The following is a 43,991-nucleotide window of genomic DNA, read 5'->3' on the forward strand; positions in this document are numbered from 1 at the left end:
AACACCAACACCACCCCCAACTGGACCACCCTCATCCCCCACGCCACCACCACCGACCTGCCCACCTACCCCTTCCAACACCACCACTACTGGCTCGAAGCGCCCTCGACCGTCACGAACGTCGACGGGCTAGGCCAGGCCCCCGCAGATCACCCCCTGCTGGGCGCCGCGGTGGAGCTGCCCGATCAGGGCGGAGTGGTCCTGACGGGGCGGATCTCGGTCGCCGCGCATCCGTGGCTGGCCGACCACGCGGTGGGGGAGAAGGTCGTGTTCCCCGGCACCGGGTTCGTGGAGCTGGTGGTGCGCGGGGCCGACGAGGTCGGTTGCTCGGTAGTGGAAGAGCTGACGATCGAGACGCCGCTGGTGATCGAACGGGACGAGTCGATCCTGATCCAGGTGGCGGTGGCCGCCGCCGACGAGGACGGCCGGCGCGAGGCGACGGTCTACGCCCGCAGCGGTACGCGGCCATGGACACGTCATGCCGCCGGAATCGTGGCCACGGCAGACAGCGGCGACGCGGCAGGCTTCGACTGGAGCCAGTGGCCGCCGGCAGGAGCACAGGCGGTGGACGTGTCGAACCACTACGAGACGCTGTCCGCCGCAGGGTACGGATACGGACCGGCGTTCCAGGGACTCAAGCGAGCCTGGGAAGGCGACGGAGAGGTGTTCGCCGAGGTGGAACTCGGCGAGCGGGAGGCCGCCGAGGCCGGCCGGTACGGTATCCACCCGGCGCTGCTGGACGCGGCCCTGCACGCCATCGGCGTGGCCGAGCGACTCTCCGACGACTCGAAGATCACTCTGCCCTTCGCCTGGACCGACGTGCGGCTGCACGCCTCCGCCGCCAGTCACCTGCGCGTACGCCTGCGCCGAGCCGACGACGGCGCGGTGACCCTGGAGACGGGTGACTCCGCGGGACAGGCCGTGGCCTCCATCGGCTCGCTGATCCTGCGGGAGCTTGCTGACCAGAAGCTGGCCGCGACCGCGTCCTCGTCGTCGCTGCTGCGCATGGACTGGGTGCCGCCGGCGAACGACCTCGCGGACACCCCGGTGGGCGACGTTGCGGTGGTGGGCGAGCGGTGGCCCGCTCTGGCGGCGGCGATCGAGTCCGCCGGCGGTGGTGTCGAGGAGTACGCGGACGCGGCGGCGTTGGGCGACGCGGTCGCGTCCGGGCATGCTCTTCCCGCCGCCGTGGTCATGCGCCTGCAGGCGGCTGCCGGGCAGGACACGCTTCCGGAGGCGCTGCGGTCGGAGCTGGACCGGGTCGTGGGTGTGCTGCGCGATTGGCTGGCCGACGAGCGGCTGGCCGAGACCCGGCTGGTGCTGGTGACCACGGGTGCGGTGACGACCGGAACGGAGGCCGGCAGCGCCGGCGGTGGTGCTCTGGTCGAGGCGGCGGTGTCGGGCCTGGTGCGCTCGGCTCAGGCCGAGAGCCCCGGCCGGATCCTCCTGGTGGACGTCGACGATGCGGCCGATTCGCTCACCGCGCTGGCCTCCCTCCTGAGCGTGGAGGACGAGCCGCAGCTGGTGGTGCGGGCCGGCCGGGTGCTGGTGCCCCGTCTCACCCAGGCGAACACCTCCGGCGAGCTCCCGACCCCCGAAGGACCCGACGGCTGGCGGCTGGACAGCCCCGCCAAGGGCTCCATCGACGGGCTGACCTTGATGTCGGCCCCGGAAGCCGGCCGGGAGCTGGCCGCCGGTGAGGTGCGCGTGGACGTCCGCGCAGCCGGCCTGAACTTCCGCGACGTGCTCAACTCCTTGGGCATGTACCCGGGTGAGGCCGGGGCGATGGGCGTCGAGTTCGCCGGCGTCATCGCCGAGGTCGGGCCCGGGGTGGACGGGCTGAACGTCGGCGACCGGGTGATGGGCATGGGCGAGGGGACGTTCGGTCCCCGCGTGGTGGCTGATCACCGGATGATGGCGCGGATGCCGCAGGGGTGGAGTTTCGCCCGTGCGGCGTCGGTCCCGGGAGCGTTCGCGACCGCCTGGTACGGGCTGGTCGACCTGGCCGGGCTCACCCGGGGGGAGCGGGTGCTGATCCACTCCGGCGCGGGTGGGGTCGGAATGGCCGCCATCCAGATCGCCCGGCATCTGGGCGCGGAGGTGTTCGCCACCGCCTCACCCGCCAAGCAGCACCTGCTGCGGGCGCTGGGCGTGGCCGACGACCACATCGCCTCCTCCCGCGACCTCGAATTCGCCGACGCCTTCGCCACGGTCACCGGAGGTGAAGGGGTGGATGTCGTGCTCAACTCGCTGGCCGGGCCGTTCACCGACGCCTCTCTCGACCTGCTCGCCCCCGGCGGCCGGTTCATCGAGATGGGCAAGACCGACCTGCGTGACCCGGCGGACGTCGAGAACAACGGAATCCGGTACCGCAGCTTCGACCTCATGGACGCCGGACACGAGCGGATCGGGCAGATGCTGGCCGAGCTGCTGGACCTGTTCGCGGGTCAGGAGCTGGCGGGTCTGCCGGTGCGGTGCTGGCCGGTGCAGCAGGCTCGGCAAGCCTTCCGGCACATGGCCCAGGCCCGCCACACCGGCAAGATCGTCCTGACCATGCCGCGCGCGCTGGATCCGGACGGCACGGTGCTGATCACGGGCGGCACGGGCGGTCTGGGCGCGATCCTGGCCCGCCATCTGACCACCGAGCACCAGGTCGGGCATCTGCTGCTGGCCTCCCGCCGAGGGGACCAAGCCCCTGACGCCGACCAACTCCGCATCGACCTGGAAGCAGCCGGCGCAACGGTCGAGATCACCGCGTGTGATCTGTCCGACCCCGAGCAGGTCACCGCGCTCCTCGACCGCGTCCACACCGAACATCCCCTGACGGCGGTCTTCCACGCCGCCGGAGTGGTGGACGACGGCGTGATCGACTCGCTCACCCCGGACAAGATCGACCGGGTACTGAGGCCCAAGGCGGACGCCGCCTGGCATCTGCACCAGGCCACCAGCCATCTCGACCTGGCCGCGTTCGTCCTCTACTCCTCCTCGGCCGCGACCCTCGACAGTGCCGGACAGGGCAACTACTCCGCCGCCAACGCCTTCCTCGACGCGCTCGCCATCCACCGCCACGCCACCGGCCTGCCAGCCCAGTCCCTCGCGTGGGGGGTGTGGGCGCCGGAAACGGGTGGCATGACGCGCCGGCTGGGCGACATCGACCTGGAGCGGCTGTCCCGTTCGGGGTTCACCGCGATGGGCGCCGCCGAAGGCATGCGACTGCTGGACGCCGCCCTGGCCATGGCGGAGCCCTTCCTCGTACCGCTGCCCATGGACGTCCGTGCTCTCGGCGCCCGCGAGGACGGCATCCCCGCCGTCCTGCGCGGCCTGGCGCGCACCCCCGCACGCCGTACCGCCCAGAGCGCGCAACCCGCCTCGGACGGCGAGTCGGCGCTGCAGCAGCGCCTGGCCGGGCTGCCTCCGGCCGAGCAGGAGCGCATGCTGGTCTCGCTGGTACGTACGGAGGCCGCCGGCGTGCTGGGACACGCCTCCGAAGAGCACGTGGATCCGGACAGGAGCTTCAGCGAACTCGGATTCGACTCCCTGACATCGGTGGAGCTGCGTAACCGGCTCGGCAAGGCCACCGGACTCCGGCTGCCGGCGACGCTGATCTTCGACTACCCCAACGCGGTCGCCATCGCCGAGTACATGGGCAGCCAGCTCCTGCCGAAGAAGGAACCGGCCGAGTCGCAGGTGCTGCAGAGCCTGGACGAGCTGGGCCGGCTGCTGGGCAAGATCGCCATCGATGTCGAGGCGCGGTCCGAGATCACCGTTCGCCTGCAGAAGCTCATGGACGAGTGGCGCGGCGACCGATCCGGAACGGACGAGGAGAGCAAGGTGCGCACGGCGAGCGCCGACGAGCTCTTCTCGCTGATCGACCAGGGCCTTTAGGTCCCCCAGGAAACGCAAACTCGAAACCCCTTAGGGAAGGCGGGACGGCATGGCTGACGAAGAGAAGCTCCTCGCATACCTGCGGCGAGTGACCGAGGATCTCCAGCAGGCCAACCGACGTTTGCGTGAGGTCGAGGAGAAGGAGCGCGAGCCGATCGCGATCGTGGCGATGAGCTGCCGCTACCCCGGCGGGGTGAACTCGCCGGAGGACCTGTGGAAGCTGCTGCTGGAGCGCGAGCAGGGGATCGTCCCGTTCCCGAAGGACCGGGGCTGGGACCTGGAAGCGCTGTACGACCCCGACCCGGACAGCAGCGGGACGACTTACGCGCGCTCGGGCGGGTTCGTCGAAGGGGCGGACGAGTTCGACCCCGCGTTCTTCGGGATCAGCCCGCGTGAGGCCGTGGCGATGGACCCGCAGCAGCGGCTGGTGCTGGAGGTCTCGTGGGAGGCCCTGGAGCGGGCCGGCCTCCATCCGGCTTCGTTGCGCGGCACCTCCGCGGGCGTCTTCATCGGCGCCTTCGCCAACGACTACGAGGTGGGCCGAGGCCCCCTGCCCGAGGGCAGCGAGGGTTACCTGGGAACGGGCAACTCCAGCTCCGTCATCTCCGGCCGGGTCGCGTACACGCTGGGTCTGGAGGGGCCAGCCGTCACGGTGGACACCGCCTGCTCCTCCTCGCTCGTCGCCATCCACATGGCGTGCCAGTCGCTGCGCGCCGGAGAGAGCACGCTCGCGCTCGCGGGCGGCGTGACGATCATGGCCACGCCGGAGCTCCTCGTGGACTTCAGCCACCAGCGCGGCCTGGCGCGGGACGACCGCTGCAAGGCGTTCTCCGACGAGGCCGACGGCACCGTCCTGTCCGAGGGTGTCGGTGTGCTGGTGCTGGAGCGGTTGTCGGATGCGGTGGCCGCTGGTCATCGGGTGTTGGGGGTGATCCGGGGTTCGGCGGTCAATCAGGACGGGGCCAGTAACGGTTTGACGGCTCCGAACGGTCCTTCGCAGGAGCGGGTGATCCGTCAGGCGCTGGCCAATGCGGGGTTGTCGGGTGCTGAGGTGGACGCGGTCGAGGCGCATGGCACGGGGACCGCGCTGGGGGATCCGATCGAGGCGCAGGCGTTGCTGGCGACGTATGGGCGGGATCGGGGTGCGGCCGAGCCGTTGTGGCTTGGCTCGGTGAAGTCGAACATCGGTCACACGCAGGCGGCTGCGGGGGTGGCCGGTGTGATCAAGATGGTGCTGGCGATGCGGCATGGTCTGTTGCCGCAGACCCTGTACGTGTCCACGCCCACGACTCATGTCGATTGGGAGCAGGGGCAGGTTCGGCTGTTGGAGCAGGCACAGGACTGGCCGGAGCCGGCGGACAGGCCGCGGCGGGCGGGTGTGTCGTCGTTCGGGGTGAGCGGGACGAACTCGCACGTGATCGTGGAGCAGGCTCCCGAACCGGAGCCGCAGGAGGAGGAGTCCGGGAGCGCTCCTGTGATGTCCGGTGTGGTGCCGTGGGTGGTGTCGGGGCGCGGTGAGGAGGCGTTGCGCGCTCAGGCGTCCCGGCTGGCCGAGTACGTGGTGGCACGGCCGGAGTTGCCGGTCGGCGAGGTCGGGCTGTCGCTGGTACGCACGCGGCCGGTGTTCGAGGACCGTGCCGTCGTCATGGGCGCCGACCGGGAGGAGCTGCTGGGCGGGCTGCAGTCGCTGGCGGCGGGAGAGCCCGGTGCCGGGGTGGTGGCCGGTTCGGTGTCGGGTACGGCGGCGGGTCGTCGGGATGCGGTGCTGGTGTTCCCGGGTCAGGGGGCGCAGTGGGCCGGGATGGGGGTGGAGCTGGCGCAGGCGTCGCCGGTGTTCGCTGCCCGGCTGGAGGAGTGCTTCGCCGAGATCCGGCGGTGGGTGGACTGGGACCCGGCCCAGGTGCTGGCCGACGCCGATGGGGTGGGGCTGGACTCGATCGAGAGACTGCAGCCGGTCGCCTTCGCGGTCGGAATCGCGCTGGCCGAGCTGTGGGAGTCCATCGGCGTCCGCCCGACGGCGGTAGTGGGCCACTCGCAAGGTGAGGTGGCGGCAGCCTGCGTGGCCGGGGTGTTGTCGCTGGCCGACGCGGTGCGGGTGGTGGTGTTGCGCAGCCGGTTGTTCGCCGCCGAGTTGTGGGGACGTGGCGCGATCGCCGCTGTGGGGCTGCCCGCCGAGGTGGTTCGGGAGCGTGTGGGCGAGGGGTTGGAGGTGAGCGCGGACAACGGGCCTGCCTCCTGCGCGGTGGCCGGGCCGACGCAGTCGCTGGAGGAGTTCGTGGAGGGCCTGCGCAGTGAAGGAGTGCGGGCACGGGTGATCGCGACCACGGTGGCCTCGCATTCGCAGATGGTCGAGCCGTTGCGCGAGCAGTTGCTGGAAATGCTGGGCCCCATCGAGCCCGCGCCCGGCCGGGTGCCGGTGTATTCGACGGTGACGGGCGGGGTGCTGGCGGGTTCGGAGTTGGGGGCGGAGTACTGGTTCGCCAATGCTCGCCGGCCGGTGGACTTCCAGGGGGCGGTGCGGGCGTTGCTGGCCGATGGCCGCACCGCGTTCATCGAGGTGAGCCCGCATCCGGTGTTGACGATGGCGGTGCAGGACATCCTGGACGCCACCGGCACATCGGGCGTTGCGGTGGGATCGCTGCGCCGTGGCGAGGGTGGCCCCGACCGGTTCCTCCGCTCGGCGGCCGAGGCGTTCACCGCCGGTGTCGCCGTGGACTGGGAACGGCTCCTCACCGTGACCGGCGCAGGCACCGAGCTGCCCACGTATGCGTTCCAGCGCCGGCGCTACTGGCTGGAGCCCGCCACGACCGGTGTGTCGGACGCGGGCGGGCTGGGCCAGGCCCGCGTGGACCACCCGCTGCTGGGTGCGGCGGTGGAACTGCCCGATCAGGGCGGGCTGGTGCTGACCGGCCGGATCTCCACCGCCACGCATCCCTGGCTGGCCGATCACGGGGTGGGGGAGACCCTGCTGTTTCCCGGCACCGGGTTCGTGGAGTTGGCTGTGCGGGCTGGAGATGAGGTCGGCTGCCCGGTGGTGGAGGAGCTGACGCTTGAGGCGCCGCTGGTGATCGAGGGCGACGAGGCGGTCCAGATCCAGGTGGCAGTGTCGGTAGCCGACGAGGACGGCCGCCGCGAGGTGGCGATCCATGCCCGCACCGGCCGGCGGCCTTGGACGCGTCACGCCGCTGGAACCCTCACCGAGACGACCGGCACCGCAGGCGCTGCCGATGGGCAGTGGCCACCTGCGGGAGCGCAGGCTGTGGACGTGTCCGGCTACTACGAGGCACTCGCCGGCACCGGATACGGGTACGGTCCGGCGTTCCAGGGACTCAAGCAGGCCTGGATCCGCGACAACGAGGTGTTCGCCGAGGTAGAACTCGACGAGCGAGAGGCCGCCGAGGCCGACCAGTACGGCATCCACCCGGCTCTCTTGGACGCTGCCCTCCATGCCACGGGCCTGATCGAGCAGGCTGATGGCGTCGTGCTGCCGTTCGCCTGGAACGGGGTGGAGCTCCTGGCTTCGGGCGCCCAGCAGGCGCGCGTTCACGTCCTTCCGGCCGAGGGAGGCGCTTCCAGCATCCGGATCGCCGACGCCACCGGCGTCCCGGTCGCGGTCGTCACGAGTCTGATCACGCGTCCGCTGCCCGCCGGTGGACTGTCATCGCGTACCCAGCCCGGACACGAGGCGCTCCACCACCTTCAGTGGGTGATACCGCCAAGCTGGAACCCACCCCATGCCCGAGGGCCGATAGCCGTCATAGAGACGGACGGCAGAGTGACCGAAGCCCTGCGCGGCGGCGCCCTGGAGGTGCGCTCATACACCGATCTCCACGCGGCAGCGGAGGCCGACGGCATCACGACCCTGGTCATTCCTTGCCCGATTCCGCAGGCAGACGACCGGGAACCGCTGGAGGGCCTGCGGTCGGAGCTGGACCGGGTCGTGGGTGTGCTGCGTGACTGGCTGGCCGATGAGCGGCTGGCCGAGACCCGGCTGGTGCTGGTGACCACGGGTGCCGTGACGACCGGTACCGAGGCCGGCAGCGCCGGCGGTGGTGCTCTGGTCGAGGCTGCGGTGTCGGGCCTGGTGCGTTCGGCGCAGGCGGAGAACCCAGGCCGGATCGTCCTCGTGGACGTCGATCGCGCGGCCGATTCGCTCACCGCGCTGGCTTCGTTGCTGGGCGTGGAGGACGAGCCGCAGCTGGCGGTGCGGGCCGGTCGGGTGCTGGTGCCCCGTCTGGCCCGGGCGGACACGTCCGGCGATCTCGCGACGCCCGAGGGGCCGGAAGCCTGGCGGCTGGACAGCCCCGTCAAGGGCTCCATCGACGGGCTGAACCTGATCCCGGCCCCCGAGGCCGATCAGGAGCTGGCCGCCGGTGAGGTTCGCGTGGACGTCCGCGCGGCCGGCCTGAACTTCCGCGACGTGGTCGTGACACTGGGCATGGTGCCCGAACAGGGCGGGCTCATCGGTGGTGAGTTCGCCGGGATCGTCTCCGAGATCGGACCCGGAGTGGAAGGGCTGCGGGTCGGCGATCAGGTGATGGGCCTGGGCGAAGGGACCTTCGGCCCGCGTGTCGTGGCTGATCGCCGGATGATGGCGCGGATGCCGCAGGGATGGAGTTTCGCCCGCGCGGCCTCCGTCCCGGGAGCGTTCGCGACCGCCTGGTACGGGCTCGTCGACCTGGCCGGGCTCAGCCGGGGGGAGCGGGTGCTGATCCACTCCGGCGCCGGCGGGGTCGGCATGGCCGCGATCCAGATCGCCCGGCACTTGGGCGCGGAGGTGTTCGCCACCGCCTCACCCGCCAAGCAGCACGTGCTGCGGGCGCTGGGCGTGCCTGAGGGCCACATCGCCTCCTCCCGCGACCTGGACTTCACCGACGCCTTCGCCGCAGTCACCGGGGGCGAAGGGATGGACGTGGTACTCAACTCGCTGGCCGGGCCGTTCACCGACGCCTCCCTCGACCTCCTCACCCCCGGCGGGCGGTTCGTCGAGATGGGCAAGACCGACCGGCGCGACCCGGCCGACGTCGCGAACACCCACCCCCACGTCCGTTACCGCAGCTTCGACCTCATGGATGCCGGGCACGAGCGGATCGGCCAGATGCTCGCCGAGCTGCTGGACCTGTTCGCCTCCCAGGAACTGGCCGGTCTGCCGGTGCGGTGCTGGCCGGTCCAGCAGGCCCGCCAAGCCTTCCGCCACATGGCCCAGGCCCGCCACACCGGCAAGATCATCCTCACCATGCCGCGCGTGCTGGATCCGGACGGCACGGTGCTGATCACGGGTGGCACGGGCGGCCTGGGCGCGATCCTGGCCCGCCACCTGGCCACCGAGCACCGGGTGAGGCGTCTGCTGCTGGCCTCCCGCCGAGGAGACCAAGCCCCCGACGCCGACCAGCTCCGGGCCGACCTGGAGACGGCGGGCGCGACGGTCGAGATCACGGCCTGCGATCTGTCCGATCCCGAGCAGGTGGCCACGCTCCTTGACCGGGTACCGGCCGAGCATCCCCTGACGGCGGTCTTCCACACCGCCGGGGTGCTGGATGACGGCGTGGTCACCTCCCTCACCCCCGACAAGATCGACCGGGTACTGAAGCCCAAGGCGGACGCCGCCTGGCACCTGCACCAGGCCACCCGCCACCTCGACCTGGCCGCGTTCGTTCTCTACTCCTCCTCAGCCGCCACCCTCGACAGCGCCGGACAGGGTAACTACTCGGCGGCCAACGCCTTCCTGGATGCGTTGGCGATCCACCGCCACACCACCGGCCTACCCGCCCAAGCCCTCGCCTGGGGACTCTGGCACCAACCCAGCGGCATGAGCGCCCACCTCACCACCACCGACATCACCCGCATCGAACAAGCCGGCTACCACCGCATCACCACCACCCAAGGCAACCAACTCCTCGACACCGCCCTCACCACACCCCAACCCCACCTCCTCCCCCTCCCCATCAACACCCACACCCTCAGCAACCGCCACGACGGCGTCCCGCCCATCCTGCGCGGGCTCGTCCGGGCCCCCGCCCGCCGCACCGCCCACGCCGGGCAGGCCGTGGCCGACGGGTCGGTGGTGCAGCGGCGGCTGGCCGGGCTGTCGCCGGCGGAGCAGGTCGAGGAGCTGACCCTGATGGTGCGCGAGTGCGCGGCGAAGGTGATCGGCTACAGCGAGCCGGAGGCGATCCGGGCGGAGCAGAACTTCCTCGAAGCGGGCTTCGACTCGCTGACCGCGATGGAGCTGCGCAACGTACTGAACAAGGCGACCGGCGTGCGGATGCCGGCGACGGCGGTCTTCGACTACGGCACCGCCGCGGCGCTGGCCCGGCACCTCGCGGAGGAGATCGCGATCGACAACGGCGCCGGCTGGGACTCCGGTCCGGCGGAGCCGGACGGGGGCGGATCGCTCAGCTCGCTGGTGCGCGCCGCGGCTCCCGCCGGGAAGCTGCAGGAGGGGCTGGACCTGCTGGAGGCCGCGGCGCGGCTGCGGCCGGTGTTCCGGACGCTGGACGAGCTGGACCGCGCGTACCCGCCGCTGGCCCTGGCCTCGGGGCCGGCGCGGCCGAAGCTGTTCTGCTTCAGCACGCCGATGGCGCTGGGCGGCGCGGCCCAGTTCGCCCGGCTGGCCGTGCACTTCCAGGGAGTACGCGACCTGTACGCGCTCCAGGTGCCCGGATACGGCCCGGACGACAGCCTTCCGGACAACGCGGACGTCGTGGTGCGCATGTGGGCGGAATCCATCCGGGAGGCGGCCGGCGACGACCCGTTCGTGGTGATGGGCTACTGCGGCGGCGGCAACTTTGCGCACGCGGCCGTCTCGTACCTGGAGCGGAACGGGGTTCGCCCGGACGGCCTCGTCCTGCTGGACACGTTCCTGCCGGACAGCGACGTCATCGACGAGCTCGGCGGTCAGATGCTGGAGGGGATGTTCGACCGGGCGGAGGTGTACGGGCCCTTCAGCGACACGAGGATGACGGCCATGGGGCGCTACTACCGGCTCTTCAGGGAGACGGTGGTGGAGGACATCGAAACCCCCGTGCTCTTCCTCAGACCGGACACCCCCCTGCCCTCCGGGCCCGACGGCGAGCGGTCCAGGGAAGGTAACTGGCGGGCGTCCTGGCATCTGAGGCACGACCTGTGCGAGGTCCGCGGCGACCACCTCACGATGCTGGAGGGCGAGGCGGGGTCCATCGCGAAGGCCGTCGAGGAATGGCTGAAGCCGTCCGGCGGGCGTTCGAACGGCGCGTGAGCGGCGAACCACGCACATGCCGAGGGGAGCGCCGTCAGTGATCCTCGGCCGAGGGCTGACCAGAGCGGGGCCACCGGTGAGGGGGAGCGGGCGACTCCCCCTCCAGGAACCGGGCGATGCCGTCCAGCAGGCGCTGGAGGCTGAACTCGAAGATCTCCTCCAGGTCCGTGAGGACCTCCGGGCTGTTGCGCAGCGCGGCCTGCCGCGGATAGCGGTCGGCGCCCAGTTCCTCGAGGATCGCGGGCACCTTCACCGATCGCCACTGGCTGAGCGAGATCCCGCCGCCGCGCCGTTCGGACGCGATCTCGCTCACCCGCAGCAGGGCGAGCCCCTGCGCGATGCCGCTCACGCCCAGATAGATCCGATGGGTCATGACGGGGTCCAGGCCGAGGCCGTCGAACGCGCCCAGGCCGCGTTCGAAGCGGGCGAGCAGGCTGGGGACGAGCGGCGGCTTCACCGTCGCGATGACCTCGAGGACCCACGGGTACGTCGAGTACAGCGCCCACTCCCACCGCGCCGCGGCCTCCAGTTCGGCCCGCCAGCCCCGGAAGGCGTGGGGCTCGGTGTCCCCGCTTTCGCTGAACACCGCCTCGACCATGAGGTCGATCAGCGCGTCCTTCCCGTCGATGTAGTTGTACAGCGACATCACCTTGACGCCGAGCACGTTCGCGACGTGCCGCATCGACATGCTCTCCAGGCCCTCGGCGTTGGCGATCCGGATGGCGGTCCACACGATCCGCTCGCGGGACAGGCCGACGTCGGTCCGCTGGGAATCGGCGCGCCCGCCGGTGACGGGCCGTGCGGGACGGGGCGGCGAAGGCTGCTCGTCCTTCTTCTCCCGCCAGGCTCCCTGGCCGGTCCGCGCGTCGAGGCGGGCCCGGTAGGCGCGGGCCTGGCACGAGCGCGAGCAGTAGCGGGGCTTGCGCCCGCGGGGAGGCACCGTGAGCTCTTTCCCGCACTGGACACACGTCAGCATGGTCGCCTGATTTCATCACGATCTTCCATTGTGATGAAATTATATCACGCGCCTTATGTGACGAAAAAAGAGACGGAGTGGTTGTGACGAAAATATCCTTCGAGAATGTGCGTCAGTCAGGAGGTAATCGTGAACAGCCATGACATGGAGCACCAGCGTGTCATGGAAGTCAATGTCTACTTGACAAGGCCCTTTGGCAAGCTGACATATGGTGTACTGTAAATGTTACGTACACAGTATGAGAGGGGTGGGAATGGATATCGCCGAAAGAGGCGCCAAAGCGGGGTGGCGGGAGTGGACCGGCCTGGCGATCCTCATGCTGCCCGTACTGCTCATCTCCATCACGGTGACGGTGCTGTTCTTCGCGCTCCCGTCACTGACCGCCGAGCTGGAACCGAGCGGCACGCAGCAGCTGTGGATCGTCGACATCTACGCCTTCCTGCTGGCCGGGCTGCTCATTCCGATGGGCAATCTGGGTGACCGGATCGGCCGCCGGCGGCTGCTCCTGGTGGGTGCGGTGGTGTTCGGCCTCACGTCGGCCATCGCGGCGTACGCGCCCAGTGCCGAGCTGCTCATTGTGGCGCGTGGCCTGCAGGGGGCCGCGGCGGCGACGCTGATGCCGCCGACCCTCGCCCTCATCCGGGTGCTGTTCACCGACGGCCGCCAGCTCCACATGGCGATCGCCATCTGGGCCGCGATCTTCACCCTCGGCAGCGTGGCCGGGCCGATCGTCGGCGGGTGGCTGCTGGAGAGCTTCTGGTGGGGAGCGGTCTTCCTGATCAGCGTGCCGATCATGATCCTGTTACTCGCGCTCGGCCCGCTCCTGCCGGAATACCGCGACCCCAACCCCGGGAAGTTCGACATCCTCAGCGCGGTCCTCGTGCTGCTCGCCGCCCTGCCGATCGTCTACGCGGTGAAGATGGTCGCCGAGCAGAACTTCTCCGTGACGATGTGGATCAGCGCCGTGATCGGGCTGCTGTTCCTGACCCTGTTCCTGCAGAGGCAGCGCAAGCTGCCCGACCCCATGCTGGACCTGGCGCTCTTCCGCCGGCACGCGTTCACCGTGTCCCTGATCACCGCCACCCTCGCGGTGTTCGCCCTCGTCGGGACGTTCTATTTCATCACGCAATACCTGATGTCGGTGCTCGGGATGCGGCCGATCGTGGCCGGGCTGATGACCGTGCCGACGGCCGTCAGCTCGGCGGCCGGCTCGGTGCTCGGGGCGGCGCTCACCAAATGGTTCCGGCCCGGCACCATCATGGGCTCCGGCATGGTCTTCGGGGCGATCGGCTTCCTGCTGATCTCCCAGCTGAGCACGGACGTCAACCTGCCGCTGCTGTTCAGCGGGCTGTTCCTGCTGGGCTGGGGGATCGGATCGGTGCAGGCACTGGCCTCCACCATGGTGGTCGCCACGGCGCCGCCCGAGAAGGCGGGATCCGCCTCGGGGCTGTTCGAGTCCTCCACCGAGTTCGGGCAGGCGCTCGGAGCCGCCATCCTCGGCAGCATCGGGGTGGCCGTCTACCGCAGCACCCTCGCCGCGCAGCTGCCGCCCGGCGTCCCGCCCGACGCCGCCGCGGTGGCGCACGAGACCCTCGGTGGCGCGCTGTCGGTCGCCGCCGAGCTCCCTCGGGCGGTGGGCGAGGCGCTGGCCTCCGTGGCCCGCGACGCCTATGTAGACGGAATGCAGATCGCCGCTTTCGCCGGCGCGGTCATCATGCTAGTAATGGGGATTCTCGCGTTCATCAAGTTGCGCGAGGCGCAAAATCCTTCGTGATGCGTCCGGGGCGCGGCGTAAATGGGTGGGGCCGATGTACGGAAGACCGGACCAGAAAAGGGGGGATAGCACCATTGAGTACATGAGAGAATCCGGGCACTCTTCGAGGTATAGGCAAGAGTCTTCGCGAGACGAACGCGATTGATCCTCGGTGCGTTCGCGCCGGCAGGCACCGGTGCGGTGCCGCGACCGCGGGCCACCCTTATTGTCGGAGGGAAGTCGGAGACATGTACGACCAGAGCAGTCATACCTTTTTGAATTTGACGGGCTATGGCGTGGCACATGCGGCCGACTACCCGACCGACGATTTCCGGGAGAACAGCCGGGACGACTATCGGACGACCGTCGAGCAGACCGCCGCGTTTCTCGCCGCCGAGGCGGGGATCGACGGTTCGAGCACGGTGCTCGAGGTGGGCGACGACTGCGAATGCCTGCTGGTCTACCTGGCCCAGTGGTTCGGCTGCCGAGGCGAGGGGATCTTCGAGAGCGAGGAGTACGTCAGGTTCGCCCACGATCTGTGCACCAGCCAGCGGCAACGGCTGGACGTCGGCTTCCGGCGGGCGTCGGTGCTGCGCCTTCCGTACGAGCCCGGTAGTTTCAGTCACGTCGTCAGCCACGGCGCGCTGCACAAGGCGCCGGACATGCCGCGCAGCTATGCGGAGATCCGCCGCGTGCTGCGCAGCGGCGGCATCTTCGCCTTCAGTGATTTCTACCGGCCGCGGACGAGGATCAGCGAGCGCACCCGGACCGAGGTCTACGACAAGTTCGGGTGGAACGACGGCTACACGCTTCTCGAATACCATTCCGCGCTGGAGGAGGCCGGCTTCGAAATCAGTTCGGTGGTCAATGTGACCGGCTTCCTCAGGCGGACGTTCGAGGGAAACGCGGAGGCGGCCCGGGCGCGGGCCGAACAGATGGCCGACGCCGAGGCCCGGGACAAGATGCTCGCCTTCTCCGCGTCCTGCGAAGAAGTGCAGTCCGCCGTCGACCGGGGGGAGGTCGGCTGGGCCATCGTCGTCGTCCGCAAACGGGACGTACCCGAATGGGAAATCCCGCTCGATGAATGAAACCGGCCGTCACCCGGGCACGGACGCCGAGCCGGGAAGGTGCCGGGAATTCTCCGCGACGAGCACGTTTCCGTTCGACGAGCCGAGCTCTTTCGACGAGAACAGACGCGGAAGGTCGTTCCGGCCGTTCACCCCGAGTTTGCGATATATGCGCGTGAGGTGCTGCTCCACCGTACTGATGGTGATATGAGCTCTCGTCGCGATCTCCCGGTTCGTGTAGCCGAGCGCCGCCATCGAGGCGACCCGATATTCGGCGGGGCTCAGGGCGTTCTGGTCGTTCCCGGCGGCCATCGCGCCGAATTCGCTGTCGAAGGCGTTCGCCACCGACCTGCGCAGGGGCTCGGCATGGCAACGCTGGCCGACCCGGTCCGCCTGCTGGCCGATGAGCCGGGCCTTGTCCGTCTCGCCCAGGGCGGCCAGGGAGTGGCTGAGGCGTGCCAGCGCGTGCGCCAGCTCCATCTTGTGGCCGGAGTCCTGGAGCATGTCGACGGCTTTGCGCAGCAGCGGCGGCCGGCGTCCGACCTCCTCGGCCGAGGCCAGCACCATCAGCGCGAACCCCCGGATCCGGGGACTGTGGCCGTGCGGCGTGGCGTGGTGCAGCTCGAGGAACTTCCGGGCGCGGGCGTTGTTCTTCAGCACGACCGAGACCCCGGCCGCCCCGAGGCGCCACGGGACAAGCAGCGGCGTGTCGACCTCCCAGGACCGCATCAGCGTGCCGCACTTCAGGAAGTCGCTGAGGCCCGCGTGCGCCTGACCGACCGAGGTTCTGTAGTGGCCCCGCGCGAAGAGGTAATGCAGCCCGTACCGGGTCTGGTAAACGGTTTCAGGCAGGGGATGACGGAGGTACTGTTCGGCCTTCTGATACTCGCCCATCTCGGTGTGGGCCTCGATGAGGCTGGCCAGCGGGAGCGCCGCGAGCACGCCCAGGCTCCTGGGGGGCAGGGTGCGCAGGGAGAGCTCGCCCCATTCGACGGCCTCCAGCATCTCTCCCTTGTGCTCGGCGATGTGCGCGCGGAAGGCCGCGAGCACGCTCAGCCACGTGGGCGAGTTGCGCCGCTCCGCCACCGCGTACAGGTTCTCGACGAGGGAGGCCGCCTCGTGGGTGCGGTCCGAATAGACGAAGCAGAACAGGGCCGCCTCGACCAGCTCGATGTTGCAGCCTTCGAGCTGGACGGAGTGCAGGACCTTCTCCGCCGTCCGCAGGGCCGCCTCGGTCTCGCCGTCGCGCAGGTTGGCGGCGAGCGCGGAGATCGTCCGCGCGTACGAATGGGCCGGGTGCCGTTCGCTGCCCTCGCGTAAGGGGGAGGGCTTGTGCGTCCCCCGCAACCGGTGCAGGACCGGGGGGTGGGTGCCGGCCAGCCAGTGGTCGGCCGCGAGGCGCCACGCGTGGGCTCCGCCCGCCTCCTGGCCATCGCCCTGCTCGGCCTGCTCCAGCAGCGCGAACATCTCCTCGGCCTCGTCGTACTGGCCGTGCCAGAGCATGCACGTGAGCAGCCAGTGCACGTCCCTGGCGGGCAGCCGGCCGTCCCGCGCGGCCTGCACGAGCATGGGGAGGTACATGGTGGCGGTGGAGGGGTTGATCCGCCAGGTGGCCTTGGCCAGCGCCAGGGTGACCTGGATCCGTTCGTCGGTCCCGGAGCACAGGTCCGCCGCGTACCGGAGGTACCGCACGGCGAGCTCGTACTCGTCGGTGGCCAGCGCCTGGTCGGCGGCCTCCCGCAGCACGTCCAGGGCCCAGGGCTCGTGCTTGGCGCCGGCGGCGACGAGGTGGTCGGCGATCACGGTGGGCTGTACGCCGGTCGCGTGCAGCAACTGGGCGGCGCGTGCGTAGAGCTCTTTGAGGAGGTCCGGTTCCATGGAGTCCAGGACGGCCTCCCTGGCTGCGGGGTGGCGGAAGCCGTCCATGCCCAGCAGGCCGATCTCCGCCAGCCATTCCAGGGTGCGGACCACGGCCGGCTGCTTGATGTGCAGCATCTCGGCCAGCAGCGGGGGAGAGGTCGACGCGTCCAGCACCGCGGCGGCGCGCAGGACCCGTAGGGGGGTGCTGCCGATGCGGTTCAGCAGCGTACGGACGGATCCGGAGAAGCCGTCGTCGATCACCAGGCCGGTCCCGTCGCCGCCCGCGTTCTCCCGGTCCTCGATCAGCGAGCGCACCAGGAGGGCGTTTCCGCCGCTGACCTCGTGGATCGCCTCCGCCAGCGGATCGTCCGGCTCGGTCCCGAGGCGGACCTGCGCGATCCGGGAAATGGTGCCCGACGAGTACGGCGCCACCTTGATGCGGCGGCACTGCGGATGGTGCATGAGATCGCTCTGAATTCTGAGCGGCACCCCGTCCGGTCCTTCGTTCACCGTGAAGACCATGAAGACGTTCGCGGAATGGAGCCGGTTTATGAAATGCAGGAGAATGTCCAGCGAAACCGAATCCGCGTATTGCACGTCCTCGATGGTTATCAATACCGCGCCGCGCCGCGCGTGGTTGGTGATGATCTCCCACAGGCCGTGCGTGACGCCGATCCAATTGAGGTCTTCCGGCCGGATCCCGCGCGGTCCCGCGTTGAATACGGCCTCCTGCAGAAGTTTCAACGCGGGGGGCATCTCGCCCAGTGCGGCACTCAGGCTCTGCGAAACCTGGTGGATGACGCCCAGTGAGATGTTCTGCTCGTTCCGTAGGCAGATGGCGCTCAGATGAGTGGCGCCCGACCGCACCGCCGAATCGGCGAAGGCGTGCAGCACCCGGCTCTTGTCGAACCCTGGAGGGCCGGTTATCATCGCAATTCTTCCCCAACCATGCTCACTCTCCGCGAGCATGGTATTGAGGAGGGTGATTTCTGATTCGCGTTCGGCGAACTGCATCGACTCTCCTTCACCTGTTTGGTCGTAGAGGAAGCTCGGTCAGGAAGCGGACCGGGAGCAGTCCAGGGATCTTCGATTGCCGACTTCGTCACGTTCGAGCCGAGGTTTTCGGCGTGGCGTGGAAGACGCCCGGCCCCTCTCGCCCGCGGGCGGTGAAGGTGTGGCCGGCCGCCCGGAGGCGGCACGGTGGCCGTGCTTCGGCGTGGCGGCGGGTGACGGCGGTCTGCCGAGCCACGACCGCAGGTCCTCGCGTGAGCCGGCCCCGGATCGGGACGGCTCGATGTTCGCGCAGCTCGAAGCCGGGGCAGAGCCTGTCAGGATCCGCCCGCCGGGTCCGGGTGACGGACGTCCGAGGCGCGACGTGGTGCCCGCGCTCGAGTCGCGGGATACGGCCGGACCCCCGCCGGGGCGGTGGTCCGGTGGCTGGACGGCGTCCACCGGCGGGCGGTCGCCATGGGTGAGAACGGAAAGGATTCCCTGCCCCCTTTGAAGTCGATGACCCGCGGCCACGCTACGACCGGGTGGCAGAACGCCATCCGGCGGCGCGGCCGCCCGGCAGGGAAAACAGGGGCGGCGACGCGGGGACGGGTTTCCCGTGGTTCACCGCGATTTCACTGACAATCCGATAAAGATTGAGTGCGACAGCGCCTTTCGCGCTCTCGCCTGCGCCCGTGAATTCCTGTAACATGTGCGGCCACGTCTCCATCATGCGTATCAGCGGCTTGCGTAGCCGGTGTGCTGCGAAAACACACCGTCCGGCAGACCTTGCACCCCGACCGAATCGCAAACGGGCGCCAAACCGTCACGGTAATGTTGTACGCCGGTCCGAGTCAAGGAAAGACCGCCTTGACGGCACGGCACCGGACAGGCGTGGATCACTGTAGTCCGGAATACCAATAGCCGTAAACCGAGGACCGCATGATTCTCCGCCGCAACGGTGCTCAACTGGGGCGATGAAGCCCATCTCTTTTCGGGCGGCCGTTTTCTGGAACGTACCAAATAGGACGGCGGTAATCCGCCGCAACCGCTCCTCTTGCGACGTTGTCGCATCTGGAATCTCCGGAAACCCTCGCAGGTGAACGGTCCTCCTGCCCCCGAGGTTGTGAACATTGCACAGAATTCCAAGATCATCTATGGCGTGAGTTGGCCGTCCTGGTCGCGGGCCGGGAGAGCCGGCGGGATCCGCCGCTGCTGGGGGCCTACGCGGCCCCAGGACCCCTAGATAGGGGTGGCATAGGGGGTCAGCTCGCCGGGGCCCGAGCGTAGCTTCGGAATCGGCCTGGCCGGCTTCCGGTTGCACGCGCATGCGTCCCGGCTGCCGGAGAATTCCTTTCCCCGGCTCGGGGCTGGAGGCACATATTGAACGGGTTGATTTCCACGGCGTATTCTCCGCGGCCGCGGCTCATCCACGAACTGCTGGACGAGGCGGCCGCCATGAATCCGGACGGGATCGCGGTGCGCGACGCCCGCGGCGGCTGGAGCTATCGGCGGGTCGTCGAGCTCAGCCGCGCTTTCGCCGCCTGGCTGGCGGCCACGGGCGTCGAACCCGGCGACCGGATCATCGTGCAGCTGCCCAACCTGCGCGAGACCGTCCCCATCCTCTACGGCGCGTCGCGGCACGGTGTCGTCTTCGTGCCCCTGAACCCCGGGATGAAGGCGTACCACCTGAGGTCCGTCATGGAGGACTCCGAGCCCAAGCTGGTCATCGGGGCCGGCGAGGCGCTGCGGGAGACCGCCGACGTGCCCGTCCACGGGATCGACGAGCTCTGGCGGGAGGTGGAGGCGTTCGCCGGACGCCCCGTCCCGGGCGGCCCGGCCGAGGTCCGGCCGCAGGACGTCGCGGTCCTGATGTACACCTCCGGCAGCACGGCGGCGCCCAAGGCGGTGGTGGGCCCGCACGCGCAGGTGACGTTCGCGGCCTCGGCCATCAACGCCGTGCTCGGCTACCGTCCGGGGGACGTCGTCTTCTGCCGGTCGCCGATGTCCTTCGACTACGGCCTCTACCAGATCTTCCTGTCCGCACTCGGCCACGCGGAGCTGGTGCTGGCGGGTGAAGGGTCCGACCTGGCGCTGCTGAGCCAGTTGCAGGAGTGCGGCGCGACCGTCGTGCCGATGGTGCCCTCGCTGGGCGCCATGCTCACGACCCTGGGCAGGCGGGCCCCCGGCTCCGTGCCCACCGTGCGGATGTTCACCAGCACCGGCGCCGCGCTGCCGGCCTCGACCATCGAGGGCCTGCGCGAGTGCTTCCCCGGCGCCCGGGTGGTGCGGATGTACGGGGTCACCGAGTGCAAACGGGTCACCATCATGGAACCGGAGCTGGAGCGGGAACGCCCCGACTCGGTCGGCCGCCCCCTGCCCGGCACCCGCGTGCTGATCCTCGGCGACGACGGCACGCCGCTGCCCGCCGGTGAGACCGGGGAGATCGTGGTGTCCGGGCCCAACGTCATGGCGGGATACTGGCGCGCCCCCGAACTGACCGCCCGCGTCTACCGCCGCGACGCGGCCACCGGCGAGACCCGCCTGCACACCGGCGACTACGGTTTCCTCGACGAGGACGGCTACCTCTACTTCGAGGGCCGGCGCGACGACATGTTCAAGCGCAAGGGCACCCGGATGAGCACCATCGAGATCGAGGCCGCCGCGATGGACATCCCGGGCGTCCGGGCCGCCGCGGTGGTGCCTCCCGGCGAACGGCACGATCTCGCGATCATCGTCGAGGGCGACCTCGCCCCCCACGTCGTCCTGCGCGAGCTGGCGCACCGCCTGGAGGCCGCGAAGGTGCCCGCGATCTGCCGCGTCCTGCCCTTCTTTCCTCTCACCCTCAACGGCAAGAACGAGCGCAAGGACCTCGTACGGTTCCTCGAGGAGACGCCCTGAGGTGTCCTCGGGGGACCTGGGGCGGGCTCGGGCCTGGGGAAGGCTTTGCCTCCTGCCGGGAGACGCCGCGGGCCGCTCCCGCTAGCGTGAGAAGTGCTTCATGCGCCGTACTGGCGCTTCCCGGGAGCCCCATGTCGACGCTCCGTCAGCCCGCATCAGCCGGGCGCCCATCACCTCACGGAGTGATCTCTGATGCTCGAACGCCTGCTCGTCGCCGCCACTCTGGTGGCGTCCGCGCTCATCGGTTCGGTCTCGCTCTCCGCTCCATCGACCGGTACGGCCGCCGCCGCCACGGTGGCGCAGGCCCCGGCCGCGATCCCGCCCGCCCCGGTCCCTCCGGATGACGACGACGGGTAGGAGGTCTGCCGCCGCACCGGCATCCGTCGCCCCGCGAGGCCGCTCCTCGCGGGGCGATCCCGTTCTCCGGCCCCAGGTTGTGCGGAGTTTGTGTACGACGTAAGCTTACGTGGTACACAAACTCCGGCCCGGGAGGTCACCGTGACCACGATCGCCATCGCACTCCCTCTCCTCTGGCTGGCCTGGCTGGCCCTGACCGAGTGGGTGCCGATGTTCCCGCTCAACGACCTGAAGCCCGGCAACCTGCGGCCACGGCTGCTCGCCGCGTCGATCAACTACCCGTTCCCACTGCTCATCGCCGCCGGCATCGCCCTGCACCGGCCATGGTCGCTGATCGCCGCGTCGGCGTTATGCGGGCTGATCCTGGCCGGGCACCTGGCCAATTGGTGGCTGCCGTACTTCGGGCTGAGCTCCGCCGCCCAGCGGCAGGTCTACGAGCGCGACTACGCCCGCACCCTCAAGATCCTGCCCACGGACGGGCACGCGGTCGTCCCCGACGTCCAGCACATGATCGTCGGACTGCTCAGTATGGCCATGCTCGGCACCACATTGGCTGTCACACTGGCCGCATGAGCACCAAGCCACCACGCGGCCGGGGCGGGCGGCCGCCCCAGCTGGCCACCGAGCAGATCGTCACCGCGGCCATCGCCCTCCTCGACGAGGAGGGACTGGACGCGGTGACCATGCGGGGCATCGGCGCCCGCCTCGGGGTGGCCGCGATGTCGCTGTACCGGCATGTGCCCAATCGCGACGCCATTCTGGCCGCGATCGTCAATCGCCTGTTCGCCACCGCGCTCGCCGGGTTCGACCCCGGCCCGACGTGGACGGATGCGGTGACGCGGTTCGCCGTGGCGTACCGGCGCATGCTGCTCGACCACCCGCACGCCGTGCCGCTGCTGGCCACCTACCCGGTCGACGTCGAAAGCTCCCTGCCGCTGCTGGCGGGCGTGCTCGACCGCTTCACCGCCGCCGGCATCGAGCAGGACGAGTCCCTGATCGTCATCCAGTCCGTCGGCGTCTACGTGCTCGGGCATGCCCTCGCCCAGGTGGGCACGCCGCCCGGCTCCGACACCCCCGCTCCTCCGCCCGGCCCCGCCGCACTCGACTTCTACGAACGATGGTTCACCACGGGGCTGGACGCCATCGTCACGGGCTTCGGGCAGCGGCTCCGTCCCCAGTAAGGACCTTGGGCGCGCTCAACGCCCGCTGATTCAGAAGGCGTTGACGAGGACGACGTAGGCCGCGGTGCCGATCCCGACGCTCAGGATCGTCCGGCGGCCGAACGCGAGATGGACGCCCGCCGTGACGGCGACCGCGAGCAGCGCGTACAGCGTCGCGCGCGGCTCGGCGGCGACGGTGCCGTGCAGGGCGGTCACGGCGAGGATGGCGAGGATGCCGACCGGCATCCACACCGAGAGTTGCCGCACGATCGCCGAGCCGCGCAGCGTGCGCAGCACCGCGAAGGGGACGGCGCGCAGCGCGAGGGTGATGGCGAAGACGATCGCGAGGACGGCGACGATGTAGGCGGTGCTAGGCATCGGCGGCCTCCGGGGCGGATCGGCGGGCGGTGAGCGCGTGCCGGACCAGCAGCAGCGCCACGAACAGCAGCAGCGCGGTGAACATGGCGACCCCCGGGGTGAGGACGAGCGCGACGGCCACGCTCGCCCCCGCCAGCAGCACCGAGGGGACCTCCCGGCGGGAGCGGAACGCGTCCAGGGTGAGCACGGTGAACAGGGCGCACAGGGCGAACTCCAGGCCCTTGATCGGCGCGGGCAGAGCCGCGCCGACGGCCACGCCGACCAGGCCGCCGCCGACCCAGTAGGTCTGGCAGGCGAGTTGCATCGCCAGCAGCCGGGGCGCCGAGCGCTCCGCCGCGGGCAGCGAGGCGTTGACGGCGTAGGCCTCGTCGATCATCGCGTAGACGGCGTACGCCTTGGCCAGCCGGTTCCTGACCAGGTGGAGCGGGAAGGAGAAGGCGTAGAAGACGTGCCGGAAGTTGACCACCAGGACGGTCAGCGCGACGGCGGCGAGCGGCGTGACGCTCGCCATCATGCCCACCAGCAGCAGCTCGAGCGATCCGGCGAACGCGGCCAACGACAGGGCAGGAGCCAGCCACCAGGAAAGCCCGGCCTGGATGACCAGCAGGCCGAGGGCGATCCCCAGCGGGAAGATCCCCAGCCCCGCGGAGAAGGAGTCGCGTACCCCCGCGATGATCTGCTCCTTCCGGGCGGTCGGGGGTGGAGCGGTCATCTCAGGCGAAACTACATCTTGCACCCCTCCATGGTCTCGCAGAACGCGCGACATGTGGTTGCGAACATTGCTCCCGGAGGCCCTGACAGTGCAATCTTCTCTCATGGATGCGACCGACCGGGCAATCATCGCCGAGCTGGAACGGGACGGGCGGCTGACGAACGTGGAGCTGGCCCAGCGGGTCGGGCTCACCCCCGGCCCGTGCCTGCGGCGCGTCCAGCGGCTGGAGGCCGAGGGCGTCATCCGCGGTTACCGGGCGGTCATCGATCCCACCGCCGTGGGCCGGTCGTTCGAGGTCCTGCTCGACCTCACCCTCGACGCCCAGGACGCGGAGACCGTCGAGCGCTTCGAGCAGACCCTGGCGCGGGCCGCGGAGGTCGTCGAGCTGCGGCGGCTGTTCGGCAGCCCCGACTACTTCGTCCGCGTGGCCGTCGCCGACCTGGCCGCCTACGAGACCTTCCTCAGCACGTACGTCATGACCATCCCGCGGATCAGGAACGTCACCTCGCACTTCACGATGAAGAACGTCAAACCGGCCCCCTAGGCCCTATGACGCCTGGTCCAGCCGGGCGAACTGCTCGTCGGTCAGCGTGAGACCCGCCGCCGCGACGTTCTCCTCCAGGTGCGCCACGGAGGTCGTGCCGGGGATGGGGAACATGGCCGGCGAGCGGCGCAGCAGCCAGGCCAGGGCGGTCTGGGCCGGGGTCGCCCCGATCTCGGCCGCCACGGTGGCCACGGGGCCGCCCGCCTTGGCGTGGTCGCCGACGGCGATCGGGAAGAACGGGACGAACGCGATCCCGTGCTCGCCGGCGTAGTCCACGACCTTCTCGTGGGTGCGGTCGGTGAGGTTGTAGAGGTTCTGGACGGCGGCGACGGGGGCGATCCCGCGTGCCTCCTCCAGCTGGTCCACCGTCACCTCCGACAGGCCGATGTGGCGGATCTTGCCCTCCTCCCGCAGTTGCGCCAGGGCGCCGACCTGGTCGGCGAGCGGGACCTGGGGGTCGACGCGGTGCAGGTAGTACAGGTCGATCACGTCGCGGCGCAGGCGGCGCAGGCTCAGCTCGGCCTGCTGGCGCAGGTACTCGGGGCGCCCCAGCGGGATCCACTCCTCGACGCTCGGCCGGGTCACGCCGCCCTTGGTGGCGATCACGACGTCGTCGGCGTAGGGGTGCAGGGCCTCGGCGATGAGGTCCTCGTTCGCGCCCAGCGCGTAGGCGTCGGAGGTGTCGATGTGCCGTACGCCGAGCTCGACCGCGCGGCGCAGGACGGCCAGGGGGCCCTGCCGGTCGGCGGGTGCCTCCCAGATCGTGCCGTCGGCCGACAGCCGCATGGCGCCGAAACCGATGCTGCCCACTTCCAAGTCGCCAATTTTCATGATTTCTCCCTAAGGTTGAGCGTTCAAGTGTGGACGCTACACCTCAAAGGTTGAGAGTTCAAGCTAGGATGGGCGGCGTGGAAGCACGGTGGCTCGACGACGACGAACAGCAGACCTGGCGGGCATATCTGTGGACGACCCGGTTGCTCGGCGACGCCCTCGACCGGCAGCTGCAGCACGACGCCGGGATGCCGTACACGTACTACATGATCCTGGCGACGCTCTCGGAGGTCCCCGAGCGGCGCATGTCGATGACCGACCTGGCCGCGCAGGTCTACTCCTCGCTCAGCCGCCTGTCCCACGCGGTGGCGCGGCTGGAGGAGCGCGGCTGGGTGCGGCGGTCACCGCACCCCGACAACCGGCGGGTGACCATGGCCGAGCTGACCGACGACGGCTTCGCCGCACTCGCGCAGGCGGCGCCCGCGCACGTGGAGGAGGTGCGCAGGCGCCTGTTCGACCCGCTCACCGGCGAGCAGGTGGCCCAGCTGCACGGCATCCTGCGGGCGCTGTGGAAGGGGCTCGATCCCGAGCCGGGCGGGGCGTATCCCGGGATCTTCGGCCCCGAGGCGTAAATCAGCGCGCTGCGGGGGCTTGGAGCAGGCGCTCCTCCTCGGCGGTCCGGTCGTCGTACGCGGTGCGGGCGTCGGAGATCTCCCGCTGGTGCTCCTCGGTCCAGACGACCAGCGACTTGATCACCTCGTGCAGCGAGATGCCGAGCGCGGTCAGCTCGTACTCCACCCGCGGCGGCACCACCGGATAGACGGTGCGGGTCACGAGCCCGTCGCGCTCCAGTTGGCGCAGCGTCACGGTGAGCATGCGCTGGCTGACCCCGTCGATGGCGCGGCGCAGCTCGGAGAAGCGCATCGTGCGGCGGTCGAGCAGGGCGATGACCAGCAGCGACCACTTGTCCGCGACGCGGTCGAGGATCTTCCGCACGTCGCAGTCGGCCCGGGTGTCCCACTGGACGACCTGGTCGTCCATGGTTCCCGTGCAGTAACCGAGTGCCTTTGAAGTGCCGTCTTCCATTGCTTCCCCATGGTCACGCAAGATTCCTTTGTTACGAAAAAGAACCATAGGAGTCGTTCCTGTGTCCACAACCACGCACTCTTCTTCGCCGTCGTTGCGCATGACCCCCAAGGCCTGGGGGATGCTGTTCGTCCTGTGCGGCGCGATCTTCCTCGAGGGGATCAACGTCGCGATGCTCAACGTGGCCCTGCCCGCCATCCGGGCCGACCTCGGCCTGTCCACGGGTGAGCTGCAGTGGGTGATCAGCGCCTACGTCCTGGGCTACGGCGGGTTCATGCTGGTCGGCGGCCGGGCGGCCGACCTGTTCGGCCGCCGCCGGATGTTCCTGATCTGGCTGGCGGTCTTCCTCGTCGTCTCCGCCCTGGGCGGGCTGGCCAGCGAGGGCTGGATGCTCATCGCCGCCCGTTTCGTGGCGGGCGTCGCCGCCGCGGTCATGACCCCCGCCGGGTTGTCCATCATCACCACGAGCTTCGAGGAGGGGCCGCGGCGCAACCAGGCGCTCCTGGTGTACTCGGGCACCGCCGCCGGGGGTTTCTCCCTCGGGCTGGTGCTCGGCGGCCTGCTCGCCGCCGTGGACTGGCGCTGGGTGCTGTTCGCGCCGGCGGTGCTGGCCCTGATCATCCTGGTCCTGGCGGTGCCGCTGATCCCGGCCGGTCCCATGGAACGTTCCCAGGAGCGCAGGCTGGACGTGGCGGGCGCGGTGACCATCACCGCCGCCATCATGCTGCTGGTGCTCGGCGTCGAGCGCGCCGCCCACGTGGGCGCCGGGTGGACAGCCGGCGCGCTGGTCACCGGGCTGGCTCTGGTCGCGCTCTTCCTCGTGATCGAACGCCGCTCCGCCGCGCCGCTGGTGCGCCTGGGCATCTTCCGCTCCGCGCCGCTCGTCCGCGCCAACCTCGCGGGGCTGCTGTTCTCCGGGGCCTTCTTCGGCTTCCAGTTCATCGCGGTCCTGTATCTCCAGGAGGTGCGCGGCTGGACCTCGCTGCAGACCAGCCTGGCCATGCTCGCGGTCGGCGCGGACGCCGTCCTCGCCCCGACCCTGACCCCGCGGCTGGTCAACCGGTTCGGCAACGCGAGGGTCATCCTGGCCGGGCTGCTGTTCGCCGTGCTCTCGTACGTGTTGTTCCTGCCCATCGGCATGGACACCGTCTATCTCGCGATGTTCCCCACCATGATCATCCTGGGGGTGGCGTTCGCCCTCGCGTACGGTCCGCTCACCATCGTCGCCACCGACGGCGTCGACGAGAGCGAGCAGGGCCTGGCCGGCGGGCTGCTCTACACCTCCTTCCAGTTCGGCGCGGCGCTCGGGCTGGCGGCCGGCACCACGGTGATCGTGGCCGTGGCGGACGCGGGGGACCTGCTCGGCGCCTACCGCACCGCGCTCGCCGTGCCGATCGCCGCCGCGGCCCTGGCCGTCGTGGTCAGCGCTTTCGGCCTGCGGAAGGGAGCCGCGCGATGACGTCCTTCGCGGAGATCGAGGCCGAGTTCAACGCCATCGTCGGCGCCACCGTGTACGCCACCATGGTCACCGTGGACGCCCGCAACCGCCCGCGCACCCGGGTGCTCATCCCCATCTGGGAGAACGTGGACGGGCGGCCGCTGGGCTGGCTCGCCACCTACCGGACCCCATCAAGGCGGCCCACCTGGCCGGCAACCCGCACACCTCGTTCTCGTACTGGAAGCCCGGCAACAACTCGGTCGCCGTCGACGCCGTGGCCGCGTGGGTGGACGACCCGGACGTGCGGCGGCGCGTGTGGGACCTCTACCGCGCCACCAGCCCCCGGGGCGCCGGGTACGACCTGGGCGCCTTCTGGCGCTCGCCGGCCGACCCCAAGCTGCACGTCCTGCGCCTCGACCCCTTCCGGGTCCAGGTCATCCGCGGCATGGACCTGCGCAGCCGCATCTGGACGGCCGGCTGAGCGGGCGGGTCAGGCGTGGCTGACGATCACCTTGCCGAAGCCGCCGCCTGACCCGCAGTAGGCGAAGGCGTCGGGCACCTGCTCGAAGGGAAACACCCGGTCGATCACCGGGCGCAGCCGGTGCGCCTCGACGGCCCGGTTCAGCTCGAGGAAATGGGCCCGGCTGCCGGTGGCGATCCGGCGCAGCACCGAACCGGCCATGAACAGGGTGGCGGGGTCGACCGGTGTGGCTCCTTCGGCGCCGGAGAGCCAGTAGCCGACGAAGGCGACCTCGCCGCCGGCCGAGACGGACCGCAGCGACTGCTCCAGCGGCCCCGTCGCGTCGACGACGCGATCGGCTCCCCGGCCGTCGGTCAGCGCGTGCACCTCCTTCCACCAGGCCGGGTTCTCCCGGTAGTTGATCACCTCGTCGGCTCCGAGCGCCTTCAGCCGCTCGGCCTTGGCGGGGCCGGACGTGGTCACGATCACTCTGGCTCCGGCCAGCTTGGCGAAGAGCAGCACGAACAGCGACACGGCGCCCGACCCGAGAGTCAGCACGGTCGTGCCGGGGTGCGGGGCGCCGCCGGAGGTCAGGGAGTTCCACGCGGTCACCGCCGCCAGCGGCAGGGCCGCGGCCTCCTCGTACGACAGGTGCTCGGGGATGTGCACGACGCCGTCCTCGCTCAGCAGCGCGTACTCGGTCAGCACACCGTCGATCATGGTGCCGAGCTGGGCGGCGTCCTCGCGCCGGAACGGGCCGTCCAGCCAGCGCGGGAAGACGGTGGCCGCCACCCGGTCACCCGGCCTGACCCGGGTGACGTCCGCGCCGACCGCCACGACCTCTCCCACTCCCTCGCAGCCGGGCACCACGCCGGGGGTGACCGGCAGGGGATAGTCCCCGGACAGCACGCGCAGGTCGCGGAACCCGAGGGAGTTCGCGCGGATCCTGACCACGACCTGCCCGCGCCCCGGTTCGGGCTCGTCGCGGTCGTGCAGCGTCAGCCCGTCGAGGCCGCGTCCGGGCACGAGGCGGTAGCTCTTCATCTGATGTCCTTTCCGGATCCGCATGAGTGGGCACGATCGTGCGGGGCGGCCAGGGCGGCCGGCAATTCCCCGGGGGGAATCGCGGGCCCGCACGGCGACCGGATAGAACAGAGCGGTGAGCAGCACAACCATGGAGAACGGCGTCGGCACGGAGCTGAGACGCTGGCGCGGGCTTCGCCGGGTCAGCCAGCTCGAACTGGCCACGCTGGCCGGCACGACCCAGCGCCATCTGAGCTTCATCGAGAGCGGCCGTTCCCGGCCGGGGCGCGCGATCGTGATCCGGCTGGCCGAGTCGCTCGGGCTGTCGCTGCGGGAGCGCAACGACCTGCTCACCGCGGCCGGTTACGCGCCGGTGTTCGCCGAGTCGGGGCTGGAGGAGTCGGCGCTGCGGCCGGTCCGCGCCGCGCTCGAACAGATCCTGTACGGTCACCTGCCGTATCCGGCCCTCGTCATCGCACCGTACGGCCGGGTGGTGGCGGCGAACGACGCGGTCGAGGTGTTCACCGAGGGCGCGGCGCCCGAGCTGCTCGAACCGCCGGTCAACATGCTGCGGCTCATGCTCCATCCGGACGGGATGGCCCCCAGGGTGCGCAACCTGGGCGAATGGGGCCGGCACATCATCGAGAACCTCCGTGCCCGAGCCCGCCGGAGCCCGGACCCGCGCCTGGAGGACTTCGCCGCCGAACTGGCCGGCTACGTCCCCCAGGCGCCGGTCGGGCCCGAGCATCTCGGTTTCTCCGTCCCCATGAGGCTGGCCTCCGCGGACGGGGAGCTACGCCTCATCACGACGCTGACCTCGTTCGCGACGGCGACCGACGTCACGCTCGCCGAGCTGCACCTGGAGGCGTTCCTGCCCGCCGACCAGGCCACCGCCGAACTGCTCCGGCGCCGGGCCGAGCGGTGAGGTCAGCTCACCGAGAGGCGGTCGACGTTGGGGCCGCCGTTGGACGTGGTGGCGGTACCTCTGATCTTGTTCACCCCCTGGGCGAGGTCGGCGGTCAGGGTGACGGTCTGCCAGGTGGTCCAGGCGCCGGTGCCGGTGAAGTCGCGGGTGACCGAGGTGCCGTTGACCGCGATGGTCATCGGCCGGTTGGCCGTGGTGCCGTTGGCGAAGCGGAGCTCCAGGGTGACCGGCCCCGCCGTCGCGGCGTTCACCGTCCACTCCACATAGCTGCCCGTCACGTTGTCGTAGTTCACGAACCCCGTGCCGGTGTAGCCCGCGTGGTTGGACTCCACCACGCCCTGCGAGATCGTCGCGTCCTCCGCCTGGTAGACGGCGGGGCCGCTGCCGGTGGTCTCGGTGACGGCGTTCGACGGTGCTGAGGAGTTGCCCGCCGCGTCGTGGGCCTTGACCGTGAACGTGTACGGTGTGCCGGCCGCCAGGCCGGAGACCGTGGCGGTGGTGCCGGTGACCGTCGTGGCCAGGGCGCTGCCGTTGTAGACGTCGTAGCCGGTGACGCCGACGTTGTCGGTGGAGGCGTCCCAGGCCAGCGTGACGCTGGACGAGGTCTTGCCGGTGGTGCGCAGGTTGCCGGGCACGGACGGGTTCTGGGTGTCGGGCGGCCCGGTCGGGACGGTGAGGGTCGCGGTGTTCCACCCGGCCACTCGTACGCTCGGCGAACCGGTCAGGTTGGAGGCCCGGTAGGTGGCGGTGAGGGTCTTGGATTCCCCCGGCCAGAGGCTGATCGCGTTGTCCGACCACTGGATCGGCAGCACGGGCTTGCCCGCCGCGTCCACCACGTCGGCGTCCAGCATGAAGGCGGGGACGGCGCCGGTGCCGGTGTTCTTGATCGTCACGGTGACCGTGCCGGGGGAGGGCGCGGAGGCGGTGGCGGTGATCGGGGCCTGGGCCAGGTTGTTGAGGCCCTTCAGGTTGGCGTAGCTGGAGGTCGGTACGTAGTACCAGTCGTTGTTGTCCCAGTCGATCACGTCGTCCGAGGTGGACAGGGCGTAGACGTTGCGGTCGATCTCCTGGCCGTCGCGCAGGAGCGTCAGCCGTACCAGGTAGGTGGTGGAGAGACCGCTGACGGCCGGTACGGTCACCGCGGTGGCCTTGCCCCCGTCGGCGGGGACGCTGACCGTCGCGGTGTTGCTGTACTTGGCGGATCCGTCCGTGTTGAACACGTCCGTCTTGACGGTCAGGCCCGAGGCGGCCGAGACGCCGGAGTTGACCACTACGACGGACTTGTTGTCGTACGAGTACTGCACGTGCAAGGGCTTGTTGGCCTCGCGGGCGCCCCAGTAGGAGCCGCCCTGGTCCAGGTAGTAGTCGAAGAGCTGCCAGTGGAGCGAGGACCAGCCGCTGTTGAGCATCCAGTAGATGACGCCGGTGGACGGGTTGCTCGAGTCGGTGAAGTTGCGGCCGTAGGCCTCGAACTGCGCTCGGACCGCCTCGTACTGGGCGAGCTGCGCTTTCTTCATGTAGTCCGTAAGGCCGGACGGGACGCCGTACCTGCCTCTGAGGGCGTTGTGGTAGATGGTCAGGTCGTCGAAGGTGCTCGACGGCGAGCGGTGATACTGCGTCGCGCTCGGGCTCTGCCAGAGCGAGTCGATCTGCGCGGAGGTCATCATCCGCTTGAGCGAGTCGAGCGTCGGGACGTCGGGGCCGGCGCCGGTCTCGGAGTTGAAGCCGAACGCCCCGCCTTCGCGCTTGTTGTACCAGTAGCTCGGCGGCACCCAGTCGTACGGGCCGGGCATCTTCATGCCCGAGTTGCCCAGTTGCGGGCTGGACTTGTCGGAGGCCACGGATACGATCGGGAGCTGCCACTCGGCCGCGGTGAGGGCGTCGAGGTAGTTGGTCTCCTTCTGGGCCGGCGGCGGGTTGTCCGAGCCGATCAGGAACGAGATCACGCTGGGGTGGTTGCGCAGCCGGGTGGCCTCCGCCTGCATGGACGCCTTGGCGATCGGATAGTCGGAGCTGCTGAAGGAGCCTTCCCACTTGTCGCAGCACTCCCAGCCGGGCAGGGTCAGGATGCCGTACTTGTCGGCCAGGTCGTAGAGCTCGTCGGTGTCCAGGTGGCCTTCGACGCGGATCGTGTTGAGGCCGAGGTCCTTGACGTAGCGGATCTTGTCTTCCAGGTAGCCCAGGTTCTTGCGGAGGAAGATGTCGGGAGACCAGCCGCCGCCCCTGATCAGGATCGGCCTGCCGTTGATCTTGTAGTAGCGACGGCCGCTGGCGTTCTTGCCCGACTCCACCTTGCGCACGCCGAAGCGCTGGGTCAGCGTGTCGCTCTCCGCGCCGCCGGTCGTCGCCGTGAGGTTCAGGTCGTAGAGCGGCTGGGCGCCCATCGTGTGCGGCCACCACACCTGCGGGTTGGCCAGCGTCTGGTTGAACGTGATCCGCTTGGTCTGGTTCGCGGCCAGCGCGACGTCCTGCGAGAACTCGAGCGAGCCGATCGTCCCCTTGACGGTGGCGTTCACGGCGCTGCCGGTGGCGTTGCGGACGTCGACCTTGATGGTGAGGTCGGCGCGGTCGAGCCCCGGCACCGCAAGGTTCGTGATCACATGCGCGTCGCGCAGCGAGACGTCGGCGCTGCGCCGGATCAGGACGTCGCGGAAGATGCCCATGTTGTCGTCGCGCGGCAGCTGCACCCAGTCGATCCAGCCGATCGTGAGGTGGTTGTTGGGGTTGTTCGGGTTGATGCGGAAGGCCACCGAGTTGACGCCCGGGTGCACCAGGGCGGTGACGTCCCGTTCGTTGCGGGTGTAGGCCCCGGCCACCTGGGCGGCGGTGGCGACCTGGGTGCCGTTCACCCACACGTCGGCGCTGGAGATCACGCCGCTGACGTCGAGGAAGGTCCGCAATCCGGACTCGTCGCCGAGGGTGAAGTCGGAGCGGTACCACCACGGCACGTCGAAGTCCGCGGTCGGGATCGACTGCATGTTGGTGGAGTAGAAGGGGTCCGGGTAGACGTTGTTCTGCAGCAGGCCCGCGAGCACGGTCGAGCGGGGGCCCACCGGATACCAGCCGGTGGCCGCGTAACCGGGCGTGGAGATCGCGGCCCCGGAGTCGGACACCTTCGCCGTGGACTGGATCTTGTATCCCGTCAGGGCGGTCGTCGCCGGTACGGCCTGCGCGGAGGCGGGCGGCGCCACGCCCGCGGCGTTCACCAGCAGTGCGCAGGCCGATAACAGGATGAGGATGAGCCGAGAGCGCGCCATGGGGTCCCTCTCTAGGCTGGTCTATTCGTTAATAAACCTTCTTAACAAATAAACCGGATGTCGTAAATGGAGAATTCGCGGGAAGGCGAGGCTCGCCGCGGGCAAGAAGGGGTGTCCATCTCATTCGGGAGTCCTTGAGTGATCACTGCCCCTGACGCGTTCGAAGCGGTCTTCGACGCCCACTACGAGGAGATCCGCCGCTACCTCGGCCGACGGGTCGGCCTCGACGTGGCCGAGGACCTCGCGGCCGAGACCTTTCTGATCGCCTTCGATCAGCGCGAGGCGTTCGATCCGTCGTTCGGCGAGATCAGGCCGTGGTTGTACGGCATCGCGACCAACCTGATCGGGCGGCACCGGCGTACGGAGGTGCGCCGGTACCGCGCGCTGGCGAGAACCGGGCCGCCGCCCGACGACGGGCCCCACGACCGGGTGATCGACCGGCTCACCGCCGAGGTGACGGTCGGGCGGCTGGCCAAGGCGCTCACCAAGCTCTCGGCCGGCGAACGTGACGTCGTGCTGCTGGTGGCGTACGGCGGGCTGAACTACGCGGAGGTGGCCGCCGCGTTGAAGGTCGCCGAGGGAACCGTCGCCTCGCGGCTGAGCAGGGCCAGGACCAAGCTGCGTGCGACGTTGGGGGTGGAGGTGTGATGAAGGAGTTCGAGTTCATCGACCGGGTGATGCCGGACGTACCGCCGCTTTCGCCGGCGCAGCACGCCGCGGCACGGGCCCGGCTCACCGAAGCCACCGCCGCCCGTCCCGCCGCCCGTCCCGCCAGTCGGCCCACCGGTCGGACCGCGGGCCCTGCGGCGCGGCGGGTCCGTGGCCGGCGTCCGGTGGCGCGCGGATGGCGGGGGATCGCGCTCGCGGCGATGGCCGTGGTCCTCGTGATCGGCGCGGTCGTGCTCCTGGTGCCCTCGCCGGGCCGGGAACAGGTCGCCTCCACCCCTGGACAACTCCTGGACGCGGCAGCCGGCAAGCTCGCGGCGCAGCCTCAGGGCAGCGGCCGCTACTGGCGGCTGGAGATCGAGGAGGTCGTCCGTACGAAGGGCGCGGAGGGCTTCCTCGTCGAGGAACGCGGCAAGGACGTGCTGGTGCTCGGGCGGGACCACGACGGCTACACCTGGTACGAACCCGTCTCGGCCAAGCCCTACGGCGCCGAGGCCGCCGCGGCGTGGAGGCGGGCGGGCTCCCCGAAGCTCTGTCCCGCCCGGGAGTGCGACCCCAAGCTGCGCTTCTACCCGGCGCGCACGCTGAAGAGGTCTCTGAGTCTGGCGCCAGGGTGGCAGCCGACCTTGGAGCAGCTGCTCGCGCTTCCCCGAGAGGCGACCGCGCTCAGGACCGAGCTCCTGAGGCACGTCCCGCTCGGCTACGACCAGAGCCCGGACGACTGGGTGCGGGAAGCGGGGATCCGGCTTGTCAAGGACGTTCCGGCGACCCCGGGCACCCGGGCGGCGGCCTACCGCATGCTGGCCGCCCTGCCCGGGGCCCGCGTGGTCGACGACGTCCGCGACCCGGCGGGCCGCCGAGGCGTGACCCTGCAGCTGCGCGTCAACGATGCCGTCCGCGTCCAGCTCGTCATCGACCCGAGCAGCGGCGAGCTGTGGGCGGTCCAGCAGGTGGCGCCCATGCCCGGCCTCCCGCGGGGCGCCGCGGCGGTGGCCTCGATCGTCGTGCGGGCGAGGTGGAGCGACGCCCGGCCGGTGCCGCCGCCCGGCTGCCGGGGCTGCCGAGGCCGGTACTGAGGCTGCGCGAACCGATCTTCGGCGCCGTACGTCAAGAGGGCATGACATCACGCGTTCTCGCCCTGCTCGCGCTCGTGGCAGGGCTGGTCATGTTCACCGGCGGCACGGCGTCCGCCTGCCAGTGTGTGGAACGGGGCCCGCAAGATCAGATGGAGAGCGCGGTCGCCGTGTTCGCCGGCACGGTGACTCGGGTCGGCGTGAGCCCGGATGAGAGCGGCGGAGGGCACGTCGTCGCCGTCCTCCGCGCCGACCACGTCTACAAGGGGCAGGCGCGGGAGTGGTTCCAGGTCTCCACCCGTAGCGAAGGGCCGGCCTGCGGGTACGACTTCGCCGCGGGCAGCCGCCACCTGGTGTTCGCCGGCGGGCGTGACGAGGTGCTGACCACGTCCAGCTGCTCGGGCAACGCGTCGCTGCCGGCCGGCGACCGGCCGCTGCGGCGTGACGACGGCAATGGGGTCACCCGGGAGCTGATCGCCGCCCTGGGCACGCCCACCCGGGTCCGCCACACCGGTGCCGCCGAGCCCGCCATCGCCGAGTCGACTGCGGCCGGGTCGACTTCAGCCGGGTCCGCCGCTGCCAAGTCCGCCGCCACCGAGTCCGCCGGTCCCTACGGGGGCACCGGCGTGCTGGTGGCCGCCCTGGTGGCGGTGGGCGTCGTGGCGCTGGCCGCGGTGGGCGGGTGGGCGTACCGCAGGCGCTCCTCCACCTGACCGGCGTCCGTCAGGTCAGGGTCGGTACGGCGCCGCACTCGGCCCGTTCGACCGTGACACCCGGCAGGCCCCTGACCCATCGGCCGGTGATCTCGCCGAGCCGCGCGGCCTGCGGGGGAGTGCGGCCCAGCCCGATGGCGTAGCGGGCCGATCGAGGACCGGACTCGAACGGGCGCGGCCAGGCGTGGACGTCCCGCAACCCGGCCTCTTCCAGGGCGGCGAGCAGGTCCAGCATCCGCCCTCTGACGCGGCCGAGCGTCGCGTCAAGCTCCTCAGGGCGGTCCGAGCGCACGGTCAGGACCGCCCAGGCCGCGTGGCGCCGGTGGAGGGGCGGCGGTGCGGGCAGTTCGGCCGAGCGGCCGCTCTCGACGAGCTCCCATGCCTGGTAGAGCTCCTGGGTGAGCAGGTCCAGGCCGCCGGGGGTGACCTGGCGGGCGCAGTTGCGTACGGGGGCGCTGGGCGTCATCACCGCGATCGGGGCCGGTTGGGGCGAGGCGGGGCCGAGGGCGATCGGGTCTCGCCAGTCCCAGGCGGCCCAGGTACTGAAGCAGAGGCTCAGCAGGTCGTCGGCGGGCAGGTCGCCGCTCTCCCGTACGGTGTGCGCGGCCATGACCGTCCAGGCCAGGCCGGGTAGCCCGCCGAACGGGGCCGAGTCCAGGCCGCGCGCCCGCGCCCACGCCTTCACCCGCCGGGCGAGCAGGACGAAACGGTCGTGCTGCCCGCCGACGGCGGCGCGGATCGCGTCCGCGTCGCTGACCGCGCTCAAGGCGATCGCGGCCGCCTCGCCCAGCTCGGCGCGGCGGGCCGGCGCCTGCTCGGGGGGCAGCGATCCGGTGGGGACCACGGTCAGGTCCACCTCCAGCCCGTCCGTACGGAACCGCAGGCCCGGCACCCGCGCGCCGATCACCTGGCGCAGCCGGTCGAGGTCGGGCAGCGCGGTCCGCACCCGGGCCTCGACCTCGGCCATGTCCGGTTCGCCGGGCAGCGCGGCCACCAGGTCCAGGTCCGCGCCGGGGAGTTCGCAGCCCATGCGCCGGGATCCCGCGACGGACACGACACCCGGCCGCAGCGCCTCCGCCAGCCGCCGGGCCACCCGATCGGCCGAGCCGTCGGGCTGCTCCTGTCGGCCGGTCGAGGTGTCGCGTTGCTCCTTTCCGCCGGTCACGGGCTCGGCGATCCAGTGGATCTCGCCCGTGCCCAGGGTGACCCGCGCTCGGGGGCGCATGGGCTCGTCCGCGCGGCGCGACAGCAGCACCAGCTCTCCCACCTCCGCCGTCATCCCGGCCAGCCGGATCGGGTCGTCCGTACGGCCGAGCGTCAGGTGCGGGGTGAAGCCCTCGGGGCGTCCCTCGCAGCGGGGGAAGCGCCGTTCGAGCGCGCGGCGCAGGCGGGCCCAGGGCGCCGGGTCGCCGGCGGCGGGGTCGAGCCAGGCCGTCGAGTGGTCGCGATGCCGGAACGTACGCACCCCTTCCAGCCTGGCGGTGAACGGCGCGACCTCGGCGGCGGCCGCGGCCACCAGGGACGCCGCCGCCTCGAACTCCGACTCCGGCACGAAACCGAAGAGCAGGTTGACGTGCGGCGGCCAGCGGTCGATCTGCGGATCGTGCGCGCGGCGGACGGCCTGGATCGGCGGCCACAGCTCCCGCGGCGGTATCCACGCCACCGCCGTCCGCGCCGTCGGCGGCACGTCGAGCACCCCGCCGGGCTCCGCACCCTCGAGGTCCAGGACCGCCTCCACCCCGTAGTGGTCGGAGACGTACAGCCCGTCGGGGGTGGGCGTGTCGCCGCGCAGGGCCGCCGAGACCACCCGAGGCCGGCCGCGCAGCAGGATCCGGTCCAGGCGCGAGGCCCGGCCGGACAGGGAGGCGAGCGCCGCCAGCGGATTGGCGTCCGGGTCGAAGGTGGGGGTCTGGTCGGGTCCGTGCGCCTCCGTCCAGGCGTCGCGCAGGCCGAGCGCGGACGCGGGGGTGTCCGTGCCGTCGTTGAAGTCGCCCAGCAGGATCACATCGCCGTCCACACCGGCCAGCCCTTCGGCGATCCTGGCCAGCTCGGCCCGCCGCCTGGCCGCGCCGTCGCCGGAGTGGTCGCTGGTCAGGTGGGTGGCGGCGACGACGAGGACGCCGGTGGCGGTGTCCACGGCGATGGCGGCCACCGACTTGTGCGGGCCGAGCTCGTGCCGGGCCGCCTCCCGTACGGGCAGCCGGCTGAGCAGCAGCAGGCCGCTGTCGTCGATGTCCGGGCCGTACGGGTCGGTGCCGAGGGTGTAGCCGGCGCGTACCCAGGGGGCCGCCAGCAGCATCGACACCAGCTCGGGCTCGACCTCCTGCAAGGCGATGACGTCGGCGTCGGCCGCCTCGAGGGCCGCGAGGAGCAGGCGACGGCGCCGGGCCGTGTCGAGGAGATCGCTGTCGTAGCGGTCCCACAGCGTGTTCCAGGTCAGCACGCGCGGAGCCGGGTGCCCGGCGCGCCCGCGTCCGATGGCCGGGCGCCATCCGTCCACCGGATCCCAGGCATGCGGGGTCCTGGCCGTGAAGAACGGCGGCCGCAGGCGGCGCGGGTCGCGGGCCCGGCCGGCCTCGCAGGTGTCGACGCGGTCCAGGCCCGTGGCGCGGTCCCAGACCAGCTCGCCGTCCGCCTCGACGAACAGCACCCGGTGCCAGGGGATGTCGCCTCCCGGGGTGAAGGCGGGCAGCGCGACGCGCTTGGGGGCAGCGTTGCGCTGGCCGACCCCCAGGACGAACCGGGACGGGTCGAACCGCGGGTCCCAGCGGATCCGGTGGTAGATCTCCTCACTGGTACGCATCACGCCTCCAAGGTCCCGTCCACATCGTCGACGGTGCCGCGCGCCCCGACGTACCAGGTGCGGTGGGCCTGCCCGGGATACGGCGGGACGAACCGGCGCGCCTGCGCGGCCAGCACGTGCGCGGGCACCGGATGGGGGCGGCGGGCGTTGCGCCGGTGCAGCTCGTCCTCCTCCACCAGCACGACCGCGTGCGTGGTCAGCGCGTCTCGGCGGCGCGCCACGGCGTGGACGAGGGAACGCTGGTGCTGGTTGAGCGAGGTGGCGTCCCACACCACGGTGCCGCCGGCGGCCAGGGCGGCGTCGAGCCGGTCGAGCCCCTCGCCGAGCACCTCCCGGTTGGCCCGCTGGTCCGCCCGCGAGCCCCGGGCCTGGCGCAGGTCGTCCAGCGACAGGTACGCGTCGATCCCCGAAAGACCCGCCGCGAACGTGCTCTTCCCGCTGCCCGACGGCCCGACCAGCTGCACCAGCCTGGGGAACGGCCTGGACCGCCACCGCCAGGTCGCCGCCACGGCCTCCTCGACCGTCGAGATCCGTCCCCTGGCCCAGGAGTCGCGGGCCTCCGCCCAGCACCGGTCGGCCACCTCCGGGCCGAGTCCGGCCAGGGCCTCGCGCAGGCCGGCACGGAACGTCTCCAGCGGCTCCGGGCCGAGCAGCCCGGCGTCCTCGGCGTGTAGGGCCGACCATTCGACCTGCTCGCGGGCCTGGTCGCGCTCGTCGTCCGCGCGCCCGGCCGGCACGGCCGCCGCGACGGCGTGCAGCACGCCCAGGTCGGCGGCCAACGCCATGCGCCCCAGCCCGGCCCGCCGCTCCTCGTCCGGGTACGGGCGGTGCAGCGCACCGTGCAGCCCGACCAGGTCCGCGACCCGCCGCGCCGACCGCATGCCCAGCGGCCCCGCCAGCCGCGCCGCCAACGTGGCCCGCGGCACGGCGTGCGCCACCACGGCCAGCACCCCGGCCAGCCGGGCATCTCCACACCGGCCGATAGCGTCCAGCCGCGCCACCACCTCGGCCACCGCCTCCGGGGCCGCTCCTTCGGTTCCGGGCAGGTCCACCGCGGCCAGCAGGGCGCTCACGTCGGGGTCCGCGCCCGAGCGCACCGACCACAGCGCCGCCGCCGGGCCCAGAGCGTTCGGCACGACGGCGGCGTGCATCCAGTGCGTGTCCGTCCGCACGTGCTGCGGCCGCACCCACTTGGCCACCCGCCCCGCGAACTCCGCCCGCCCGAACCCCTCGGCGGCCCGCACCACGTAGCCCTCCTGCCGCTCCGGGTCCAGCCGCAACCCCCGCAGCGCCCGCTCGTCGAAGACGCCGCGCCACAGCACCGGCGGCACCGGGACCCCCAGCCCGCGCAGGAAGCCGACCGTGCGGTCCCAGTCCAGGCACCGATCGCCGTCCCAGACCGAGAACCCGTAGAACCAGCTCTCCAGCCCCTGGTACGCGATGGAGTGCCGGGCGTACAGGTTCTCCCCGCACACGCGCCACCCCGCGGGGATCCGTCCGCCGATCCGCCCCTGCAGAGCCTTCACCCACGCCCGGGACGGATGGTGGGCCGAGTCCAGCGACCTGGCGTGCATCCCGTCGGCGTACAGGGTGGTGTTCTCCCCGTCGAGCTTCTCGGTGACCACGACCTCGCGCCCGCGCAGCCCGGACAGGTCGCCCGCGCGCACGTCGTCCGGGGTCGCACCGGGCGACCAGGGCAGGTGAGGGGTACGCGGATAGTGCACGCGCATGATCCCTCCCCCCGCTCGGCCGCAGTCACTGTACAAGCGGCAAGAAACACGCCTCCATCGAATAAACCGTCGTTTCGGAACGTGCGCGAAACTTTCACCGGCGCATCTCATTCGCTGACCAGGCCGAATGGCTCCCTCGGGCCTGGCTGCTGACAGGGCTCGTTGACAGCTCTGTAAAGCGGTGCCGATACTTTCGATCGAAAGCCGATAATTTCGGAACCATCGCAAGGAGGAGACACATGCTCATCCGCCGTGCCTGCGCCTTGGTCGTGGCGCTGGTCGTCGCCATCGTGATGCCGCCCGGCATCGCCAACGCGGCCCCCATAACCTCCAACCAGACCGGCACCAACAACGGCTACTTCTATTCGTTCTGGACCGACAGAGCCGGGTCGGTGTCCATGAACCTCGGATCCGGCGGCAATTACAGCACCTCATGGAGCAACACCGGCAATTTCGTCGCCGGTAAGGGCTGGAACCCCGGCGGACGCAGGACCGTGAACTACTCGGGCAGCTTCAACCCGTCCGGCAACGCCTATCTGGCCCTCTACGGCTGGACGAGAAATCCGCTCGTGGAGTATTACGTCGTCGACAACTGGGGCACCTACCGGCCCACGGGCACGTACAAGGGCACCGTGACCAGCGACGGCGGCACGTACGACGTCTACCAGACGACGCGGTACAACGCCCCCTCCATCGAAGGCACGAGAACCTTCAACCAATATTGGAGCGTCCGGCAGTCGAAGAAGACAGGCGGCACCATCACCGCCGGCAACCATTTCGACGCATGGGCCCGCTACGGCATGAGCCTGGGCAGCCACGATTACATGATCCTCGCGACAGAGGGATATCAGAGCAGCGGAAACTCCAACATCACCCTGGACGGCTCCTCCGGCGGCGGAGGCGGCGGCAACCCCGGCGGCGGCTGCACCGCGTCGTTGTCCGCGGGGCAGCAGTGGAGCGACCGGTACAACCTCAACGTCGCCGTCAGCGGCTCCAGCAACTGGACCGTGACGATGAACGTGCCGTCCCCGGCGAAGATCATCGCTACCTGGAACATCACCGCCGGTTACCCCAGCGCCCAGGTGCTGACCGCCAGGCCCAACGGCAACGGCAACAACTGGGGCGTGACGATCCAGCACAACGGCAACCAGACCTGGCCGACGGTCTCCTGCAGCGCGAGCTGACCGTTGGCGACAGGCCGGAAAGATCTTTCCGGCCTGTCCCTCTCGACCATGAATGCCCGCTGGGTCACAATCGGCGCTGGTGCCACAAGCACGCTACAGAGCCACTACAGGCGAGGAGCGGGTCATGGTCGACGCGACCTTTGCAATCTTGGGCCCGGTACGGGTGAGCTGGGCCGATGGCAGGCAGGTGCATCTCAGCGGCAAGCCGCGCGCCGTCCTCGCCAGTCTGCTGCTCAACGTCAACACGCTGGTGTCCCGGGAGCGGCTGGTGGAGGCCCTGTGGGAAAACCCCCCTCCCTCCGCCATCCCCAACCTGCAGACCTACATCGGCCAGCTCCGCAGGAGCCTGTCGCTCGACACGCGGCTGCTCACCAGGGAAACGGGCTACACCTTCGAGGCGCACGCCGAGGAGGTGGACCTCCTCCAGTTCGAACAGGCGATCCGGCTGGCGCGGAAAGAGTCCGAGGCGGGCGACGTCCGCGCCGCCGTCGCCCAGTTCGAGAGGGCTCTGGGGATGTGGCGGGGCAAACCCGCCGAAGGCACCAAGCTCTCCGGTCACATGCTCGCCCGCGTGACCGAGCTGGAAGAGCGGCTGGCCGTGGTCAGGCTGGACTGGGCCGAAGCGAAGCTCGCCCTCGGCCGGCCCGCGGAGGTGATCGAGGACCTCCGCGCGTTCGTCGCCGAGCAGCCGTTGCGCGAGCGCGCGTGGCGGCTGCTCATGCTCGCGCACTCGCGAGCGGGACAGCGGGACAAGGCGCTGGAGGCCTTCCAGCACGCCCGCTCGGTGCTCACCGACGAGCTGGGCCTGGAGCCCGGCGAGGAGCTCCAGCAGCTGCAGGCCGCCATCCTGGCCGGCACCACGCCGGTGAGCGAGCCCGCACCGTGGACGCCGGTCTGCCGGCTCCCCTCGGACGTCAAGCATTTCAGCGGCAGGGAAGCCGAGCTGTTCGAGCTGGACGGGCTCCTCCCGCTCCCGGACGAGACCCCGCCGCGCACCGCCACGACCTGCGTGATCACCGGCACCGGCGGGGTCGGGAAGACCGCGCTCGCCGCCCACTGGGCCCACACGGCACGCGACCGCTTTCCCGACGGCCAGCTCTACGTGGACCTGCGGGGCTTCAGCCCCGGCGCGACGCCCATGACACCGTCGGAGGCGGTGCGGATCCTGCTCGGGTTCCTCCACGTGCCCCACCACCGGATGCCCTCCACCTTCGGCGAGCAGATCGGGCTCTACCGGAGTCTGCTGGCCGGCCGGCGGGTGCTCGTCCTCCTGGACAACGCCCGCGATCCGGACCAGGTGCGCCCACTGCTGCCCCCGTCTCCGGAGGCCCTCACCCTGGTGACCGGCCGGACCGCGCTCACCGGCCTGATCGCGGCCGAGGGCGCCCACCTGCTGCGGCTCGCGCCGCTCTCCGACGCGCAGGCCGGCCAGCTGCTGAGACGCCGCCTGGGCCAGGACCGCATGGCGGCCGAACGCGAGGCGGTGGACGGCATCATCAAGACGTGCGCGGGACTGCCGCTGGCCCTCGGGATCGTCGCGGCGCGGGCCATCATCAACGCCGGCCTTCCCCTCACCGCGCTGGCGGACGAGCTCCAGGCGGAGCCCACCCGGTTGGACGCCCTGCAGACCGACGAGCTGAGCACCGACCTGCGGGAGGTCTTCGGCTCCTCCTATCGCGTGCTGGCCCCCGAGGCGGCCGAGACCTTCGCCCATCTGGGCCTCGTGTCGGGCCCGGACACGAGCCTGCTGGCCGTCGCCAGCCTCATCGGCCGCCCGGTGGCACACACGCGTACGCTGCTGCGCACCCTGGAAACCGCCCATCTGCTGGATCAGCACGTTCCCGGCCGGTATCGGATGCACGATCTCGTCCGCCTCTACGCCATCGACCGCGCCCGCCTCGACCTGAGCGCGGATGCCCGGGCCGCCGCCGTGCGCCGTCTCGTGGACTTCTACCTGCACACGTCGTACGCCGCCGACCGCCTGCTCTCCCCGCGCCGGCGCAGCGCCATCCGGATGGAGCCGCCCGCTCCCGGTTGCCTGACGGACGCCCTGGCGGACGTGGCGGCGGCCCAGGCCTGGTTCAAGGCCGAGCACGCCTGCGCGCTCGCCGCCCAGCGGCTGGCCGCCGAGTACGGTCTTCATGGCGCCGTATGGCAGCTGGCCTGGACGCTCGACACCTTCCACCTGGGCCACAACCTGCTCCAGAACTGTGTCGCGGCCTGGCGCCTGGCGTCCGGCGCCGTCGAACACGTGGCCGATGCGACCGCCCATGCCATGGTCCACCAGCTGCTCGGCCGCGCCTGCACCCGGGCAGGGCTCCACGCGGAGTCGCTGTCCCATTTCGCCGAAGCCCTCGCCCTGTACGAGCAGTCGGGAGACATCGCCGGCCAGGCCCATGTCCGCCATACGCTCGGGCTGGCGTGGGGCCACCGGGAGGAGCCCGCGCAGGCGCTGGTCCATCTGGAGCACGCCCTGCGGCTGTACAGGGACATCGACGACGCCATGGGGGAGGCCAACGCGCTCAACTCCCTGGGGTGGGGCACCGCGATGCTCGGCGACTTCGCCAGGGCCCGGGAGTGCTGCGAGCAGGCGCTGGCCCTGCTCCGCAGCCATGGCGACCGCAACGGCGAGGCGGCGACCCTCGACAGTCTCGGCTACATCGCCCACCACACCGGCCGTCACACCCGGGCCCTCGACTACTATCGCGAGGCCCTGACGCTGCGGCGGGAGACCGGCAACGCCAGCCAGGAGGCCGACACGCTCTTCCACCTCGGCGACACCCACCACGCCCTCGGCCAGGACGGCGAAGCCGCCCGGGCCTGGGGCCAGGCCCTCGCCATCTACCAGGACCAGCACCGCACCGAGAAGGCGAAGCACGTGCGGGAGAGGCTCGACGCCTTGGGAGCGAGATCCTCCTAGAGGGCGGGCTGCGCGGGCTGGAGGGGCTGTTCGGTCCAGATGCACTTGCCGGTGTCGGTGTAGCGGGTGCCCCAGCGATGGGAGATCGCGGAGACCAGCTGGAGCCCGCGGCCGCCCTCGTC

29 protein-coding genes and 1 pseudogene are annotated in these 43,991 nt (G+C 70.9%); 18 read left to right on the forward strand and 12 right to left on the reverse strand.

The window, feature by feature from the left end; all coding sequences use genetic code 11:
* Positions 1 to 3,885, forward strand: a 3,885-nt coding sequence (locus ACIHFD_RS62740; RefSeq protein ID WP_397375085.1) for an SDR family NAD(P)-dependent oxidoreductase, incomplete at its 5' end; no start/stop codon positions are given.
* 49 nt (positions 3,886 to 3,934) lie between these two features.
* Positions 3,935 to 11,122, forward strand: a complete 7,188-nt coding sequence (locus ACIHFD_RS62745) for an SDR family NAD(P)-dependent oxidoreductase (RefSeq protein ID WP_397375086.1) — start codon at positions 3,935 to 3,937, stop codon at positions 11,120 to 11,122.
* A gap of 34 nt (positions 11,123 to 11,156) precedes the next feature.
* Here the strand turns inward: ACIHFD_RS62745 and ACIHFD_RS62750 are convergent, their stop codons facing one another.
* A complete protein-coding gene (locus tag ACIHFD_RS62750; RefSeq protein ID WP_397375087.1) occupies positions 11,157 to 12,062 on the reverse strand; it encodes a TetR/AcrR family transcriptional regulator in 906 nt (301 codons plus the stop codon).
* A 289-nt stretch (positions 12,063 to 12,351) separates the two neighbouring features.
* Between ACIHFD_RS62750 and ACIHFD_RS62755 the strand changes: the two genes are divergently transcribed.
* Together ACIHFD_RS62755 and ACIHFD_RS62760 are read left to right on the forward strand one after the other, a co-directional pair.
* Complete coding sequence (locus ACIHFD_RS62755; protein WP_355212678.1) at positions 12,352 to 13,872, forward strand: MFS transporter; 1,521 nt, start codon at positions 12,352 to 12,354, stop codon at positions 13,870 to 13,872.
* A 227-nt stretch (positions 13,873 to 14,099) separates the two neighbouring features.
* Positions 14,100 to 14,939 carry a class I SAM-dependent methyltransferase gene (locus tag ACIHFD_RS62760; RefSeq protein WP_397375088.1) on the forward strand — a complete coding sequence of 280 codons (840 nt, stop codon included), beginning with the start codon at positions 14,100 to 14,102 and terminating at the stop codon, positions 14,937 to 14,939.
* 9 nt (positions 14,940 to 14,948) lie between these two features.
* Here the strand turns inward: ACIHFD_RS62760 and ACIHFD_RS62765 are convergent, their stop codons facing one another.
* Together ACIHFD_RS62765 and ACIHFD_RS62770 are read right to left on the reverse strand one after the other, a co-directional pair.
* Positions 14,949 to 17,288, reverse strand: coding sequence for a LuxR C-terminal-related transcriptional regulator (locus ACIHFD_RS62765; protein WP_397375110.1), 2,340 nt, complete (start codon positions 17,286 to 17,288; stop codon positions 14,949 to 14,951).
* A 66-nt stretch (positions 17,289 to 17,354) separates the two neighbouring features.
* Positions 17,355 to 17,792: pseudogene (locus ACIHFD_RS62770) on the reverse strand (AAA family ATPase); the annotation flags it as partial.
* A 1,368-nt stretch (positions 17,793 to 19,160) separates the two neighbouring features.
* Between ACIHFD_RS62770 and ACIHFD_RS62775 the strand changes: the two are divergent.
* The 4 genes from ACIHFD_RS62775 to ACIHFD_RS62790 all read left to right on the forward strand — a co-directional run bounded on the left by ACIHFD_RS62775 (position 19,161) and on the right by ACIHFD_RS62790 (position 22,207).
* Complete coding sequence (locus ACIHFD_RS62775) at positions 19,161 to 20,669, forward strand: AMP-binding protein (RefSeq protein WP_397375089.1); 1,509 nt, start codon at positions 19,161 to 19,163, stop codon at positions 20,667 to 20,669.
* A gap of 192 nt (positions 20,670 to 20,861) precedes the next feature.
* The gene (locus tag ACIHFD_RS62780) at positions 20,862 to 21,026 is read left to right on the forward strand and encodes a hypothetical protein (RefSeq protein WP_355212684.1); all 165 of its coding nucleotides are present in this window, start codon (positions 20,862 to 20,864) and stop codon (positions 21,024 to 21,026) included.
* Positions 21,027 to 21,167: 141 nt separating this feature from the next.
* Positions 21,168 to 21,599 carry a hypothetical protein gene (locus ACIHFD_RS62785; RefSeq protein ID WP_397375090.1) on the forward strand — a complete coding sequence of 144 codons (432 nt, stop codon included), beginning with the start codon at positions 21,168 to 21,170 and terminating at the stop codon, positions 21,597 to 21,599.
* Positions 21,596 to 22,207, forward strand: coding sequence for a TetR/AcrR family transcriptional regulator (locus ACIHFD_RS62790; RefSeq protein WP_397375091.1), 612 nt, complete (start codon positions 21,596 to 21,598; stop codon positions 22,205 to 22,207). The genes ACIHFD_RS62785 and ACIHFD_RS62790 overlap by 4 nt, the downstream gene beginning before the upstream one ends.
* A 30-nt stretch (positions 22,208 to 22,237) precedes the next feature.
* On the opposite strand, the gene ACIHFD_RS62795 is transcribed toward ACIHFD_RS62790, so the two are convergent.
* Positions 22,238 to 22,564 carry a branched-chain amino acid transporter permease gene (locus ACIHFD_RS62795; RefSeq protein ID WP_397375092.1) on the reverse strand — a complete coding sequence of 109 codons (327 nt, stop codon included), beginning with the start codon at positions 22,562 to 22,564 and terminating at the stop codon, positions 22,238 to 22,240.
* Positions 22,557 to 23,276, reverse strand: a complete 720-nt coding sequence (locus tag ACIHFD_RS62800; RefSeq protein ID WP_397375093.1) for an AzlC family ABC transporter permease — start codon at positions 23,274 to 23,276, stop codon at positions 22,557 to 22,559. Before ACIHFD_RS62800 ends, ACIHFD_RS62795 begins: the two co-directional genes overlap by 8 nt.
* Positions 23,277 to 23,379: 103 nt before the next feature.
* On the opposite strand from ACIHFD_RS62800, the gene ACIHFD_RS62805 reads away from it, so the two are divergent.
* Complete coding sequence (locus ACIHFD_RS62805; RefSeq protein ID WP_397375094.1) at positions 23,380 to 23,820, forward strand: Lrp/AsnC family transcriptional regulator; 441 nt, start codon at positions 23,380 to 23,382, stop codon at positions 23,818 to 23,820.
* 3 nt (positions 23,821 to 23,823) lie between these two features.
* Here the strand turns inward: ACIHFD_RS62805 and ACIHFD_RS62810 are convergent, their stop codons facing one another.
* Positions 23,824 to 24,651, reverse strand: a complete 828-nt coding sequence (locus ACIHFD_RS62810; protein ID WP_397375095.1) for an aldo/keto reductase — start codon at positions 24,649 to 24,651, stop codon at positions 23,824 to 23,826.
* 77 nt (positions 24,652 to 24,728) lie between these two features.
* On the opposite strand from ACIHFD_RS62810, the gene ACIHFD_RS62815 reads away from it, so the two are divergent.
* A complete protein-coding gene (locus tag ACIHFD_RS62815; protein ID WP_397375096.1) occupies positions 24,729 to 25,223 on the forward strand; it encodes a MarR family winged helix-turn-helix transcriptional regulator in 495 nt (164 codons plus the stop codon).
* A 1-nt stretch (position 25,224) separates the two neighbouring features.
* Here ACIHFD_RS62815 and ACIHFD_RS62820 read toward each other — a convergent pair whose 3' ends face one another.
* A complete protein-coding gene (locus tag ACIHFD_RS62820) occupies positions 25,225 to 25,677 on the reverse strand; it encodes a winged helix-turn-helix transcriptional regulator (RefSeq protein ID WP_397375097.1) in 453 nt (150 codons plus the stop codon).
* Positions 25,678 to 25,738: 61 nt separating this feature from the next.
* On the opposite strand from ACIHFD_RS62820, the gene ACIHFD_RS62825 reads away from it, so the two are divergent.
* The gene (locus ACIHFD_RS62825) at positions 25,739 to 27,136 is read left to right on the forward strand and encodes an MFS transporter (protein WP_397375098.1); all 1,398 of its coding nucleotides are present in this window, start codon (positions 25,739 to 25,741) and stop codon (positions 27,134 to 27,136) included.
* Here ACIHFD_RS62825 and ACIHFD_RS62830 read toward each other — a convergent pair.
* Positions 27,099 to 27,293 (reverse strand): hypothetical protein, encoded by a 195-nt coding sequence (locus tag ACIHFD_RS62830; protein WP_397375099.1) that lies wholly within the window; start codon positions 27,291 to 27,293, stop codon positions 27,099 to 27,101. The genes ACIHFD_RS62825 and ACIHFD_RS62830 overlap by 38 nt on opposite strands.
* Positions 27,294 to 27,389: 96 nt before the next feature.
* On the opposite strand from ACIHFD_RS62830, the gene ACIHFD_RS62835 reads away from it, so the two are divergent.
* Positions 27,390 to 27,596, forward strand: coding sequence for a hypothetical protein (locus tag ACIHFD_RS62835; protein ID WP_397375100.1), 207 nt, complete (start codon positions 27,390 to 27,392; stop codon positions 27,594 to 27,596).
* A 9-nt stretch (positions 27,597 to 27,605) separates the two neighbouring features.
* Here the strand turns inward: ACIHFD_RS62835 and ACIHFD_RS62840 are convergent, their stop codons facing one another.
* Entirely contained in the window at positions 27,606 to 28,619 is a 1,014-nt protein-coding gene (locus ACIHFD_RS62840; RefSeq protein ID WP_397375101.1) for an NAD(P)-dependent alcohol dehydrogenase, read from the reverse strand.
* A gap of 115 nt (positions 28,620 to 28,734) precedes the next feature.
* Between ACIHFD_RS62840 and ACIHFD_RS62845 the strand changes: the two genes are divergently transcribed.
* Entirely contained in the window at positions 28,735 to 29,523 is a 789-nt protein-coding gene (locus ACIHFD_RS62845; RefSeq protein WP_355212710.1) for a helix-turn-helix transcriptional regulator, read from the forward strand.
* 2 nt (positions 29,524 to 29,525) lie between these two features.
* Here ACIHFD_RS62845 and ACIHFD_RS62850 read toward each other — a convergent pair whose 3' ends face one another.
* A complete protein-coding gene (locus ACIHFD_RS62850) occupies positions 29,526 to 32,780 on the reverse strand; it encodes a glycosyl hydrolase 2 galactose-binding domain-containing protein (RefSeq protein ID WP_397375102.1) in 3,255 nt (1,084 codons plus the stop codon).
* A 138-nt stretch (positions 32,781 to 32,918) separates the two neighbouring features.
* Here ACIHFD_RS62850 and ACIHFD_RS62855 point away from each other — a divergent pair, with 138 nt between their 5' ends.
* From ACIHFD_RS62855 to ACIHFD_RS62865, 3 genes are read left to right on the forward strand one after another with little or no spacing between them, the layout of a single operon-like run.
* Positions 32,919 to 33,428 (forward strand): RNA polymerase sigma factor, encoded by a 510-nt coding sequence (locus ACIHFD_RS62855; RefSeq protein WP_397375103.1) that lies wholly within the window; start codon positions 32,919 to 32,921, stop codon positions 33,426 to 33,428.
* Positions 33,428 to 34,522, forward strand: a complete 1,095-nt coding sequence (locus ACIHFD_RS62860) for a CU044_5270 family protein (RefSeq protein ID WP_397375104.1) — start codon at positions 33,428 to 33,430, stop codon at positions 34,520 to 34,522. The genes ACIHFD_RS62855 and ACIHFD_RS62860 overlap by 1 nt, the downstream gene beginning before the upstream one ends.
* 41 nt (positions 34,523 to 34,563) lie before the next feature.
* A complete protein-coding gene (locus tag ACIHFD_RS62865) occupies positions 34,564 to 35,232 on the forward strand; it encodes a hypothetical protein (protein ID WP_397375105.1) in 669 nt (222 codons plus the stop codon).
* A 10-nt stretch (positions 35,233 to 35,242) separates the two neighbouring features.
* Here the strand turns inward: ACIHFD_RS62865 and ACIHFD_RS62870 are convergent, their stop codons facing one another.
* Together ACIHFD_RS62870 and ACIHFD_RS62875 are read right to left on the reverse strand one after the other, a co-directional pair.
* A complete protein-coding gene (locus tag ACIHFD_RS62870) occupies positions 35,243 to 38,035 on the reverse strand; it encodes an RNA repair domain-containing protein (protein ID WP_397375106.1) in 2,793 nt (930 codons plus the stop codon).
* Positions 38,035 to 39,765, reverse strand: a complete 1,731-nt coding sequence (locus ACIHFD_RS62875) for an RNA ligase family protein (RefSeq protein WP_397375107.1) — start codon at positions 39,763 to 39,765, stop codon at positions 38,035 to 38,037. Before ACIHFD_RS62875 ends, ACIHFD_RS62870 begins: the two co-directional genes overlap by 1 nt.
* Positions 39,766 to 40,004: 239 nt before the next feature.
* Here ACIHFD_RS62875 and ACIHFD_RS62880 point away from each other — a divergent pair, with 239 nt between their 5' ends.
* Together ACIHFD_RS62880 and ACIHFD_RS62885 are read left to right on the forward strand one after the other, a co-directional pair.
* Complete coding sequence (locus ACIHFD_RS62880) at positions 40,005 to 40,949, forward strand: glycoside hydrolase family 11 protein (RefSeq protein ID WP_397375108.1); 945 nt, start codon at positions 40,005 to 40,007, stop codon at positions 40,947 to 40,949.
* Between the two features lie 124 nt (positions 40,950 to 41,073).
* On the forward strand, positions 41,074 to 43,869 hold the full coding sequence (locus tag ACIHFD_RS62885) for a BTAD domain-containing putative transcriptional regulator (protein WP_397375109.1): 2,796 nt from the start codon (positions 41,074 to 41,076) through the stop codon (positions 43,867 to 43,869).
* Positions 43,870 to 43,991: the final 122 nt, after the last annotated feature.

It is taken from the genome of Nonomuraea sp. NPDC051941 (assembly GCF_044593615.1).

Coding starts and splice junctions, on each gene's coding strand:
- ACIHFD_RS62805 (WP_397375094.1), top strand. CDS start 23,380: ATGGATGCGACCGACCGGGCAATCATCGCCGAGCTGGAACGGGACGGG.
- ACIHFD_RS62870 (WP_397375106.1), bottom strand. CDS start 38,035: ATGCGTACCAGTGAGGAGATCTACCACCGGATCCGCTGGGACCCGCGG.
- ACIHFD_RS62875 (WP_397375107.1), bottom strand. CDS start 39,765: ATGCGCGTGCACTATCCGCGTACCCCTCACCTGCCCTGGTCGCCCGGT.
- ACIHFD_RS62860 (WP_397375104.1), top strand. CDS start 33,428: ATGAAGGAGTTCGAGTTCATCGACCGGGTGATGCCGGACGTACCGCCG.
- ACIHFD_RS62880 (WP_397375108.1), top strand. CDS start 40,005: ATGCTCATCCGCCGTGCCTGCGCCTTGGTCGTGGCGCTGGTCGTCGCC.
- ACIHFD_RS62840 (WP_397375101.1), bottom strand. CDS start 28,619: ATGAAGAGCTACCGCCTCGTGCCCGGACGCGGCCTCGACGGGCTGACG.
- ACIHFD_RS62745 (WP_397375086.1), top strand. CDS start 3,935: ATGGCTGACGAAGAGAAGCTCCTCGCATACCTGCGGCGAGTGACCGAG.
- ACIHFD_RS62885 (WP_397375109.1), top strand. CDS start 41,074: ATGGTCGACGCGACCTTTGCAATCTTGGGCCCGGTACGGGTGAGCTGG.
- ACIHFD_RS62820 (WP_397375097.1), bottom strand. CDS start 25,677: ATGGAAGACGGCACTTCAAAGGCACTCGGTTACTGCACGGGAACCATG.
- ACIHFD_RS62810 (WP_397375095.1), bottom strand. CDS start 24,651: ATGAAAATTGGCGACTTGGAAGTGGGCAGCATCGGTTTCGGCGCCATG.
- ACIHFD_RS62780 (WP_355212684.1), top strand. CDS start 20,862: ATGCTCGAACGCCTGCTCGTCGCCGCCACTCTGGTGGCGTCCGCGCTC.
- ACIHFD_RS62800 (WP_397375093.1), bottom strand. CDS start 23,276: ATGACCGCTCCACCCCCGACCGCCCGGAAGGAGCAGATCATCGCGGGG.
- ACIHFD_RS62850 (WP_397375102.1), bottom strand. CDS start 32,780: ATGGCGCGCTCTCGGCTCATCCTCATCCTGTTATCGGCCTGCGCACTG.
- ACIHFD_RS62795 (WP_397375092.1), bottom strand. CDS start 22,564: ATGCCTAGCACCGCCTACATCGTCGCCGTCCTCGCGATCGTCTTCGCC.
- ACIHFD_RS62790 (WP_397375091.1), top strand. CDS start 21,596: ATGAGCACCAAGCCACCACGCGGCCGGGGCGGGCGGCCGCCCCAGCTG.
- ACIHFD_RS62760 (WP_397375088.1), top strand. CDS start 14,100: ATGTACGACCAGAGCAGTCATACCTTTTTGAATTTGACGGGCTATGGC.
- ACIHFD_RS62755 (WP_355212678.1), top strand. CDS start 12,352: ATGGATATCGCCGAAAGAGGCGCCAAAGCGGGGTGGCGGGAGTGGACC.
- ACIHFD_RS62865 (WP_397375105.1), top strand. CDS start 34,564: ATGACATCACGCGTTCTCGCCCTGCTCGCGCTCGTGGCAGGGCTGGTC.